Here is a 57671-nt window from a genome sequence, read left to right as displayed (position 1 = left end):
AATTGAAGCAAGGCGGGTCTGCCAAATTGGTCATATGGGATTTTAACGTACAGGATTACGATGAAGTGCAGATTTTTGTGGATGGCAAGCCTATTCATAATTCTGTTGTATTGACCCATACACCTGCTGAATTCAGTGTCTCGGTACCTAGTGTTGTTACCATAAAAGGTATAAGTGACAAAGGGGGCGGAATCACATATGCAGTTAAGTTTCCAACCAATAATTTAACTTATTTTAATGTCGCCAATGTGAATGAGATCAATACATATACCTTGGTACCAGGTCCTTAAATCCGAGAAAGCTGTTCGAGTTCGATTTGAAAATGACATCTCCCACATCAAGGAATACAAATTTGATTTGCAGCATAAGGATTGTTACGTAGCTCTAATATTTTCCAAATTCTCTGCCTAGCTGGAAAGGTGGTAGTTGAAGTATGCCTGATGAGTTAATCTTACTGGAAAGAACATTAAAAGAAAGCTTGATTTACAATATACATGATGTGGATGTCCTGTTGAAGCTGGGTGAGATCTACCATTCGAGTGGTCGGCAAACCTTAGCGAAACTCTGTTTTTCAGCAATTCTCGGCATTTCCAAAGACATCTCTGTAAAAGAAAAAGCGAGGGCGCTTTTATTCCAATCCGAACGACTTGTTCAAACCTATCCAAATCAGGCTCAAACTACTGAGTTTTTAGATTTACTTATCCAAAAGCTGCTCGCTCATTCAGCGAATGATTATTATTACAATATTGATATGGAACTTTTTGAGCTCATGTCTGTACCGATTCCTATAGATCCAATTGTGGTTAATACCGAAAGCGAGAAAAAGGAAATTCTTAAACATTTACAAGGAATTATTGAAATGTATGATCATCTGGAAGATCAGCCTTCTCGGGATTTGTTGATAACTGTGTTGGCTTTTCGATTATTGAGCAATAAGAAAATAAAGCTTCCTTTAAATACGAATGAATATTGGAATCAGAGGCAATCCCTACACAATCTTATTCGTGCCACTGAGACCATTAAGACTAAATATCATGGATGGAGCCTTCCCCTTTTTGATTTAAAAGAAATTGGATACGATCTCCGGCTGTTCTGTATTTCCATTGGAGTCAGCGCTACTTTTATGGACCGCCAGTATGAGTACGATAAGCTTGCACCCATTATTAAAGCTAGAGAATCCGACGTTGTTATCGATGCAGGTGGGTGTTTCGGAGACACTGCATTATACTTTGCTCATGAGGTTGGCGAGACTGGGCACGTATACACATTCGAATTCATACCGAGTAATTTGGAGATTATGAGGAAAAATCTGGACCTGAATGAACAACTTAAACAGCATATTACGATTGTTGAACGCCCTCTTTGGCATGTATCCAATGAATTACTGTATTACACGGATCGAGGAGCTGCGAGCTCGGTTTCTTTCTCCAAAACGAACGAATCCAATGATCAAGTCTTAACGATTACTATTGATGATTTGGTCAACGAAAGGAACATAACCCAAATCGATTACATTAAAATGGATATAGAAGGAGCAGAAATGAATGCGTTGAGAGGCGCTATTCAAGCCATTCAAACCTTTCGTCCGATACTGGCCATTGCTATCTATCATCAAATCGAGGATTTTACTGCTGTCGTAAATTTCGTAGCACAATTAAACTTGGACTACACATTTTATTTAGGCCACTACACCATATATGCTCAGGAAACGATTCTTTATGCGGTCCCGAAGTAAGAATGGGAGGAGTTTATATGAGCTATGATAAATGAGCCTTTGGCTGGCAAGACACGTCGCCTTGCGATAATCGATACTACATTTCCATGGAAACAAAGTGGTTTTCGTTATTGGGAAAATATGGAATTTCATAATCAAAAGCCTGATACGCTTTTTTTTGCTACAAACATATATACAGATGAATTTCCGGCACAAGTTTATCCATTCGAATCATTTGCAGCACTCGCACAAAAAGAGGGAATTACGGATATCTATTGTGTGTTTCTAAATTTGGTTTTGAGTCTGCAAGGGCGGTGTTATCTCCCTGATGGTACCTATATGCCTGGATCTAATCCTGGTTTGAACATCATGCCACTTCTACAAGGGCATGGTATTAACCTCCACACGACACTATACCCGGGAGGTGGCTTGGGTCCCTCCACTTCTGATGAATTTCTCCGTATAGCTTCCCATCATTGCTCAACCATATTTACGAACATTGCTGAAGTATTAAATGTCATTCCCAATAGCATTTATTCTCCGGTAGTGATCAATACAGACTTTTACACTTATACTCCTAAATCCACAGTAAAACCCATACAAATAACTTTTTCCGCTCATCGTGCCGAGCGTAAAGGGTTTCCATTATTGGCACAAGTTTTTAATCAGCTTGATGACCATTATCATCTAAATATCATAGGCGATTGGGAACATGATCTCCATCTACTAACCAATACAAACTATACTTTTTGGGGCCTTCTAAATCCTGAAACGATTAAGATGATTTATGAGCAATCTCATGTATTCATTTACAGTGGTACTTATGATCAGTTTGCTCTTGATGGGTTTCCTACAACAGCAGCAGTTGATGCGATGGCAACTGGTTGTATCTTGGTTTCCACCAATCCTCGTAATGACCACTTTGTACTCGAAAAAAATGTAGACTATCTTGAGGTGGAAGCGGACATAAAATCAATAACAGATACTTTGTTCTGGATTAAGGAAAACTTTCAGAAATCTTTGGAAATCGGCATTAATGGTGCAACCAAAATCAAAAATCGATTTGATTCAAAGGTTATTGTGCAATCGAAATTATCACATATATTCAAAACATCTCACTCTTGAGATAAGGTCTTCTTGAAATATACCGCGGAATCATCATAACCTATGGCCTTGTAAAAGCTGCCGGCTCTTCTGGTAGCTAGGGCAACCAGTTTTGAATTGCGCTGGTAAGCCTTCTCTTCAACTAGTTCCATTAACTTCTTACCGATCTTCTTTCCCCTGAACTCTTCTATAACAAATAATTCCTCTACCCAGCTTATGACTCCATTTGCATAAAAAGTTGAGTGATGAAATACTAAAACATATCCAATCAATCTGGCATCCGTTTCTGCAATGATGATATCTGCATTTCTATCACTTAAGAGATCTTTGAATATTGTAGAGTAATCTTTCATATTAGGTTTATAGCTTGTCGCAAGACTTGCTGCTAAACTGAATAGTTCCTCTTCGTCCTGGAGAACGGCTTCTCTGTAATTTATACTCATTGAACCACTCCTCCTATCATTACAGTAAATTATAAACATTTTTCAATATTTTGGAAATGAAAAAGAGGGGTTGATTTAAAAACCAACCTCCTCAGTATGTTGAATCCATTCCGACAATTGGCGGCTGTGATATAACCAACGCGTATCGCGATATATCCATCGATTCATGGGCAGCTCAGCGAAAAGCTCGATTGGTGATTGTGCATCAAATACGACGAAACGAGCTGGTAAACCGGGCTTTATCCCGTACTGCTTCAGACCGATTAATGACGCTGGGATCGTCGACAGCATACGAAGGAGCGTATGCGCATCATCAGCGCTTCCCATTTGAACGGCGTAGCCGGTTAGCAGCCCAATCTGCAGCAAGTCACCGCTTCCGTAGGGATGAAACGGATCCTGCACATTATCCGATGCGGTCGCAACAGGAATACCTGCGGCCATCAGCTCCTTAACTCGCGTTACACCGCGACGTACTAAACCTTTATCCCCCCTGCCCTGCAGGTATAAATTGGTGGCAGGCAGCGTAATGACCTTCAACTGAGCCAAAGCCATATTATCGATAATCGCTGCTGCACGACTCTCCTCTATGGCGCTCAATGAGCACAAATGACCGACCACCACTTTGCCCTGATAATCATTACGTATGGTGGCAGTCGCAATGGCAGATACGGTCTGTACCTGAGGGTCATCCGTCTCATCTGCATGCAGATCGACGTCTTTGTTATATTTCCTGGCAATAGCAAAAAGCCGCTCTAGATATGCCTCCGGTTCATCAGCAATGTGCGGCGCACCTCCAACTGCATCCATCCCCGCCTGCATGGCTTCGTCGACAGCTTCCCACATAGCAGGTGTGTGTCCCCGGCTTGGAACGAACAGAACATACTGGATATCGACGATTCCGCTCAACAGCTCCCTCGCCTCCAGAGCCGCATGAACCAGGCGAAAAGCAGCTTCCCGACCATGCTCGAACGGGAAATGCACATGCGAGCGAATGGCTGTCGCACCACCCGCAGCAGCACGCAAAGCGGCTTTATGGATTCGGGCTACAAGCGCCTCACGCGTAAATTGTGGAATTGCAGCACTATAGTTACGAATCGCTTCACCGAGTGTACCTGAGTCATTTCTGACAATTCCTGATGTAAACGCCTTGTCAAGATGCGCGTGAGCCTCAACAAGTCCGGGCAGCAGCATTTTCCCGCCAAGATCTATGGTACGTGAAGCTGAGGTGCTGCAAGCCAGCTGTACATCCTCTAGAGGGATGCTGCCATGATCCCGAATTATCCCGTGCTCCTGCTGCGGATTCACTGACTGCCAGAATCCATTGGCAGCCGTTAATTCATATAGCTGCGCTGGAGATCCTTCAGCCAAAGGCAATCGTGCATTAATTAGATGCAAGCTGCCCAGAAGACTCATGCTCTAACACCCAGTACTGACCGTGTACGTCCGGGATGCTGGTCTGGCAGATTTGGTCCTTGACCGAATAGCTTGTCACGCAGCACGCCATCACTGTAATGCTCTTGTACAAGCCCCCTCCGCCTCAGCTCGGGAACAACAAGCTCGACGAAATCGCGAATAGTGCCGGGGCGTGTAATATACGAAATGTTGAAGCCGTCAGCACCGGTTTGTTCTATATAACGCTCCATCGCATCGACAATCTGTTCAGGAGAGCCAATTGTCAGCGAAGTTGTTCCGAAAGCATAAATATTGGCCAATTCATCTACCGTCCAATGCTTGTCGGGATAATCGTTCAAATACTCGATGATCGAACGGTTGTTGCTATTTTTGGCAAACTGCAGAAGCCTCTCAGGTCCATAATCGGCAAAATCGATACCCGACCAGCCACCAAGCAGTGCAAGCAGCCCCTCAGTGCTGGAATACTTCAAATAATCCTGATACTTGCGCTGCGCTTCTTCCTCTGTACGCCCGACAATGACAGTCAATTTCGGGAAAAATAGCAGGTCCTCCAGTCGACGCCCTACCGCTTGTGCTTTGCTGCGAATATCGTCGATGATGGTCTTGGTCGCCTCGGGTGTAGGTGTATTCAGAAATACATCTTCGGCATGCGATGCTGCAAAAGCCCTCCCCCGCGTCGATGCTCCTGCCTGATAAATGACCGGTGTACGCTGCGGTGAAGGCTCGCACAGATGAATGCCAGGAACCTTGAACCGGGCTCCTTCGTGTCCGATATCATGGACCTTCGATGGGTCCGTATAGATGCGAGCCTCACGGTCCTGTACAACAGCATCCGCCTCCCAACTCGCTTCCCACAGCTTATAGCAGACGTCAAGGTATTCCTCGCCAATCTCATAGCGTTCTTCCGCAGTGAGCTGATCCTCCAAGCCATAATTACGGGCAGCGCTTTTCAGAAAGGAGGTAACCACATTCCAGCCGATACGCCCCTTGGTCAAATGATCGAGCGTGGACATTTTGCGAGCTAATGCATAAGGATGCTCATAGGTCGTAGAGCAGGTAACGGCAAAGCCAAGATGCTTCGTCACTGCAGCCATCGCCGGAATTACATACGTCGGATCATTGATCGGCGCTTGAATCGCCTGTTCCAGGCAAGTATCCCGGCTTTTCTTGTACACATCATATTGTCCCAGCACATCAGGGAAAAAGACCGCATCAAAGCCTCCGCTTTCCAATAGCTGAGCAAGCTCCGTCCAATAGCTAAGATCCTTATAGCGATGTCCTTCGTCGTCGGGATGAGCCCATAGCCCTGGCGTATCCGTTGGGCAGCTTTTCTCTATTGCATTTAAATAAATTCGTTTTTTAGCCATAACGTACACATCCTCTCAGTTGTTCTTGAAATCAGCTGCAGGTGAGTTAGATTTAAGCAATCGTTACACCAGGAGCCAGCTTCAGATCCCATTCATGAACTTCAGCGCTTCTGATGCCTTCTACAATAAAAGGGTCCTTGTTTACCAGTTCCTGTACCTCATCGATAGATTCAGCTCGATATACCGCTACGCCGCCCCAACCGTCCAGTAATCGACCGTGCGCGATCACCGTTCCTGCTTCTCTTAAAGCAATCATGTAGGCCATATGTGCTGGTGCCACGGTAGGCGCAATTTCCGGTTTGAGCAATTTGGCAAATACTATAAAATAACGCATATCTTCCCGTATCCTCCTCTATTTATTTCAGCCGTTCCTGCATCCGCTGCATCAATCAATCCTCACCTGTGACGCAGGATGATCCGATGGTGTATGCGGGCCGTGATTGAATAGCTTATCGCGTAAGGTGCCTGGTTTATAGGAGGTTTGTATACGTCCCCGGCGCTGCAGCTCAGGCACGACCCCATCAATAAATTCACCGATGCTTTTTCCGCGAACCGCATAGGCCAAGTTAAATCCATCGACACCGGTGCTTTCAACGAATGCTTCCATATAATCGGCAATCTGCTGGGGTGAGCCGACGGTTACATTACCCGCTCCGCCAAACGCATACAACTCCGCCAGCTCTTCTGTTGTCCAGCGTTTGCCTTCATCTACACGCCGCAAATAATCCGCTATGTATTGGCTGCCATTGCTTTTCTTCCTGATGTAAGCAAGCAGCTCATCCGGGGTATAGGCAGATAAATCAATACCGGACCATGAGGACAATAGAGCAAGCGTGCCTTCTGTACTGACATAACGTACATATTCAGCAAACTTCGCTTTCGCTTCCACTTCAGTAGGCGCCACAACAGGTACAAACCGTGGGAAGAAACGAAGCTGCTGCGGGTCACGTCCTGCTGCTTCTGCTTGATTTCGAATATCTTGCACGAGAAAACGTGTTTCCTCCACCGTCATCGCATTCAGGAAGATACATTCGGCATGCTGCGCCGCAAACTGACGACCACGGGTTGACGAACCTGCCTGGAATAGTACAGGTGTTCGCTGCGGCGAAGGCTCGCACAAATGAATACCCGGAACCTTGAAGAAAGTGCCTTCATGCCGAATCTCGTGTATTTTGGCTGGATCGGTGTACACCCGGTTTATCCTATCGCGTACAACCGCATCAGACTCCCAGCTGCATTGCCACAGCTTGTAGCATACGTTCAAGAATTCGTCTCCACGATCGTAACGCGTATCGTGCTCCATCTGCTCAGTTAAGCTGAAATTCAATGCTGCACTATTCAAATTCGAAGTCACGATGTTCCAGCCAATACGACCGTTCGTTAGATGGTCAAGCGTGGACATCTTACGCGCCAGTGCATAAGGATGATCGTAGGTAATTGATGAGGTGACGGCAAAACCCAAATGCTCGGTCACCGCAGCCATCGCCGGAATCAGGTAGGAAGGATCGTTGATGGGCAAGCTCATTCCTTCGCTCACAGCCGTGTCTCTGCTGTTCTTATAAGTACTGAATGTCCCCAGTGCATCAGCGAAAAATATGGCATCAAACTTGCCCCTCTCCAGCAGCTGTGCAAGCTCCGTCCAATAGGACAGCTCCTTGTAATCGGAAGCTCTGCTGTCGGGATGCGTCCACAATCCGATATTATCGACCGTCGGACAATTTTTTTCGATAAAATTGAGACCAATCCGTTTACTCATGCTGATATCCTACTTTCCATGAGGAATAACAATCTTCATTGGTATAAAAAGTATTGGAACTAACGCAGCTCTTTCCACGCGGTCATCCCGCCAGCCACGTTCATCAATCCCGTGTAGCCGTTGGACAGCAGCCATTCGCATGCTTTTAGGCTTCTACGGCCGCCTCTGCATACGAAGAATAACTCGCCAGCCGGTTGAATTTCCGTATGTCTATGCTCCAGATCGCCAAGACGGATGTGTATGGCACCTGGTACTATACCTTCAGCAACCTCATGGTCCTCACGGACATCAATAATCGTCAGCTTCTCGCCGTTCTCTATGCGTTCCCGTAGTTGAGCGGCAGTAATCTCACGAATACCTCCAAGTCCCGTATGAGGAGCCCATCTGACGTCCCAATGATAAAGTTCATATTCTCTAACACCATGTACGACAAATGGATCCTTCTCGATTAGCGCTTGTACTTCCTCAATGGAATTACCACGATAAATAACGAGTCCACCCCCAGCCGGTCCGTTTAACAAACGTCCGTTACCACTTACCTTGCCTTCCAGACGCAGCTGACTTAAATACTCAATGTGTGCTTCCAGATAAACCGGTGCCAATTCCTGGTTAGCCGGCTTCATCCATACAGCATAATACGCCATTCTATCTCCTCCAAACCAAATATTCAAAACAAGCCCATCCTTAGCTTACCTCTTTGTACCTACAGCTTCAGCAAGTTGCCGACCCGGATGATCGTCTCGCAGGTAAGGTCCTTCACCGAATATTTTCTCCCGATACGTCCCTTCCCCGTACTCCCTTTGCACAAGTCCTCTGCGCTGAAGCTCGGGTACGACCAAATCGACAAATGCATTAATCGTTCCCGGTTGGATAATGTGACCAATATTAAACCCGTCGACACCGGTCTGTGTGATAAAATCTTCAATCGTATCGGCGATTTGCTCCGGGCTCCCGATAGTTAATGAACTCGTACCGAAGGCGAAGAAATTGGCCAACTCCTCAGCGGACCACTTCTTGTCCGGATCGGATCGTTTCCACGTCTCAATGATACCGCGATTGTCGCGCTTTTCGACAAATTCAAGCAGCTTGTCATCGCCAAGCTTGGAGAAATCGATTCCTGACCATGCTCCTAACAGTGCAAATATGCCCTCTGTGCTGGAATATTGAAGAAAGCTCTCATAACGACTCTGCGCTTCGGTTTCGGTACGTCCTACAATCGGCGTGAGCTTAGGGAAAAACAACACCTTAGCAGGATCGCGACCCTGCTTCTCAGCCCGTTCACGTATATCCTGCACGATGAAGCGGGTAGCCTCAATCGTGGGCGTATTCAGAAAAATGCATTCCGCATGCTTGGCGGCAAATTCTCTGCCTCTTGTCGAATTACCAGCCTGAAACAACATCGGAGTCCGTTGAGGCGACGGCTCGCTGAGATGAATGCCTGGAACTTGGAAAAACGTTCCTTGGTGATGAATATCGTGCACTTTGGAGGGATCTGTATAGATGCGTCGCTCTTTGTCTTGCACGACCGCGTCTTCCTCCCAGCTTGCTTCCCACAGCTTGTAGACGACATCCATATATTCATCCCCGCGATCATAGCGCTCTATCAGACCAAGCTGCTCTTCCAAACCGTAGTTTTTAGCAGCACTGTCCAGATTCGAGGTGACAATATTCCAGCCAACCCTGCCTTTAGTTAGATGATCCAGCGTGGACAGCTTGCGTGCCAATGCATAGGGATGCTCATACGTTGTGGAGAAGGTAGCCGCAAAGCCAAGATGCTTGGTTGCTGCGGCCATCGCCGGGATCAAATAACTGGGGTCATTTAAAGGAACCTGGATCGCTTGACGGATGGCAGTATCCATATTGCCCTGATAAACATCATACACACCGAGCATATCAGCAAAAAAGATAGCATCGAACTTGCCTCGTTCCAAGGTTTGGGCCAGCTCAACCCAGTACTTCAGACTGGTGTACTCATAGCTTCGGTCTTCGGGATGAGCCCATAAGCCTGGTGATGCGGTTGGACCGGAAATCGTGACAGCGTTCAAATAGATTCTTTTATTCATAGTAGGAAATCCGCCTTTTTTTATTTTTTCGGCAAGAAACTCGTATTGAATGCTTGTTGAACATCTTCATTTTTCTTCAGTTGACCGATATCCTGCAATTGTTTGCTCAGTTCCTGCCACCGTTCCAGCGACATATAGCCTACACCTTTGGTCGCCGCATCTCCACCGTAGATGAAATCTTTTTGCAGCTTTCCTTCATTCACGAGGTAATCGACGGAATTTTCCTTATTGGCTTCGTTTAACACTTTAGCAACCTCTTCAATATTATCCTTGTAGTAATCCCAGCCTTTGACTGATGCTTGCACATAAGCTTTAACGACGTCCGGATGCTCTTTCAAATATTTCTCGGAAGTAATGATAATGCTGTAATAAGGACGGTACCCGGAATCAGCAACGAGCAGGGCACCAACATCAATATTTTGTTGCTTCAGGCTATAGGGAGTATTGGTCGTATAGCCTTGTGTGAGCGCCTTTGGATCGTTAACAAAATTCGTGTATTGGCCAGTAAACTGTACCTCTTTAACACTGTCCAGCTTGTAGGATTTCTTTAAATAAGTCCAATATGCGGCGGTTAAAGCAGCATACACCGTACGACCGTTCAGATCAGAAAAGCTTTTGATATTGTCGCCCTTGTGGAAGAAAATCGCTGATGGGCTTTTCTGCAAAAAGGCTGCTACACCCACGATAGGAATACCCTGCTCCCTCGCAATAAGGATAGAATCAGCACTGGCAAGTCCGAACTCTGCCTGCCCGGCAGCTACGATCTGTACAGCCGATACCTGCGCACCACCTGGTTTAATAGTCACATCCAGGTTGCTATCCTTATAAAAGCCTTTGGCTGAAGCAGCATACAGACCGGCATGTGTGGACTGGGCGAACCAGTCGAGAACCTGGGTAACCTTCGTTTTTTCTTTTAAAATGGAGTCCGAAGCCGGAGCCGTGCTGCCTGTCGGTGGTGCTGTTGCGGCTGTAGGTGCTTTGGTTGGCTCTGACGGAGCCGTAGGGGCGGCAGCAGGTTTGGGCGTGCTTCCGCAAGCGGCCAATATTTGGAATGATAATAAGGAGACAATGAGCAAGCTTACATTTTTTTTCAACATGGTTATTCCTCCGTAGGTGTAAATGATTAGTTTTCTGTCTTCATTTCTGATTCATGCCAAGAGCTTAATAACCTTTTTGCAAGTGCATTGACGAAAAGAAAAAACGAGATACCAAGCAGTGAAGCGGTGAGGCCGCAAGCAAATAGATAAGGTGTCTGCAGCCGCATGGCTGCAAAAGTAATCGAAAAGCCAAGCCCGCCATTGCTGCCACCGATACCGGCAATGTACTCACCTACAATGGCTCCAATAACGGACAATGTGCATGATATTTTCATCCCACCAACGATATACGGCAAGGCGGCAGGGATACGCAGCTTCCACATCCTCTGCCAGCCATTGGCATTGTAGAGATAGAACAGGTTTTTCAAATTTTGCTCGGTGGAGTGAAGCCCGATCAGTGTATTGGATAGCATCGGAAAAAATCCAATAAGAAACGCTATAGTGACAATCGCATTGAACCCCGGACCCAACCAGATGACAATAATCGGTACAATCGCAACGATAGGGATCGTTTGCAATACGATTGCATAAGGATACACGCTGCGTTCGATGATTCTTGAGCTGGCTAACAGAATAGCACCGGCAACTCCAATGACCAGACTAAGGACAAACCCAAGCACCGATTCTAAAGCGGTAGTTAATGCCGCATGCCACAAGTCAGCTCCATTATCCAATACGGCTGCAAACACATCAGTCGGTTTGGGTAGTAAAAAAACAGGTGTACCCAGCAGCTGTAGAATGAATTGCCAGCCGGCAATGAATAGGATAAAGGCTAGTAAAGGCGGTAACAATCCGGAACGCAATCGTCCTGACAAATGACACTCCCCCCTCTCTGTAAGTTAATGACGAAGAACTGCGTTGACCCGGGAAGCTAATTCATTGAATTGAGGGCTGGTACGAAAATCCTCCTGTCGTGGAACCGAGGTGTGTACATCGATTTGACCGACGATTCGGCCTGGTCGTGGTGTCATCACGGCAATTCGCGTTGAAAGATACACAGCTTCGAATACGTTATGTGTTACGAACAATACCGTCATTCGCGGATTGGCTGACCAGATACCGAGTAATTCCTGCTGCAGCGTCTGTCGGGTAAGTTCGTCCAACGCACCAAACGGTTCGTCCATCAATAGCAGGTCCGGTTGAGCAACAAGCGAACGTGCGATAGACACTCTCATCTTCATACCGCCAGACAGCTCCCGAGGTAATGATTTGGAATAGTCCTTCAACCCGACCAACTCCAGCACACGCAGCGATTCCTCGGTCCGCTGTTTGCGTGATATCCCCTTAAGCTCAAGCGGCAGTGCAACATTATCCAGTACATTGCACCAAGGCATAAGCGTTGCATCCTGAAACACGTAAGCAAGGCGTCCGCTCTTTCGCGCTGAATCCGCTGTGCCACCCATCACCTGCAGATTGCCTCCGCTCGGTTCGCTCAAGCCCGCAATCATCCGCAAAATCGTTGATTTGCCGCAGCCGGACGGACCGACAAAGGAAATAAACTCACCTTCTCGCACCAGAAGATTCGCGTCTTGTACGGCAATGGTATGATTTGCATATTTCTTCTCCACTCGTTCCAGTTGGACAAGGGGTTGAGCTAAACTATGCTCAGGAACAGGATGTGGTTTCTCGAGTTCCAATGTTGAATCGTTCCTTAAGTGATCCTCGATGGTTACTTCCCCCCTCTCATCGTTGATGCCATACAAGTAAGCACAAAGCAAACTTCTATTTACATATAATAAACTTAACTTATTGTTATAGTCGGATTTAACGCAAGCCTATTTGAATCCTTCGTGTTACGCGCTTTGGCTGGCTTCAATCGCTTGCTGTAAATCGTAAAGAATATCCTCGATCCCTTCTGTACCAACCGATAGTCGAACCAGTCCCGGTGAAACGCCAGTCGATAGCTGTTCGGCTTCTTGCAGTTGCTGATGCGTCGTACTTGCAGGATGAATAATTAACGATTTAGAGTCCCCGACATTCGCCAGATGCGAGAATAAGGTCACAGCATTAATCAGCTTTTTGCCTGCTTCAATTCCGCCCTTGATTTCAAACGTAAGGATAGCCCCTTGACCGTTAGGCAAATACTTGGCGACAAGTCCATGAGAAGGATGACTTTCTAGTCCTGGATAATTAACCCACTCAACAGCTTCATGCTGTTCCAAATAACGGGCAACCTTCAGCGCGTTCTCGCTGTGACGTTCCAGCCGAAGATGCAGTGTCTCCAAACCCTGCAGCAGCAAAAATGAGTTGAATGGTGAGATCGAAGCTCCTAAATCACGAAGCAGCTGCACACGGGCTTTAATAATATATGCGAGCGGGCCCAGTGCATCTGTGTAGACAAGACCGTGGTAGCTTGGATCCGGCTGTGTCAAGCCAGGAAACTTATCATTAGCCGTCCAATCGAACTTGCCGCTATCCACAATAATTCCACCTATAGAGGTTCCATGACCACCGATGAATTTTGTCGCGGAATGAACTACAATATCGGCTCCGAATTCGATGGGACGAAGCAAGTAAGGACTCGGAAATGTATTGTCGACAATCAGCGGGATACCATGCTCGTGTGCAATTTGAGCTACTGCTTCAATGTCGAGAATATCACCTTTGGGATTACCAACTGTTTCGGCAAATATTGCTTTCGTCTTCTCGTTAATAGCCTTTTTAAAATTTTCCGGGTCAGACGGATCGACGAAACGTACGGTGATACCAAGCTTAGGCAATGTCTGGGAAAACAAATTGTAGGTGCCGCCATATAGGCTTGTTGCGGACACAATTTCATCTCCGGCTCCGGCAATGTTTAGAATGGAAAACGAAATAGCTGCCTGACCGGATGCAGTTGCCAGTGCGCCGACGCCACCTTCCAGTGCCGCAATTCGTTTCTCAAATACATCGGTTGTCGGGTTCATCAGGCGTGTATAAATATTGCCAAACTCCTTGAGACCGAACAGATTGGCTGCGTGCTCCGTATCGCGGAACGTATAGGATGTCGTCTGATAGATCGGAACCGCTCGTGAATTCGTTGCCGGATCTACTTCCTGCCCCGCATGGATAGCCAAGGTGCCCAATTGTAATTTTCTTTCCTCTGTCATATTCGTTCATCCTCCTCATAATGGTTAACTTGTCGTGACATTCATTTCTTAATCTAGCCCAAGAGCTTGTGGCGAAACACACCTGTAGCATACTCATTTTGAACACGTCCCCTGTGTTGTAACACCGGAACGACCTTGCTTACGAATTGTTCGAACGTTTCCGATCGGGTCGCATAAGCGATGTTATAGCCATCTACTCCCGTATGATCCATAAACTGTTCCAACTGATCGGCAATTTGCTCAGGTGTACCCACACGTAATGACCCGACACCGCCAAAGGCAAAATATTTGGACAGCTGTTCAATCCCCCATTCCTCGTCCCCGCCATTTCGCTTGAAAAACTCAAACAAATAATTGGTTCCACTACGCTGCTCGCCCTTACGAATAAAAGCCAACAGGTCGTCGGAGCTGACCGTGGAGAAATCTACGCCAGTCCACACCGATAATAGGGATAACGCACCTTCCGGACTGGAATATGCCAACAAGTTATGTAGTTCTTGCTGAGCCTCTTCCTCCGTATCGCCGATCACCGGGTTGATTTTCGGGAAAAAGAGTATCTCCTCGGGATTACGTCCGTATCGCTCAGCCCTCTGACGGATATCCTGGACAAGAAATTTCGTTTCATTTTCTGTCATTGCATTCAGGAAAATGCACTCGGCATGTTTGGCAGCGAACTCTCGCCCTCGATCGGAGGAGCCTGCCTGGAACAGCACCGGTGTACGCTGTGGAGAAGGCTCGCATAAATGGATGCCCGGCACTTTAAAATATTTGCCTTCGTGGCCGATTTCATGTACTTTAGCGGGATCGGCGTAAATGCGGTTGATTCGATCACGTACAACAGCGCCGTTCTCCCAGCTTTCCTCCCATAGCTTATGGCATACTTCCAGGTATTCGTCTCCACGATTGTACCGCTCATCATGGTCCAGCTGCTTCAAACCGTAATTACGAGCTGTGCTATCCAGATTGGACATCACCATATTCCAGCCCAATCGACCGTCAGTGAGATGGTCAAGCGTCGACATCTTACGTGCCAAAGCATAGGGATGCTCGTATGATAACGAAGCCGTCAGCACGAACCCCAGATGTTCAGTGGCAGCTGCCATAGCCGGGATCGCATAGGATGGATCATTTATAGGAAAATACATTCCTTCCCTTACCGCTGTATCTCTGCTGCCTTGATAGACATCGTACACCCCAAGTATATCTGCAAAAAACAAAGCGTCGAACTTTCCTCTTTCCAGAGTTTGAGCGAGCTCAATCCAATAATCCAAATCCTTGTAACGTTCTACCCGATTACCGGGGTACAGCCATAGTCCAGCATTATCCTGCACGGGATTGGCCATTTCTACCGCATTTAATCGCATACGCTTTGCCATTCTAATCACCACCATGTCCGCTGATTATGATCAGCTTTCATCGATCTCCTCTCTAAATATTTTTATTCCAAGTATTTCGATGCGATTTAATTAATATCAATATAAGGGATGCATAAAATTCTGTCAATTAAAATTATACAAACGTATGTATAAGTTAATTTATGGAAATAACTGCACTTGTTTACCTGGATGATCAGCCGGCAATTGACTGCCTGAACCGAACAGCTTATGGCGCAGAGTACCTGTCTGGTACTCGGTTTGAACACGACCGCGATTTTGCAAAATCGGAACAACTTGCTCGGCAAATTCAACAATACCTGATGGTCTGACCATGTAAGAGATGTTAAAGCCGTCCACATCCGTTTCATCGATAAAACGTTCCATGTAATCGGCAATTTGCTCTGGTGTCCCTGCCGTTACACCTCCCAAGCCTCCGAAAGCAAACAGCTTGGAGAGTTCCGATAATGTCCATTTTTTGTCCTTGTCATACCGGTACAAGGAATCCGCTGTATGCTGGGTTCCGGTCCCTCTTTTTTCCAAAAACTGCAGCAGCTCCTCTTCCTTATAGACAGACAAATCGATACCGGTCCATGAAGAAACCAGAGCCAGTGTGCCCTCGGTGCTAACATGGGATAAATAATCGGCAAGCCTCGCCTTAGCCTCCTCTTCGGTTGTACCAATAACGGGAAGCAGCCTGGGATAGAACTTGATACCTATCGGATCGCGTCCCAACTGCTCGGCACGCCTGCGAATATCAGCGGTCAGGAACTTCGTTTCCTCGGAGGTAATGGCATTGAGAAAAATACATTCTGCATGCTTGGCAGCAAATTCCCTGCCTCGTTCCGACGAGCCCGCTTGAAACAATACCGGAGTCCGCTGCGCAGAAGGTTCACATAGATGAATGCCCGGAACACGGAAAAATTTACCCTCATGCTGAATATCGTGCACCTTCGATGGATCGGTATAAATGCGAGCCTGGCGGTCACGAATTACAGCGTCGTCCTCCCAGCTGCGTTCCCATAGCTTGTAGCAGACCTCAAGAAACTCGTCTCCCCGGTCATACCTAACATCATGGTCCAGTTGGTCCGTCAGGCCAAAGTTTAAAGCAGCGCTTTTCAAATTCGAGGTAACCACGTTCCAGGCGATACGACCATCTGTCAGATGATCAAGCGTCGTCATCTTACGAGCGAGTGAATAAGGATGATCGTAAGTAATGGAACATGTTACGGTAAAACCCAAATGACTTGTAACAGAAGCCATCGCCGGAATGAAATAGGTCGGATCGTTTTTCGGTACACTCATCGCCTCACGCACAGCTACGTCCCTGCTGTTCTGATAGGTGGTCAGGACGCCGAGTGCATCCGGAAAAAACACCGTATCGAATTTGGCACGTTCGAGTAATTGAGCCAGCTCAACCCAATACGATAAATCTTTATAATGTTCCGTATGATCATCCGGGTGCGTCCACAAATAAGTAGCCCCGGTCGGGGAACTATGTTCGATTAAATTCAATCCAATTCGTTTGCCCATATAGTGCCTACCTTTCTTATCAATTAATATCATACTATTCCGCTATGAATAATAATTAATAGAATACAACCATCTCCAATAGCTGTCAACAAGAATTATACATACGTTTGTATAAATTAAACAAACGTATGTTATATTGCGAAAATACAGGATCAAATCATTTTATTTCATATCGATATTCACGCCCAGACCTCTCAACACATAACAGGTAAGTTCAGCCAGTAAATCCTCATAAGATAGCTCATCCTCCGTTGCAACAGTGGCAATGTTCCTACGGCTTGAATGTGCAAATATCGAACCCATAACAAAAAGCAGAGTCGTATCCAATGAATGAAAGCTGAACAGCCCTTGATCATGGCCTCTTTTCAGGATATCACGAATTTTCTCGTACATTGGCAAAATATGCTTCTGGACAATCAGGAAACGGGCTGTAATCAAATGAGTCTCATGCCGTAATATACTGATGATCTCCGGGTCCCTTAGTCGGAAAGCAAGCACTTCTCTCAAAATGCTGCGCAGCTCTACCTCCGGATCGTCCTTCTCGGCATCTACCATCTTGTCTACGCGGTCCATTGGCATAAAGGTCTCGAACAAAGCTTCAAAGATTTGATCCTTACCACCAAAATAATAGGAAATCATGCCGAGATTGGTACCCGCCTCCTTACAGATTTGTCTCACACTGGTTCCATCAAAACCTTGTTTGGCAAACAGCTCCTTGGCCGTCAATAATATTCTTAATTTTGCATCTTGCTGGTTCATGGGCAGACTGGCTCCTAACATCGAGACCTTTATACGGTTCGGTTCATATTTTGGATATCCATCCAGTATACATGATGCTTCTCATGTTTGGCGAGTATTTGAGTATTTAGTCAATAAAAAAAGGCCTAAGTCATGTGAATTTGACTTAGGCCCTGCTTACATTTACTCTAACAAATCCGTGACCGCACCAAGTGAAGCCGAAGAAACGAGCCGCGCATATTTCACAAGAACTCCGGAAGAGACTTTAAGTGGTGGTTGAATCCACGCTTGTCGACGCTTCTCCAGCTCCTCTGGACTGATATCGAAGGTCATCTCCTGTGTTTCGCTATCGATCGTCACAATATCCCCTTCTTCCAGCAGAGCAATAGGTCCGCCTACCTGCGCTTCAGGGGTAATATGGCCAACCACAAAACCATGAGAGCCTCCCGAGAACCTGCCATCCGTTAACAACGCCACTTCCCCGCCGAGGCCCTTGCCTACGATCAACGCTGTGACAGAAAGCATCTCAGGCATCCCCGGTCCTCCCTTGGGTCCCGCGTATCGGATGACGAGTACATCCCCTTTGCGTATTTCGTCGTTCACGATAGCCTCTGTTGCCTCTTCCTCACCATTGTAGACACGCGCAGGCCCGGAAAACCGCAGCTTTTTAAGGCCTGACATTTTGGCTACTGCACCATCCGGTGCCAGGTTACCACGGAGCACGACCAACGGACCATTCGGCTTCAATGGATTATCAAAAGGACGGATAATCGTCTGATCGACATTCAAGTGTGCGGCTTCAGCCAAATTTTCGGCCAAGGTTTTTCCAGTAACGGTTATACAATCGCCATGGAGAAGACCTTGCTCCAGCAACAGCTTCATGACTCCCGCAACACCGCCAATATCGTTCAGATCCTGCATGACAAACGTTCCACTCGGCTTCAGGTCGGCAAGATGCGGCACCCGTAACCGGATTCGTTCGAAATCGTCCAACGTTAAATCGACCTGTACCGAGTGGGCAATCGCCAATAGATGCAGGATCGCATTGGTAGAGCCGCCCAGTGCCATCACAACCGTTATCGCATTTTCGAACGCTGGCTTGGTCATAATATCTCTCGGAGTAATCCCTTTTTCCAGCAGCTCGATCACGGTTTTCCCAGCCTTCGCACACTCCAACGCTTTATCTGGAGAAATAGCCGGTGTGGAGGATGATCCGGGCAAGCTCATTCCTAAAGCTTCAGCAGCAGCAGCCATCGTATTCGCTGTATACATGCCTCCACAAGCCCCGGGGCCTGGACAAGCGTTGCACTCCACGGCATGCAGCTGTTCATCATTGATCTTACCCTCGTGATATTGCCCAACCGCTTCAAATGCGCTTACAATATCAATGTCTTTACCATCCAGCTTCCCAGGCTGAATCGTTCCACCATACACATACACGGCGGGTACATTAATGCGGCCAATAGCCATTAGGCAGGCAGGGGTATTTTTATCGCATCCTCCGACTGCAATAAGTCCGTCAAAACGCTCCGCGTTCGTAACAATTTCAATAGAATCGGCGATGACTTCACGACTTGGCAGTGAGAATAGCATACCCTCATGTCCCATCGAAATACCGTCCGATACTGTGATCGTATTAAAAATCAAGGGCGCTCCGCCATGCTCCTGTACCCCCTTCTTGGCTTGGACGGCTAATTGATCAATATGCATATTACAGGGAGTTACCTCGCTCCACGTACTGGCTACGCCGATCATCGGCTTCTTGAAATCCTCATCCGTAAAGCCAACAGCACGCAGCATGGCGCGGTTTGGTGCCCGATTAACGCCCTCACTGATCACCTTACTGCGAATTCTCAAATCTTTTTTGTCAGACATCACCTTTCACCCTCTCCAAATTAAATGATTGCGTACAGTTCCTGCATAGGTCTTATCAAATTTTGCTTCATCATCGCGGAAGCGCCGGCCGAATCCCGTTTTTCCAATGCTTCGACTATAGCTGCATGCTCCTTGACGGAAGCCATGGTTGCCGTGATGGGCTGCTTCAGGAATACATACTTAAACCTTCTAATATGAATTTGAAGCGATGCGCTAAAGGAAGAAATGTAGATATTGTCCGATAATTCCACAATCAGATTATGAAACTGTTCATCCAGCTCCATCGCCTGATACGGCTGCCCCTGCTCGATCGCCTGAGCAAATTGTTGATTCAATTGTTTAAGTTGCTCAATATGCTGCGGTAATATGAGTGCCGTTGTAAATTCCGCGGCTAGAGCGTGAAGCGCTGCCAGCGTCGGATACATTTTCAAAATATCGTCCTTTTCAATGATCGTTACTTTCGTTTCCTTTCCGGGATGCATCTCAACAAGCCCCTGCACTTCCAGCAGCTGAAAGGCTTCCCGAATCGGCGTTCTGCTGACGGCAAGAGATTCTGCCAACTCAGCGTCCAGCAGCTTTTCACCAGGGAGAAGTGTCCCTTCGATAATCCATCTTTGAATTTGGGATAACGCACGTTCTTTGGCTGACATGCGAATAGGTGAAGAAAAATTTTGAGGTACCGGCATAGACATCATCCTCTGACTTTTGTTATATGCAATATATCGCATACATATATCAATTGCAACTATTATTTGCAGTTAGGGGTAGTGCCAAGGGTCCCGCCAACAAAATGCGGATAACGTACGCTTAGGTATATTTATTGGATCATTCGCAGGATTTCATCATTTTGGAATACAGTGGCCGTAAGGGAATTAAGTTGTTCCGACTGTAAGGTACCCTTTTTAGGCATGCGGAAATAGAAGAAACAACCAGCCTGTAATAACCTCTGATCGTGATCCCTCCACTGAGGCCAAGAAACTGAAATGGACTGCCCTGTGGTAAATTCTACCAAGGCACAGTCCATTTCAAAAGAGATATGACTATCTACTATTTATCAATTTTGCTGCGTCCAGCATACGCTGAACGATTACGGCCGTTTCCGCTCTTGTGATGTTACTCAATGGCATTAACCCTGAATCGGAGCCATTGACCAACTGCTTCATCAACGTTGCAGCAACTGCTTGCTTGGCCCATACATTAACTGCTTTGCTGTCCGCGAACTTGGCTAGAGCAGCTTCAGCTTCTACGCTGCTTACAGCGGTTTCCAGACTTTCTTACTCCTTGCAAACAAAAAAAGGACAATAATTTACGGTGTCCCTCTGGCTTTTACCGACCAAAGTCCCAAGTATTGCCGGTTTGCACATATGTCTTGAGGTTGCTTAAAATCATCCACAAATGATTTCATAAGCACATATGCCCAGTGTTTTTCCTTAACTTCTTTGAAAGGGCTCCGACCACTCAAACAACACTCAAATGATGAATAGTGTTGCTGAAACAAATTGATGAGCTGGATTTCCTTAACGTACGGAATATCCGGCTTACGAACTGAATATTTCGCTTAGCGTGCGATTAACATGCGCACAGCGGTATCTAAAAATGAAAAGTAGGCTATAGACCGATTCGGACAACACATGATACAGCTTAATTGGAAAAATATGAAATATACCATTGAGAAGCTCCACTCATCATTACGGCAAAACACAGCGCGTCCCTTTGTGGTCCCCTTCGCTATTTTACAGATCTTCCCTGGTGTGCATGTTCTGATCCTTCAATCGAATCAATACCTTGCCAAAACGGCCGCTCTGCCGGACAACCACTTTGCCGGACGGATACGTTCGCTCCAAATAGTCAGCTACCGTTTTCAAATTCCGATCATCTGCAGGCAGACCTTGACTGCGGAGCCAGTTCATTATTTCTTGCAACGCCGCTTCTCTGGAGAGTTCCATCGTTTTCGTTTCTCGCGTTATCAGCGACTCATAGGAGTAGCCTTTGAGATAAAGCAAATGGAGCAAATAACCTATTTCCATAGGTTTCTTTTTAAAGGTCGAACTGGTGATGAGAGGCCAGATTTCATTAAACAGACTATACTCAATGGAATCCGCCGGCAAACTGATATAACAAAAATTACGCGAGCAACTGATAATTTTTTCAACATTACCCCAATTATAAATGACCGGACACATCGAGACAAAGACTAGATCGAAAGCATGACCCCAGCCTTTGGCCTGCACGTCAATATACTCAAAAGGCTCCGGTACAATTTCCACCTTGTTTTCGGTAAATTTTGCAGTGTTTTCACCCAGTAGCTCGACCAGCGGAAGAGAGGACTCTACGGCGGTTACACGGGCCCCCCGTTCCGCAAACGGCACTGAAAACACTCCTGATGCGGCACCAATATCTAGCACAGAGACGTTATCGAATCGAACCCCTTGACCTTCAAGCCAGTTAATGATTCGTGTGGTTCGTTTCCTCCCCTCTTCATTAAATGATTGCTCATTAAAAGACTTGGCTTTATGATCAAAAGCTTTGGCCGGTGCAATTCCGGACTTGTTCATCTTGTTTATGATGGTATCGCCATGGTCTTTCCATGCTTTTTCCCATAGGTCTTCATTAAAGAAATCGTTCATGATCGTTCCTCACTTTTCATTATGGTTTATGACTTTCTGTCCTGGACCAACGTCTATCTTTATCATGCCGACCGTTCATTTTTTGTTTCCGGAGATTTCGCTTTACGGAGGAACAAACCAAGAATGAGCGCGCCGAGCGCGATGACAACGCCGACCCAGAACGCGTTATTTATGCCGTTTGCTAGCGCTTTGACTATTTCCCCTGGAGATTGCGAGTCGCTCGAACCACTCAAGTAATTTTTCTGTCCATTTGACATGATACTGATGTACAGGGCAGTGCCAATCGCACCGGCTACCTGCAACAGCGTGTTTAAAATCGCCGTCCCATGCGGGTACAGATGGCGCGGCAACTGGTTGAGCCCAGCCGTCTGTGCGGGCATCATCACCAGCGAGACACCGATCATCATCGCGATGTACACGGTGACTAGAAAACCGGTGCTAGACGCTTCGTCGAACTGGGTTAACAGCCACAACGAGACGACCACAATGACAAGTCCGGGAATGACAAGAACGCGCAGTCCGAATTTATCGAACAGCTTTCCAGCGACCGGAGCCATGATCCCGTTCACTATCCCTCCGGGAAGCAGGATCAAACCAGATTTGAAAGCCGTCAACAGTAGCACTCCCTGCATAAACAACGGAAGCATGATCGCCGTCGAGAAAAACGTCATCATAAGCATGACGAGCAGTACTGCGACAAGCGAAAATAACGGATACCGGAATGCCCGTAAATCCATCATGGGCACCTTTAACAACAGCTGCCGCCAGACGAACAATATCAAGGCGGCACCGCTCGCCACAATCGTCCAGATCACCTCCGGCTCTGACCAACCGTGTTCCCCAGCCTTGCTGAACCCATATACGATTCCACCGAAGCCGATCGTCGAAAGCCCGATGGATAACAGGTCCACTCGCGGTTTCGTGATGTCCGACACATTCTTCAGGACGGCGGCTCCGACGATAATTGAGATCAGTGCCAATGGCAATACAAGATAGAACAGCCAGCGCCACGATAGCCCGTCAACGATCAAACCCGAAATAGTCGGGCCAATCGCCGGGGCGAACATGATGACGAGTCCGAACATCCCCATCGCGCCTCCCCGCTTTTCAGGAGGATACATAACCATGATAGTGTTCATCGTAAGCGGCATCAGCATGCCAGTACCTATCGCCTGAATAATCCGTCCGACGAGCAATACGCCGAATTCCGGCGCAAGCGCCGAGGTGACCGTACCGACCCAGAACAAGCTCATGGCCGAAAGAAACATTTGCCGGGTTGTGAACCATTGCTGCAATACCGCCGTCACCGGAACAAGCACACCGACGACGAGCATGTAGCCGGTAGCCAGCCACTGAGCTGTCGCCGCAGACACTCCGAATGATTTCATCAGTTCAGGGAGGGCATTTCCCATTAGCGTCTCGTTTAAAGCGGCAACGAACATTCCGAGTATAAGGGCAAACATGATCGGACCGCGCTTGAGGTTTTTCAAATCGGTCGATGTTGACGTCGTGTTTATATCTGATGTATTCATCGTTTCATCAACTCCTGACATTTTGTAATAGTAATCCGGGATTGCTGCAGCTCGCAGTTTGGAAAACCGACCCATAATTTGGTGAATATATGGCAACTACAGCTTGTAACTCCTGCCTCAAAAATGTTCATCCGTTTTCCTCCAAGCCTCTACATTTAGTTCATTGTTTATGGCTGCGGCGGCCAATGCGCCCATAGAGGCGGCTGCAATAGCCTGATGCATTCGCGACGCCGCATCCCCGGCGCTATAGACACCCTTAATGTTCGTCTTCCCCAAGATATCGATAAAAACCTTTCCCATTTCCGCGATGTCGCATCCGATGGCTCTCGGTAAGTCAGATCCTATAACCAGATCTGGCTTGAAAAAGATCCCCCTACATGGAATGGTCGTACCGTCTTCAAGAACTACTTGCCGCACGATCCCATCGTTTGCGTCGATGTACTGAATCGGCGAGTCGAACATAGGTACTTGATTAAGCTGTAGCTCCTCGCGCTGAGCATCCGTCAGCTCATCAGGACCGTTCGTACAGATGGTAAAGCGGTTCGTCCAACCGGATATCAATGGAGCGAAGTGCATGAGCTCTTCTCCTTTGTTAATGACGACAAGCGGCTCGTCTCTTAATTCCCAGCCATCGCAATACGGGCAAACAAATGCGCTTTTCCCATAAACCTCCGCCAGTCCGGGAATGTCCAGTGGCCGATCTCTCATTCCGACGGCAAATAACAGCTTTTTGCATGCATAAGTATTTCCAAGCGCAGTCGCAATTTGAAAATGTCCGTCCGTTCCCGCAATCGACACGGCTGTATCCGCCACGAAAAACACGGAGGGATAGGCGCTAATCTCTTCCTTCGCAATTTGCCGGAATTCATTGGGGCTTATTCCGTCGCGGGTGAGAAATCCGTGGGTCTCGCGAGTCACCGCGTTGCGAGGACGGCCTTCATCGATCACCGCTACATTTTTCCTCGCCCTCCCCAGCACGAGAGCGGCGTTCAACCCTGCGGGGCCTCCGCCAATAATCACTACATCGAGATGTTGGTTTTTCATCATCATTACCATCCTTTATAGATCTATAATATCTATAATTAGAGTGCAAGAAGCGTATCACTTCTTGTTTACCTCATGTTTGCAGCGCTTGAAAGCTTCATCCATTACCGACTGGATAGAGTGCTCCCTCAAGTATTGGTGCAGATGCTGTTCCGCGCCGTCCATCACCTTCTCAACCAAACATCCGCTCTTTTTAGGGCATTCATGCTCCAGTAGTACATCCCCAGCTTCCGCTAACAACCGATGCTGCTGCGAATTCGAATTCGAGCATTCAAACAATTGTTGTCTTCCTTCAATTACTTGAATCACATCAAAAAAAGTAATCTGATCGGCCGGTCGTGCCAGCTCGTAACCGCCGTTCACCCCCGGTACCGCACGCACGATTCCATCCTGCCTCAACTTGGACATGATTTTGGATAAATAGCTTTCAGAAACGCCAAGTGTCACAGATAATTCCTTGATTCCAACATGGTTACGACGATCCGAGTGACCCAAATGAATTAAGGCGTGTAGAGCGTAATCTGTACTTTTAGAGTACTGCATGGTCCCCTCCTCCCTTCTAAGACTCTTGTTAATATGGATCTACGATATCTATAATAAATGATTCAATTTCAATTTGCAATGACTTTTTTAGTCAACAATCTGCTATTGGCGGTACCCCAGTTACCATTCAAAAAAAGCTCCAAACCCTTTGTTCTCGCCAAAGGTCTGGAGCTTTCATGTTGTTAATGATTAGTATCGTTAAGTAATTTTTCTTCTATAAAATTGAGCATGAGACGATTATGCCCTGCTACTACGTTATGTCCGGTGAATGGATACGTATGGAGATGCTTTTCACTGCGTATCCGGTTGTATACAGGGAATATCGTTTCCGGCAAACAAACGGTGTCCTTGAGTCCAACCGAGATCATAATCGGTATCTTGATCTGGTGCGCCATATTTAACATATCAAAATAGCTGAGTGTTTCCAGCACCTGATTTAATTTGTCCGGGAATTGGGCGATGAACGCGGCCGCTTCCGTGAGGGAGCCTGTTGAATGCAGCAAGCCATGATCCATATGGCACATGTTTGGAATATTGGCAATTGCCGCCGCTGGCTTATCACTTAAAGCCGCTGTAATGAGTACCAATCCGCCTCCTTGGCTGCCTCCGACGATGGCAATTCTGGTGGAGTCAATTTCCGGCTGCTCACTCACCCAATCTACAGCCTTCAGACTATCAATCGTAATCGCTTTGTAATAACTCGTGTCCTTGTCCAAAATGCCTTGTGTGATCCAGCCCTTGGTCATGCCGAACGATTGTGGAAGCTGGTTGCCCGTTTCTCCCCCTTGTCCACGGACATCGACAGCAAATACGGCGATTCCCATCAGCAGCCATTGACTGTAAGCCTCCGGATAGCCGCTTCCGCCGGAGTAGCCCTGATAGATAACGACACAAGGAAGCTTTGCCTGATGATCTTGTCGTGCGAACTTCGGTATCAGGTACCAGCCATGAATCGGTGTGCCATCAAAGCCCTCATAAGTAACCCGATAGGTGTCAATATAAGGCTGGGGGCTTGGCCGTTGTTCACGCTGGCCCTTCAATGGTTTCGCTTTAAACGTGTCTAAGGTTGTTTGCCAAAAGCTTTGCAGGTCATCTCGTGCGGTTAGTGGCGGATTGAGCTGCAGCAGCTCATCCACACGCTTTTGAATTGCACTGGGATATTCATAATGGCTAGGGTCGTTATGATTCATTAGCTTGCCTCTTTTCTTCAAATGGTCAATACAAAGAAAACCAATATGGCTATGTTCTACTATAGCTGATTTTGAATCTGGTGAGGAGTCCTAAAATGACCGAAAAAAAGGAAAAACCGCCCTTCAATAAAGGACGGTCCCTCCATTACCTGATAACGAACCAATAAAACAAGATAGCCAGCGCAAAACGATAGTAAGCAAACCAGGTCAATTGAAGTCTTTTGATCAAATTTAGAAAGGTTACGATTGCACCCAATGCCACAATAAATGCGGTTACTAACCCGATTGCAAACATTCCGAAGTCATCCATCGACAAAAACTCTCTGCTTTTATATAAATCAAGTCCTGTCGCAGCGAACATCATCGGCACGGAAACGAGAAATGTAAATTCAGCTGCTGCTTTTTTGCTCGTTCCAAGCAGCATTCCTCCTGAAATTGTTGAACCTGAGCGAGAGAAGCCTGGCCAGAGAGCCAAGCATTGAAAAAAACCTATCCCTAATGCTTGCTTGTAGGTAATCTGATCAACCGTATCTGCGGTAATGGCACGCTTTACTTTTTCAGCAACGATTAACAGAAGTCCTCCGACAATGAGACTAATGAGCACAGTTGAGGGTCCGAACAAATATTTTTTGATCGTACTGTGCAGCGCCAAGCCAATAACAACGGCAGGGAGCATAGCCAAGCCAATGTGGATGAGGTTCAATCGTGACTGTGACCCCCGTCGTCCAAAGCCCACACGCAGGATGTCTATTAATTTGCGCCAATACAAGACTACGACTGCCAGCACAGCACCTAATTGTACGACAATCTCAAAGGTTTTTGCTTTTTCTCCGACGAAATTCAGGAGATCTGCTGTTAAAATCATGTGCCCTGTAGAAGATACAGGTAAAAATTCAGTAAGCCCTTCAACAATTCCAAGAATAATAGCAATCCAGGTACTTTCCAGTTTAGTTCAGCTCCTTTTCTTTATGTACAACCTTTTATAGTTTAAAGGTTACCGGCGGCCAGATCAAATTCTGACTATAATGGCTGCAGAACACAGCAAAAAGTCCCGACGGAGAATAAACGGGACTTTGTGTTTTATGCTAAGATGCGAACGTTTATCTGAACTGGATTAGAGACGTTCAGCCCACTCTTCCTTATTGCTCCAATCCTTGGCCTTCCAACGCAGCACATCCGGGTTGGCCATATGGATTATTTCTTTGAAAAATTCAAGCCGCTCCAAGTCGGTCATCGGCACAAAGCTATTGGCGACTTTTAAGTTGTTTTCCAACTGCTCCATCGATTCCATACCGATGATAGCTGTCGAGATAGGCAGCGACCATGTGTATCGCAATGCTTTTTCGTACCACTGAGCAAGTCTTCCGAGACCGATAACTTTCATCCCGATAATGGCCATGCCTTTTTTGTTCGCTTTTGGTAAAAATTCCTCAGCAAAGCTGTAGATGAAATGATCCGCGGCAGACAAAGCAACCAGTGCGCTATCAAACGGGAAACGTTCAATCGCTTCGAGCTGTACATTCGGATTCGTATGTCCGCTTATACTAATATGCTTGATGATTCCTTGATCCTTCGCCTCAATTAAAGCCTGCAGGGCACCGTCCTTGGCAAAGCACTGCTCAAGCTGCTCCATCGTTCTTACATCATGTAGACGCCATTCCTCGACATGATCCGTTTGCAGCCGTTTCAAACTGGCTTCGATGGAGCGCAAGGAACCGTCGCGGGTTCTGTCGATCGTCTTCGTTGCAATCCACACCTTGGATCTGCGGCTGCCCAAAGCTAACCCAAGTCGCTCCTCGGATTGTCCTTTAGAATAAATCGGAGCGGTATCAAAGTAGGTAATGCCTTCATCGATGGCTCTGTTTACAATCTGGATCGCTTCCTCTTCGGTACAATTGTGCTCATCGACGATACGTTGGGCCCCAAAGCTAAGAATGGGAAATTGTTGTCCGGTTTGTCCAAATTTACGATTTTCCATAAATGCAATCCTCCTTCATGTTTTGCCAAGCATAACGATCTACGTAGTCATCTACTTGAATAGGGTTGATACCGCGTACAAGCTTTCTCATTTCTACATCAGTATAAACCATCTGAACGTTTCTCAAAAGCCGAGAATGGTCAAGTATTTGAGCTTACCGTTATTTGAATGGAGCCAAACTGGCACCCTGGGCAAAAAAACGCTCGATGTTTTGCTCAACCGTTGGATCGGCTATGAGCGGAGGTGCGTGATGCGGCTTAATCCGGGCATCAATAATCATATTGTCACAAGCCCAATGCTTATTCTCATAATAGCTGTTCACACCATAAATGTCCTTGGCAGGATTGCTGCGTGTGAATGTCGCCCATAGAAAATTGTTGATGGTCGCGCTCATAAACGGACTATCGTCACACAAAATAATCATAGGGCATGACGGAATAGCTCCCTTTGCCTGAATAGCCTCACACAATTGTTGGATGTACAGCTGCTCATTAGCATAATCGATAAATGCAGACCCTTGAAGCGCTACGACACCTGGCATCACCAAGTGTGCCTGCCCTCCCCCAATTAATTGCTTTAGAGTTTCGGGGACCTCTGTGCATAATTCCCTTTTTACATCTCCATATGCTGCGATAACGACCTTACTGCCGCTATTTAACCCGGTGCCTGAATAATCAAGGGTATCGATAGTTGTATTGGTGTAAAAATGAATGTCTCTATGTAGATCAATTCGTTCCAGGATATACGTTATAAAATCCACTTCATGATGCGTATCCACAGGCTGCTGCTCTTCAGCTGTAATGAATAAATACTTGGCCAGGCTCAGCTGTCCGGTTCCCAAAATACGATTGGCGATAGTCAATATCTCGGTAGGCTGCTTCACCGATTGATATGGTGTATACCTCTCACTGCCTATTGCAAAAAGCAAGGGATGAACGCCGGCGGCATCAACAGCATGAACCTCCTTCACACCAGGGATTTCCTGCTTGATTGCATCACCAGTTAACTGATGGATCAGTTCTCCAAATGCCGTATCCTCCTGCGGTGGACGACCTACTACAGTGAACGGCCATATCGCATCGGTCTTCGCATACACTTTATGTACTTTCATTAGCGGGAATGGATGAGTCAGACTGTAATAACCCAAATGATCGCCAAAAGGGCCCTCTGGCTTCGTTTCACCTGGATGAATTTCTCCGGTTATGACAAAATCAGCATCAAGACTAATACAATGTCCTTCAGCATAGCTGTAGCGAAACCGGCGTCCTCCAAGCAATCCGGCGAAGGTCATCTCACTTAACCCTTCCGGCAAGGGCATGACAGCCGACAAGGTATGTGCCGGAGGTCCACCAATAAAGATGCTTACTTTTAAAGGGACTCCTTGTTTGTTCGCCTTGTCCTGATGGATGCCAATACCGCGATGAATCTGATAATGCAAACCAACTTCCTTGTTCATCTCATAGTCATTGCCACTCAGCTGCACACGGTACATACCCAGATTGGAATTCATAATACCTGGCTTGTCCGGGTCCTCCGTATACACTTGAGGTAAGGTGATAAAAGCACCGCCATCCATCGGCCAGTGTTGTATGAGCGGCAGGTCAGATATATTGATTTCTTGAAAGCCAGTTGGTAAGCTTTCGGATTTTTTCATAGGAAGAGCTTTCCAGGCTGCGAGCCCGGTATTGATATGGGTAAGTGGATTTTTTAACGCTTGTATAGGATCATTACGTAGAGTCATTACGTTCTGTACAGCTTCCCACGTATCCCGGAAAATAAACTTGCTGCGCTCTATGGTACCAAAAAGGTTGGATACCGCTCGGAATTTCGAGCCCTTCACATTTTCAAACAACAATGCAGGGCCGCCCGCCTCATATACTTTCATATGAATCGCAGCCATTTCCAGATAAGGATCGACTTCCTCTTGAATACGGATCAAATGTCCGTTCTTTTCTAAATCGATGATGCAATCTTCCAAATTGCTATAACTCATGAAACGGCTCCAATCTCTGATTATTGTGAGTGAACCTCAAGCTGCTTGAGATTCATGTTGTTTAAAATATACAGCTAGCCTATACGGATTTCAACTGCCTGTTCCGTTTATTACACTAGCGCTACTCCTACCATACCATACATGTTCATAGATTCCTCCTTACGAACAAAAATAGAACAACAAAAAGATTGCATAATAAATATTATGTAATCTTTTTGTTGTTTTGTTCTTATTGCTTAGCAAGCTTTATAACAATATTTCCTGATTCCACTTGAACAGTGACCTGGAAGCTCATCTATCAAAAGCCAGCTTTCAAAATATAGGAATACGATACTTGTTTCCATCAAGAGAATAAAGAAAAGCTTCTGAGTCAAATAAATCTATTTTCACAAGAGGTTTTTCTATATTGGATACAGTTAATGTGTTCTTCTTAAGCGCATTTAGTAAAAAAGGTATTTGCTTCTGGTCGGTTCCCATCAAATTAACATTCACCAAGGCATCATCAAATGTAATATCTGCTTTCATCATTTAATCCTTCCTCTCGTTATAACATAAAATTAGCATGGACTTAAAGTCCATGCTTCTGGTGTTCCAGTCAGCCTATTTTATAAATACCAACTAATTCAACATTTTAGTAATGTTTTGTTATAAAGCTATGCGTAACTTCTAATGCTTCCTCCAGATACGGGGTTGTGTGATGAAATGGATGCTCTCCTCCAAAAGAATGATCCGCATCGGGTATGCTGACGTAGGTTTGATTTGGAGCTGCTTCCTTCAATAGTCGCTGACCCTCAAGCAAAGCTTCCCGATCCTTGCCTCCTTGGATAATAAGCACTGGAGCTGCAAGAGATGCAAGAAGACGAGCTGTGTCGAATCTCTGCTTGTTATGCTCCACATCATCATTAATAAAGAGGTTCGGGTTTCCGGCAGCTGCCTTTGGAGGAGGTCCGCCGTTCCAGGCGATAACTGAGCCAATATATGAATGCTCAGCGGCGAAGATGATGTTGCTTCCGCCTGCCCTACTGTGCCCCAGCAGGGTGATACGTTCTGTTTCGGCTTGCTCAGCCAAAGGCAGCTTGTGCTCTCTTAGATGAGCCAATACAGCATCCAAATCAGATAATTCTCTGGACACTGTACTCAGTTTTTGAACGGAAGCCTCATCGGCTCCACTGTTCAGGGCACCTACACGTGAAAAGTCAAAATGTACGACGTAGAATCCGCGTTCTGCAAACCAAGCTGCAACATAAGGCCAGAATCCCCAATCTTTATATCCTTTAAACCCATGGCTGATTACCAAAATCGGTTTTTTGATCTGTTCCTCAACAAGCGTAACCTCTCCTCGAATAAACAATTCATTTTCCAGATCAATCCGAAAATCTTTCTTCACAACAACGGCATTTCCCATACAGCTCACTCCTTCTTTTAAAAGAATTTGAAATAAAAATATAAAAGGGATATCTATGTCTCCGTTTTAACGGTGTCCAAACATGATCTGAAATACCAGAAGTTTCTAAAATATGAAGATAATTAATTATTCCGATATGAATAATAAGAATATAGCAATCCATTCATGAACTGTCAATTAAAAATTCCATTGACATTTTCAATTCCAATTGATACCATTAATTTATTAATCACATGCGATTACTATGATTTAAACACAATAGTCGACCGTATTTTCGTAGACTTCCTTATACAGGAGGTCTCTTTTTAAATTATTATATGGAATGAGAGAAAGGGCTGGGATCAAGTATGACTACATCTGTATTTGTAGAAAGTATTTTACCTGAAGTTGACGCTACCCGTAAGGCTGATTACCCGGTTTATCCATTGTTTTTAAATCGCTGGTCCTCGCGTTCTTATGAAACTCGTAGTGTGCCGGACGATGTGCTGTATACAATTCTGGAGGCTGCCCGTTGGGCTCCATCGTCGAGTAATTTGCAGCCATGGCGTTTTATTGTCGCCAGGACTCCAGAGCAGCGGAAACGATTTGAGGAGTTTATCAGACCGAACAACAGACTTTGGACTGACTTTGCCCCGGTGCTTGTATTGTTGGCCTCCGATAAGCTTCGAGCTGATGGAGAGCCGAATCGTTCGCATGCCTTTGATACTGGGGCAGCTTGGGCATCTATTGCTTTGCAGGCACGAATACTTGGTCTTACGACGCGTGCGGTGGGTGGTTATGATAAAGACAAGGCCCGTATTGTTTTGGATGTGCCGGATGAAATCGAACTGCATGCGGTAATTGCACTCGGCTATCCTGGGACGAAGGAAACACTTCATGAGAGCTTTCAGGATAAAGAACAACCGAATGGCCGTAGGCCCTTGAGTGAAAGTATTATAGATGGAAAGTTCAATCCATAATCAGATGCAGAAAGTCTGTTCATCACTATTCGATTATGTCGTTCCTGCATACGAACAAAAATAGAACAACAAAAAAAGATTACATAATATATATTATGTAATCTTTTTTTGTTTACGTCTATTGATTAGCGAACTTTATAAGCAGTTTCGTGAAACATCCACATTTATCCAGATTCCTGCACAGAGTGCAAGCTATAACGACGATACAGATACGAACAACCGATTGAAGCAAGCACGATGATCGTCAATCCCCAATAAATATTGCCGTAAGCGATGGATAGCGGTAATTGTTTCTGCCATACTAAAGCACTGGCCGTTATAGCCACCCCGAATGCCCCGCTGAAGAACTGAAGCAATTGGAACAGCCCAAGACCCGAACCCAACTGTGATTTCGGTAATATTCGCGACATTTCATTGGAAATGGCACTTGACAGGAAAGTAAAACCAACGCTGAGCAGCATATAAATAAACATGACAGCGATATATGAGGTGCTGGCAAATAAAGCGAACAGTACAACAGAAACGAGTACTAACAGGGGTACATATCGTATAATAGCACCATTGCCGTAGCTATCGATAATTCGACCCACTCGACGGGATAAAATCATAGCGAGCAAGGAACCAGGGAAAATGATAAGTCCGGAGACGCTCGCACTAAGCTCGAACCGGTGAACCAGAATTTGTGGCATCAGAAACAGTGTTGCAAAGCTGCACAGATACGTCACGACTCCGACTGCGCCTAACGTCAAGTACGCACGATTACGGAACAATATCGGCTGCACAAAAGGATCTGCTGCCCGATTGATCCGGATAATAAACAGAGCAAGCGCGGCTAATCCTGCTGCCAGTGCTGTCCAGGATTGGTTCGTTAGAAATAATAGCAGTCCTGTAGTCCCTACCGCCACGAAAAACGCGCCTAACGCGTCTAAGGAGCCTTTAGCTGGCTGCTCTTTCGGAAGAAGCATCCAGTAAAATGGAATCAAAACGAGCACAACTGCAGTAACTACAAATAAATAGTGCCAGCCTAAGTACTCCACGATTCCCCCACCAACTACGGGACCAAGACCCAGACCCAGTGCGGCAGCAGACATCACGGTTGCCATGGCTTTGCCGCGCCGCTCCAAAGGAATATAACGCGTTACCAGAACAAGCGAGAGAGCTGGAATAGAGCCTGCTCCAGATGCCTGCACAATGCGAACGATCAGTAGCGGTATAAAGCTACTGCTGAAAAATCCACCGACCGCGGCGACTCCAAGCAAGACAAGTCCGATAATAAATAAACGGCGAATCGGAATGAAATCAGACAGTCGGCTGAACGTAATCGTTGAAATCGCAAATATGATCGAGTAGCCGGTTACGATCCATGAGGTTGAAGCCGTCGAGATCCCGAATGCGCGCGATACATCCGGCAGCGCCAAGTTAAACATCATCGTGTTCATGATGACAAGAACAATCGAAAATCCAAGCAGTAATGTCACCTTGCCTTCCTTCAGGAAGGGCTTAGCAGCTTCTGTGGCTGATGACGGAATAGATGTTGTTGACATCGGGAACCCTCTTTCGTATTTGATAGTTCTATTACAATCGAACAATTGAAATATAGCATGAGATATGATAAAATGCAATCATCAGTTTTTGTAGAATAAAGGAGGATCTCAAATGAAAATTTTATTTCATCCAGACCGAGCCGATATCCATCTGTCTTCCGTCCTTTATGCCCTAAGTGATCCAATCCGTCTTTATCTTGTCGATACGATATATAAATCCGGCGAACGGACCTGCGGGGATATTGATGTTCCCGTCGTGAAGTCAACGGTTTCCCATCATGCCCGTACACTGCGTGAAGCCGGGATTGTTCATGTCCGTATGCAAGGAACACAGCGCTTCCTTTCGATTCGCACCGAAGATCTCGAAGCCCGTTTTCCAGGGCTGCTTGCTGCCATACTTCAGGCCCATCAAAACTCGGGAGAATTAATTCCGTTTGCAACAACCTGATAGCCCCTTCCACTTGATTGAAATTAATGTACACAACAAATAGCAGCCAATCTGGGCTGCTATTGCTATTTGCATATCATGAAGGACAGTTCTTTTACTTCGATTTTATTATAACCATCTCATCGATTTTATAAAGGTTCGTTTTATTAGTTTACATAATATTTGTTATGTAATCTTATTGATGAAAGAAATATTCTGAATAGTCTGAATTCATCTTTTTATAATTTCATCCTGTAGATGGCTTTATTTTCTAATCCACGGATCGATTGAGTCCAATTCTCGGCTTCCGGGGTTGTATCCAGTGCATCCTCAACCATCTGAAGCTTGGCATCTATGGTATCAATATGATGAAGAGCAATCGCTTCTGGAATTTGAGGCTGTACAGGACTGCCCCACTCACCAGAGTTATGATGTGACAAGACCATATGCTGAAGCGCCAGAACACGATCCGAATTTAAATCTATGTTGGAAAGAATAGCTGCTTCTGTAATCCAGTTTGAAGCCATTGAAATATGACCTAACAGCTTGCCATGGACGCTGTATTCGGATACGATCCCGAGTTGAGCGGTCATTTCCTCCGGCTTGGCAATGTCATGAAGGATTATGCCAGCAGTAAGCAGATCCGGGTTCAAAAATGGCCGCTGCTTGCAAATAAAATCACCCAGTTCGAGCATGCGAACCATATGATAGGCCAAGCCCGCAAAGTAGGCATGGTGATGGGTTTTGGCAGCAGGGTAATGCATCAGCCTCTCTTCAACCTTTTTCACACAGAATGAAACTATAGTATGCATTTCTTTGTCTTGAATACTGTCCATGGCCTGCTTGATCGTATAAATCAGATCAACGGGACGGATCGGTGCCGAACGGATAAAATCAGTCAGGAATACACCGTCATCATCGGTAGCTTTGCGTATTTTGATGATTTTGATCTGCAGCTTTTCTCTATAGGTTTGTACCAAACCCTGTACACGAACCAGTCCCATAGGAAAAAAAGTCTCCTTATCGGTCGTACTGGCATCCCAGTATTTTGCCGGAAGCTGTCCGGTCGCATCACACAGAACAATATCCAGATAATCCTTTGCGGGCGTGGAATTGGTTTGTTTGATTTCCAGCTCCTTGATGAGATAAAACCCAACGAATTCATCTTGGGAATTTAAGGTTTTGATTAAAGACATCGTTATTCCTCCTCAGGACTTTTCGTAGAAAAGTCAACTTCTCGATAATCAGCTCGATCCTTAGATGGATGTCTGAAGCTGGATCCACAGCGTTTTGTTGCGGAATTCTTCCTCTTGTCCAAGCTCCTTACCAAACCAATCCGGTGCTTCGAACCTTTGCGCTGCATGGAGATCCGGAAACTCGACCTCTACAACCACAAGCGCTATTTGCTTGTATTCGTCTATTTCATATAAAGTACCTTGATGATCCACCGAAGTACGCACTTTTTCCAAAGGAACCAACCCTGAACGAGACAATAATTGCTGATAAATAGCCTCTGAAATGGTATATTCGATTTCTTCTCTAACCATGCCATGTCCTGACTTAAATGTATGCGTATAGTGGCAGGTTCCGTCAACATCTATCAGCTGGCGTACCCTGATTTCCTCATCCTTGGAAAAAGCCAGGTAAGTTTGATAAATCGTTTGCTTTGAAATCAACGTAACATTCGCCTGATCCAGCTCAGCCTGCGGGAACGCTGGTAATAAAAATTTTTTTTCGATTTCGATACCCATTAGCGACCCCCCTCTTCTAAATTTATGCACGAATTACATTATAAATTTAAAAGCTGTGGTTGTCGATACTGATTGACTGGCATGATCCTTAATCGCTGACAATGGAATCGCATAACGAGAGACCTGTAACCCAATTAGGCATTTACACATAGTCTGTTATCAAATCATAAAATGAACAACTGGAGGTTTATTGTATGTATGTGGTCAATCCTTATTGGAGTAGATCCACGTTTAAGCCAGTCTGGTCCGTATCTACCACGCAAGCACTAAATTTAATAAGAGAAGCCGTCCAAGGTGAGCGAAATGATGAGTTATTTTATGATGAACTTATCAAAATGGCCCCAAACTCAGAGCAATCATCGATAATTGCTTCAATACGTGATGATGAACGCGGTCATAATCGTATGTTCCGGGGTATGTATAAAGAGATAACAGGTCATGAAATAACAGGCATCAGCAATGAAAAATATGAGCGGGTAGAATCCTATATCGAAGGATTACAGAGGGCTCTTCGAGGTGAATTGTCTGCAGTCGAGAAATATCGAAAAATATGGTTTGGTCTGCCAGCTGGTATTTATCGAGACACCGTATTTGGGATCATCTTAGATGAATTGAAGCATGCAAGTCTATACAATTATTTGTTTACTTTGAATCATACGAACCGTTCCCGTTAATAATAAAGCATCACTCGTAAGTTCAATCGCATTAAGGGTAATTAAAAACCCCTGAAGCTTTATATTCAGGGGTCTGCATCTTCGGTATATTGTACTTAAACTGTGCGCTTGGTAGAAAGTGGCCTCAGGTTAGCTTCAATCGATTGGCGTTGATCCTCCAGGAACGGCGGTAAAGCTAGAGATTCACCCAAGGTTTCAAAAGGCTCATCTGTATCAAATCCGGGACCGTCTGTTGCCAACTCAAATAAAATACCGTTAGGTTCACGGAAGTACAAGGAACGGAAATAATATCTTTCCACGAATCCGGAATTACGTAATCCCGCTTTATTCAGCACCTCAATCCAGCTAAGCAATTCTTCCTTGTCATCCACGCGAAAAGCCACATGATGCACACCACCCTTGCCAAGCGCGGCGACTGACAGATCACTGCGTGGCTCAACCTGCACTTCTGCACCTGATCCCCCTGCCCCTACCTGCATAACGATTATATCTTCTTGCCCTTTAACCAATGCAGGGATTCGATTCTTCTCCGTAAAGCCGATCAACTTGAGAGCGGCCAGTGTAGAATCGGGCTTGCGAACTGTAAGCTTTACTGGTCCGAGTCCAATAATACCGAATTCGGCAGGTACCGGACTTTGATCCCATGGAATACCGCCCTTCACGCCTGAATTTGTCTCATCGGAAACAAGCGAGAGCTGCTGACCTTCCGGATCCTCGAAGAAAATAACGTTACGGCCTGCAAATTCTGTAATGGCTGTATGCTTGACGCCATGCTCTGTAAAACGGTCCAGCCAATATTTCAGCGCCGTGTCACTCGGTACCCGCAAGGAAGTACCCGAAATGCTGCTTGCTCCCGCACGAGTCGGACCGATGCCGGGAAAGTCAAAGAACGTTAGCTCGGTTCCTGGATTGCCCCGTTCGTCCCCATAGAACAAATGATAGGCTGATGTATCGTCCTGGTTGACGGTTTTTTTGATCAATCGCATACCTAGAACCTCGGTATAGAACTTGAAATTGCCGGGTGCATCCCCAGTCATAGCCGATAAATGATGAATTCCTTTAACGTTCATGTTGATCCATCCTTTACGATTTTAGTTTTTTTAACAAATCCAGCAGTTGTTTCTGTTCCGAAGGATTCAGATTGTTAAATTGAGCCGCCTGGAATTGCTCCTGCATAGGAACAACATCATCGAATAAGGCTTTACCCTCTGCTGTTAATGATACATACTTGGTTTTCCAATCCTGTTCACGCGTAATCCACCCAAGCTCTTCAACCTTTTGAATGATCTGGGCAATATTGCCTTTGGTTACGACGAGCTTATCGGCCAAATCCTGCTGACTGATACGTCCCGCCGCGCCCACTTGGGCCAACACATCAAACTGCGCTGCGGTTATGTCCCATTTTTTCAAATGCGAATTGGTTTCACGAATGCTTTGGTTATAAAAGCGGGATAGCCGAAACCACAGCAATATGCCTAACTGCTTTTCCCGTTTGCTTAAAGCGTACATTTCATTGTCTGCCACAATAGCATCATCCCTCTTGTATAACGGTAATCATATATTGGTTTAGCACTAAACTTATTATCAGTATATATCTAAACTAATAAAAAAGCAATCCTGTACCTTTCTATGTGTGGATCCATCCTTAATCCTCATGCAGCCAAGCGCCTATAGCTCCCGCATACTCACCATTTTCAATAAACAAAGGCGCTGCCCCTCTTAGCTTCGTATAACGCTGCACCACATCTTTAAGCAGATTATTCCCAATAAACGAGGAACCAATAAAAATAACGGTGGTCGCCCCCGACTGCCCGGCAGCAAGTACGCTAACCGTAGCAACCGTTTCTCCTACTAAACCGACTACAGACGCTAACAGCTCTTCTCTGGAAAAAGGAGGATGGGAAGCTCCTTGCAAAATACGTCCAAAATTGCTTGCTGTCAGGTCACCAGGGATTGGCGGCTCAACTCCCTCATAAATATGACTGACCTTTAGATCGATTTGGTCACGTGATCCTTTAGCTGCCGCTTGTATAATTTCTTCGTAATTTGTTAACCCTGTTAACAAATGAGATAAGCCTATCAAGGTCCCGCCTCCAACTCCTGTACCGCCAAGCCGTCGGTGTTGGCCGCTGTCTATCAAGTGGATCGAAGTGCCCGTGCCAACATTGGTAACCACATACTGGCTCTCCGTTACACCTAGCTTTTCCAAAAAATATTCCACCCCTCTACAGGTAGCATCAAATTCAACCAGTTCCGGAGCTTTAAGGTGGATGAGAGACTGCAGCGCAGAAGCCTTTCCACCGGTCATACAAATTCGGGCATTGTCCCTCCCATTAATCCAATCTGCTACATGAGCCAGCTCGGAAACCGGAAATTTGTTTAAAATGAGCGAATTGTGCTCCATATAGGCGATTTTGATCAGTGTTCCTCCGGCATCAATTCCAATATTCATAGTTCGTTCCTCCCAATGTTAGCGACAATTGTATTCATCATGATTTCTCTACAGTATCTGGTTGAGGGATATAACTCCTAACAGCCATTTAGTTAATACTATTAATATTATGTATCATTAATTTGTATTCTCATCCCTTGATTAAAAGATATAATCATCATTTTACCAGATTTGCTGCATTTCATGTAAGATTACATCCGATTTGAGCCTACAAAAAAGCAGCCTCTCGACTACTCTAATCAAATAACGATATTTAGTTTACATAATAATAGTTATGTAATCAACTCCCTCCCCCTGCTTGTGAAAGTTCTAAAAGTGCATCACTTATTTTCACTTGATAACTCGTTCCTGACATACTGTTGTCAACAAGGATGGTTTATGATTGCTTTAATTACGGCTTCACCATTCAACTTGATAACAGAAAGGAACGGGATTCAAATGAAACAAGTGCAGAACAAAATGGGGGTTATCATTACAGGACTAATGCTCGCTATCCTGATGGCCTCAATGGATAACACGATTGTGGCGACGGCGATGGGAACAATTGTTGGTGAGATTGGCGGTCTCGATAAATTTGTCTGGGCCACTTCGGCCTATATGGTGGCGGAGATGGCGGGCATGCCGATATTTGGCAAACTGTCCGATATGTATGGACGCAAACGTTTTTTTGTATTCGGTATCGTCGTATTTATGATTGGATCTGCTTTATGCGGATTGGCGGAATCGATCGTTCAGCTTAGTGCTTACAGAGCGATACAAGGTATCGGTGCGGGCGCGATGGTATCGATAGCGTTCACGATCATGTTCGATGTCGTTCCACCTGAGAATAGAGGAAAAATGACAGGCATGTTCGGTGCTTTGTTCGGCATGTCGAGTGTTGCCGCTCCGCTGCTCGGCGGTTATATAACCGACTATTTGAATTGGGTTTGGATATTTTACATCAATTTACCGCTCGGTTTGATTGCGTTCGTCTTGATTGTGTTTTTCTACAAAGAATCGACAGAGCATTCCAAGCAGAAAATCGATTTTCTTGGCGGCTTCCTGTTGGTTGGAGCGATCATCTGCCTCATGTTCGGTGTTGAGCTCGGCGGCAAAGCGTATGCATGGGGATCACCGCAAATTTTGGGCTTGTTTGCAGGCTTCGCGATTCTTACTATTTTGCTTGTCTTTGTAGAAAAAAAGGCAGCTGAGCCCATCATTTCATTCCGCATGTTCCGTAATCGGCTCTATGCGACAAGCAATCTGGTTGCGATGCTCGGCGGTGCGACGTTCATAACAGCATCCATGTTCATACCCATCTACATTCAAGGCGTACTAGGCGGCACTGCGACGAACGCCGGACTTATACTGCTTCCGATGATGGTGGGGTCAGTCGTAACTGCAACTGTGGGTGGATTCTTAATGTCTAAGCTGCCCTATCGGACCATCCTGATTCCTACACTTATCATCCTGATCGCCGGAATGGCACTTCTAACCACACTGTCAACGGAATCTTCGCGTTTACTAATCACAGTGTATATGATCCTCGTAGGTCTGGGCATCGGTGCTTCCTTCTCGGTACTCAGCAGCGCTGCCATTCATTCGTTCCCTGCTGCACAGCGAGGAGCGGCTACTTCTACACAGAACTTCAATCGTTCGCTCGGCATGACACTTGGTATTACGATATTCGGCATCATTCAGAGTCACTCACTAACAGATAAGCTGACGCAGGCATTTGGTAGTAGTGGAACGAATATACCGAAGAATATCAACTTTAGCGACCCCTATGTTCTGATGAATCCCGCAATCCGCCAATCGATGGACGGAAACACACTGAATACGATTACGGAGGGGCTATCCTCTTCCATCGTTGGCACCTTTGCATGGAGCCTCATCCCGGCAGTATTGGCACTAAGCGCTGCCTTCATTATGAGTCGAGAGAAATTGGCTCAAGCGACAGATACGGATGGTTACTCCGCTTCACATTAACATTGTAAATTGGATCTGGACTCACAGTTGTCGGGAATTATGGTATATGATTAATGTAATATTGCCCGAAATTGGAGGTGCAGCAATGAAACTCGAACGGCTAATGGCCATCACGATTCTTTTATTGAACCGCAGACGTGTGCAAGCGCAAGAGCTGGCTGATCGGCTTGAAGTATCTTTACGGACGATTTACCGCGATTTGGAGTCATTGAGCCTGGCTGGAATCCCGATTGTATCGTATACAGGTACAGAAGGCGGCTATGAAATTATGGACAGCTTTCGTATGGACCGACAGATGTTATCTTTTGATGACCTGCTTGCCCTCTTTACAGCGCTGCGTGGTCTCCAGTCGACACAAGCGTTGAATCATACCCATGTAGACCGGCTGCTTGATAAAGTAGGGGCACTGGTCTCACAAGCAGAACAAGGACGTTTAGCTGAACGCGATCAGGTTCTAATCGATTTTACCCCATGGAGAAACAGCGAGACCGAACGAAGCAAATATGAGTCTCTGCAAAAATCCGTGAATGACAAAAAGTTAATCCGTTTTACCTATACAGACGGCCAAGGGGAAGAATCAGAACGTTGTGTCGAGCCTATGGGACTTGTGCTCAAAAAGTATTCCTGGTATCTGCACGCTTACTGTTTGGACCGCATGGATTACCGGATTTTCAAGCTTTCACGTCTTCGGGATATGCAGGTACTGGATGAATCCTTCAATCGCCGGGCTATGACACTTACTAAACTGAATGAACGATGGGGAACGCCCCAACATCAACAGACGGTCGATCTTGTCCTTCGATTCACAGGTGAGGCTAAAGTGTCCGCTGCGGATCGGTTTGATGAAAATGAGATCGAAAGGCTGCCGGATGGTTCACTTCTTGTGCGGACCACATTTCCTGATGGGAAATGGATCATTGGCTTTTTGCTTCATTATAAAACCGATTTGATTATTCTGGAGCCTGCCCATATTGCTGCTGAGGTTAGAAAAATGGCTTTGGACATATCCGCTTTGTATCTCGATTCCGAACACGCTGTTCTCAATAAGAATGGATAATGGTCTGAATGGTAAATAAATAATCGGACAAAGGTGGTAATAACAATGAATCTTCAAGGAAAAGTGGCAATCGTTACTGGTGGTGCTAGAGGTATCGGACGTGCAGCCTCCATTCTATTAGCATCACGGGGCGCAAAAGTGGTTGTGAATTATTTATCGAATATGGATGCTGCTGAAGAAGTAGTATCCCATATTCGAGTAAATAACGGTGAGGCTATTGCACTGCAAGCCGATGTTCGTGAACCGGACCAGGTGTTAAAGCTTGTCGCGGCGGCAAAGAAGTCTTTGGGACGCATCGATATATTGGTTTGCAATGCAAATATGTCTTTCCAAGCAAAGCCGTTTGCCGAGATGTCGTGGGAGGCATTCTCGCAAAAACTAAATGATGAATTAAAAGCCGCTTTTCAGATGACAAAAGCAGTTATCCCATTCATGATCGAGAAGCAGTTTGGACGTATTATTTATATTTCAAGCACGCTGGGTAAGGATCCTTCCCCTCATATGATCGCTCATGGTACGGCAAAGGGTGCACTTGATACGTTCTCTACATACATCGCACAGGAATTCGGTCCACAGGGCATTCATGCCAATGTAGTCGCACCTGGATTGGTGCAAACAGATGCAACCGCCTACCTGTCAGAACAAGAAAAAATGATGATTAGTAATTTCACGCCACTTGGCCGTGTAGCCGAACCTGAAGATATTGCAGGAGTTATCGCTTTTCTGGCAAGTGACGATGCTCGTTTTATGACAGGGACTTATACACCTGTTGCGGGTGGACTTTCGATGGGATAACAGAAATAACCCCAAATGCGGCTTATACAACATGCGCCGCTGATGGCAGTTTTTGAGGAAGACTACATAAGTTCCACTTGGTTCAGTCCAAATTCCCCTCAAAAATGCCTATGCTTATTGTTTCACTTCCCTCCAATATGTGTAATAAATAACATGTCAAATTAAGGAGGTTTTTATCGGTGGTAACTACTAACATTTCATTCCAGGAAAATTCGGTACCGGTATTTTTATTCGGGGCGGATTCACAAATAATTCCTTCTTTGCTATCTGCGCTGCAGAAGAATCGATTAACGATATCTAACCTGAAGGAGTCTTTAGTGCGTATCGACCTGTTCCGCTCCCAAGCACTGCTGTATTCCGCACAAGGTGACAAGTATTCGATACCTATTTTCCCTTAAAGCAAGAATGAGAACCTATCAGGTCTCGTACTTATCCATAGATGTAAGGAAAGGAATGGAGCCTCCGCTTCGTTCCTTTTTTGCTGCTGTGAGAGCTTATTTTTCCGACCTCGTTCGAGCCTTGGCAGGCAACCCATTTTCACAGCTCGAACCATGTTATATAATGGTAGGTATAACGCTAGCCCCCACCGGACTCACGAACCGGCGAATTAATTGAACGAATAGGAGTAATCGAATGGACATTGTGCAAATACCTACATATTTAATTGATGAAGATACGGATCAGCCCCGCTATCAATTTGACGAGGATTCCTTGCAGGAGCTGATGAACAGCATCGCAGAGCTTGGCCTTTTATCTCCAATCAAGGTAAGAACGACTAAAGATGGCCGATATAAAATTATTTATGGCAACCGCCGTTATAAAGCATGCAGTACCTTGGGTAAGCCCACCATCCCCTGCATTGTTTCGGATGTGACCGATGAACTGGAAATTTATCTGGAGCAGATCGCCGAGAATTTGACGCGGGAAGGCTTTTCACCAATTGAAGAGGCGGATGCCTTTAATAAGCTGCTTAAGGACCCGAAGTTCAGCAGTTCAACCAAATATCTTTCCAGTAAGCTGGGTAAGCCAGAAAGCTATATCAAGAACAAGTGTGACCTGCTTAAATTCAGCAATGCTGTCAAAAAGCTGATAGTAAGCGGAACGGAAATCAGGAAGGACAAGCTCACCGAGCTGCAGGTGCTGCCTCTCAAGGATTTACCGATTGAATACCGTGACTCCTTGGCACTGATGGTCGCCAGGGATGAGCTGTCAGTGAGTGATGTCAAGAAAATCGCCAAGCTGTTCAAGGATAGAGATATCTCCGACAATACTAAAGCGAAGCTGCTGTATAAATCCGGCTATGAGCTTATAGAAACGTGGTCCGTATTTGAACAAAATAGAGCGGAAAGATCGAAGCAAGCTGAGGCCAAAGCCGCGACGAAGGCCGATAAAGCGGATAAACGATCTCCCGAACAACCTCCAACCGAGGCTAATTCAGCCGCAGCGGCAAGCTTGACGGAACCCGCAAAAGGACTCAGTTCCGATCCCGAGCATCAATCGGGTAATGAATCCACGCATCAATCTACCGCACGCTTAGTAAGCGAGCCCGTTAAGGAAGCGGCATCAAATGTAGTGACAGAGGTTCTTATTGATAGTACACTGCAGCGATTACTTGCCACTCTTCCTTCCTACAGCGCGCTGTCTGATGAGGTGCTCCGTTCCTATGAGGATATTTATGACAACGATAAAGAAAGCTTTCATGCCAGCGTGAAGCTGCTTGTCGACAATCTGGAAAAACATCTGGAGCAATGGAAAAAAGTACAGAAGCTTACGCAGGACCAAGACCAAATAGCCGCAGCTGAAGCGATTAATCATTAAAAAGAGGCTGATTCCCCACCATGCTTTCGGGGAATCAGCCTCTTTGTGCTGTACACATGCCCAGCGGCTTCCAGAGCCTCCTATTTGCTTGCATACACTGATTATGCGGCCATCCTGACGCAATGTGAAGTGTGCGAAGGCAGCTTGGCATAACGCTTGGAGGCAGAAGTTTGTCTGGACTTAAGATGATTGCGAGCAATTCCAATTGCCACAGCAGGTTCAAGCTGATCCCGCTGAGCAAGTTCTACCAGCACCGCAATATCCCCCATTTGATAAGCCGCTACCAGCATCTGCAGCAATGCCTTGGAGCCCTCTTCTTCAGGTAAAACAAGTACATCTTGCTCCAGATCCGATCTGACAGCTTTCAATGATTGACGAGCTCGGTGAAGCGCCGCTTTGATCGCACCTTCTGTCGTTTGCAGCAACTGTGCCGCCTCTATGATCGAATAGCCAAGTACATCCCGCAATAAAAAAACCGTTCTTTGCAAGGCGGACATATGCTTGATGAGCGCCAGAAAAACAGTCTCCAATTCCATAGCAATACCATGATCCGGCATAATCGTCTGCCGCTGCTCCTGTTGGAGGATTAAGGACAGGCTGCTGTTTCTTCGCATTCGATCGATCCACGTGTTCTTTGCTATCCTCAGCATGTAAGCCTCTGGATTCGCATGTCCCGTCTCTTGAAGTACGCGTGTAGCTTTCAACCACGTATCCTGAGCCAAATCCTCTGCATCCCAACTGGACCCCGTAATCGACAAACAGTACCTTTTAACGGTCATCTGCAGTTCTGTCCAATTTGTACCTTTAGCCTCTTCTATTGTTGGTTCCTTGCTTTCTATGGTACCAGCTAAGATCATACAGCTCTCTCCTTTGCCTGGTTAATGACAATACATAGCTTCAATATGATAACGAATGAACCCTGAATAAGGATACGCAGCTTCTAAAAAAATTAACACCGTATCCTTTTCCTTATTGAATTCGTTTGCTGATGGAAAGCAGATAACCAAACCAATATTCATAATGGAGGTAAGCAAATGAACAACAATTATGTGCCTTATGTGGTGGAGCAAACCGGTCGCGGCGAACGTTCTTACGATATTTATTCAAGGCTGCTCAAGGACCGAATCGTATTTCTTGGCGCCGCAATTGATGACCAGATGGCCAATAGTATTACAGCTCAACTGCTATTTCTGGCTGCGGAGGATCCTGAGAAAGAAATTAGTCTCTATATTAACAGCCCTGGCGGTTCTACCTCAGCAGGATTTGCCATCTATGATACCATGCAGTTCGTGAAGCCTCCGGTACACACCATATGCACAGGTTTTGCAGCTTCATTCGCAGCCATTCTGCTGCTCGCAGGAGCCAAAGGCAAACGGTTTGCACTCCCGAACAGCGAGATCATGATTCATCAACCGCATGGTGGAACGCAAGGTCAAGCCAGTGATATTGCTATCAGTGCCAAGCGGATTATCGGTATTCGAGAACGATTAAACCGGATCACTTCCGAAAGAACCGGTCAGCCGCTTGAAAAGGTGGAAAAAGATATGGATCGCGATTACTTCATGTCCTCGGAAGAGGCACAGGAATATGGTATCATCGATCAAGTGGTGACCTCATTGTAACACAAATAACTCGAATTTTCGTTTCCCAACACACCAAGCCCGCCGCCCAGAATCGAAAACTCGGGCGACGGGCATATTTTTAAAATTCAATGAAAGTCTTAATGCAGCACCTTACAAATACATGCTCTTGGTGCCTCCACTACTGTTTTATAGAGGAAATAACGCTACCGTATCCCGCTGCTTCAAGCCTTCAATCATTTGCTGCCATTGTAACGGCTTATCAGGCAGGACCGAATAATAGCGTGTCAGAAACTGCACAATCAACGAGGCAGATACCTCCGTGCAGCTATCGTCGATCGGCATGAAGCATAAATCCAGCACTTCAACCGCTTCACCATTGTTCTCCCAGGAAGGATGTACATAATCCAATTCCAGTCGTTGGTAGCCCAAGTGAGAAAGGACCTCGCGGCGCACATACGGATCCATCGGCTTAATACCGCCAAATTCATGACCATCGATACGATAAGGATCGTAGATTTCAGCAAACATGCCGAGCATCGAACGACCGGATAACGCAGCCTGCTGCTGCAAATCAGCCATCCGTTTAGCTGCCATGAACCGTCCGATGCCAAGACCTGCTTGACCAATAATCGTGAAATCCGTCATGGCAACCTGCAGATCATCATAGTAGCGATATTCAGTCGCACCAACTACTGCACCCTTATGAACAGCTACAAATACACGAATGCCGGGATCCTCGAGCGGCTCCCTCCATAGTGAATACTCTAATACCTCCTCTGGCGGAAATACCTTTTTCATCAGCTCATGCATTAATAAAAAATTCGGGTCCTCGATACTTGTAATTCGTACAAAATCCATCCTCAACACTCCCTGCTATTGATGTAATTCATTACCACACATGTCTATCACTTACGTTTAAAAGGATTCTGCCACTCCATTAGCAGCCCGTAGTTGCAGGATTCCTCATCCTCCAAATAGTTCGCAACGATATCCACCGGAGTACGGCCGCAGCGCATCAAAAAACTGATAACCGGGTCCTTGCATTGTCCATCCATTATCGATTGCACATATTGCTGTACCGTCAGCTCACTGGCAACCTTATGATAACCCGGCATACGACCCCCACCGAGCAATCGGTCTAAACCCAACTGTACCGTAACCTCATACATCGATTGCATCAACCATTTGCCCAAACCAAGCTTGCGGCATTTTGGATGAATACAAATATCGACAATATATAACGTGCCGCCACTCGGAACATGAGTTCGTATATACCCGTTGTCTGTAACTTCTGCCCAACTGTGACCCGTCTGCTTCGTATGGGTATCTATTCGAAGACTCGTCATCGACCCGACAATCTCCCCTTCTACCTCCACACACAAAGCACCCTCGGGAAATCTGCTCACATGTTCGTTCAACTGCTCCTTGTTCCACCAAAGCTCTGACGGAAAAGGCGGAGGAAAGCTTTCCTGTTGAATATGAATCAACGCATCAAAATCTTCATACGAATAGTTTCGGATCAGCGCTCGCAGCGGCTTGTCACCATGATAAACAAATAACTCTTTGAAATAACGATCCTTGTGATGATCCGCTAATTCAGCTGTTTCCTTGCCCTCGCTCAATTCAAATGGCCTCCTTGTCTACGGTCTACGACCAATCCGTATACAGGTCGGTTCTGCGATCCCGCCATGTCGTCACCGAACCCCGTTCTCTCACTTCTGCAAGCAGCTGCAAATCCAGATCAGCAGTGATCACCATATCATCATTTAACTCGCCTTGAGCCATAATACCCCCAGGAGGAAAAGGTACATCATTAGGCGTCAATACCGCAGCCTGACCAAAATTGCTGCGCATAAAGTCAACCGTAGGTAGCGCACCTACAGTTCCCGTGGTAACAACATAAATCTGATTTTCGATCGTACGTGCGTGACATGTATACCGTACCCGATGATAGCCGTGACGGTCATACGTGCAAGACGGACAGAATAATACATCAGCGCCGCGAGCTCGGGCCATCCGAACAATTTCCGGAAATTCCACATCATAGCATACCAGAATAGCAATACGTCCTTTATCCGTATCAAATACCTGAAGCAAATCTCCTGCACCCATATTCCATTCCTTGATTTCCGCAGGTGTAATGTGCAGCTTGTTCTGTGTGGCGATACGTCCATCCGGATAAAATAAATAGGCCGTGTTATACAGCTTTCCCTGCTCAGAGGTAACATGTGTTCCCCCTATCAAATGCATGCCCGTTTTCATAGCCAGCCCCTTGAACAAGTCCACATATTCCTCAGTATAACCAGGCAGTGCTTCAATTGGCAGCGGTTGTCCGTTCTCGTCACCTATGGACATTAATTGGGTCGTGAACAGCTCGGGAAACAACACAAATTCCGACTCGTACTCCTCAGCTATGTGGACATAATGTTCTACTTGTTTGGCAAACTCTTCAAAACTATTAATGGTGTGCAGATGATACTGTACAGCGGATACCCTCATTTTCATCGTTTCTGATACCTCAATTTCTATGATTGACATATGAATAAGTTCCTAATAATTACGCTACTAATTGTAGTATTTTACCCCATTCGTGAACATTGTTCAATTGATTTTGTAATTAGTCATCGCGGTAATTTACTGTCTATGGGTTTTCAAAACAAATATAATATGTTAAGATACAATTCATCAAATCATCCTATGTTTGGAGGTTTTAAATTTGCTGCAAAAAACGACACGACTTACCCTTGTTGATCAAGTCATTATTCAAATTGAAGCCATGATTGAATCCGGAGTCTGGCCGCTTGGGACCAAAATTCCGCCGGAACCGGATCTGGTTCATGATCTGAATGTCAGCCGCAATACATTACGTGAAGGTATAAAAGCATTGTGTCATGCCGGGGTGCTAGTGACGAAGCAGGGTGATGGTACCTATGTATCTTCTAGCAGCACGCTTGGTGCGGCTATTCAACGACGTGTCCAAAAATCCGGCTTATTGGATACGCTGGAGGTTCGAAATGCTCTGGAGCAAGAAGCTGCCAAGCTATCAGCTGAAAGGCGTACTGATGAGGATTTAGCGAAAATCCGCTTCTATCAACAGGAATGCCAGACATTGTACAACCAACACGATTTGGAACGATATGTGGACGCGGATATGAAGCTGCATCAGACCATTGTTGAATCTACCGGTAATCGTATGCTGATTGACCTGTATGAGCATATTACGGAAGCGATTCAGGATTCAATTACCGTTATTTTAAAGAAGCAAGTCTCGGATAACCTGCCGCTGGATAAACACGATCAGCTGGTAGAAGCCATATTCGCGCAAGATCCCGATGCGGCGGCCAAGCAGGTACAGCAGTTTATTAAAGAAGTTAGACACTTCATCGAGCAGGAGGACCTATAAATGGAAGCTCAACCACGTACACTCCATGCTCAAGCGGCTTCAGCCTCTACCGGATGGCTGCTTTTACTTGGAATTATATTGATCGCGGCCAATTTACGCGCCCCGATCACTTCAGTAGGACCGTTGATTGGGACGATTCGACATGATTTGGGCTTATCGAATACATTAGCAGGCATGATCACGACACTTCCGTTAATTGCTTTTGCCTTATTGTCACCGCTGGCACCGAGGTTGGCTCGCCGGTTTGGCATGTCCCCTGTCTTGTTGGGATCATTAATTTTACTGGTTATTGGTATTGTTGTCCGTTCAGCATCAAATATCGGTTTACTCCTGCTCGGAACGGTTCTATTGGGCCTTGCCATATCCATTTGCAATGTACTGATGCCAAGTCTGATTAAAGAAAAGTACCCTTTACAAATTGGAGTCATGATCGGCGTTTATGCCGTTGCGATGAATCTTAGCGGTGCAATTGCTTCGGGAATCAGTGTTCCGATAGCTACTCATACGGGATTAGGCTGGGAGGGAGCATTGGGACTATGGGGTGTGTTAGCTGTTATAGCCATTCTTATCTGGATACCACAGCTAGGGCGTCAGCAGCATAAAGCACTTATTACGAAGTCGAGCGAAAAACGCACGAATGTATGGAAGTCAACACTCGCTTGGCAGGTGACGATCTATATGGGACTGCAGTCGATGCTTTTTTATGTCGTCATTTCCTGGCTGCCAGACATTTTGAAAAGCCAAGGGTTGAGCTCGGATTCCGCAGGCTGGGTGCTTTCCTTGATGCAGCTCGCAATACTTCCGCTTACCTTTATCGTACCCATCCTGGCTGGACGCATGAAAAATCAAATCGTGCTTACCGTTGCGACAGCATTGTGTTTTTTCATCGGTATTGGAGGACTACTTTCAGGGAATCACCTGGTTCTGCTGTGGTCGATCTTGATCGGGATCGGAGCGGGTTGTTCTTTCAGCTTGGCGATGACCTTTTTCGGACTGCGAACAGCCAATGCGCATGACGCAGCCGAGTTATCCGGTATGGCTCAATCAGTCGGTTATTTGTTAGCCGCGCTCGGCCCTACTCTATTCGGTTATCTGCATGATGTGACCAACGGATGGTACATGCCTCTGATCCTGCTGCTGGTCATTACGTTCTTACTGCTTATTTTCGGAATTGCCGCCAGTCGCAATCGAGTGATCGGAGCTCCCAAAGCATGATCGTGCTCAACCGCCAGTCCCTCTCAGCACAGATTTGGGCAGCTTAGGCACAACCCGATTCATCGCTTCCTGCTTTTGTTTGTCTCCCACATGCGTATAAATTTGTGTGGTTTGTATACTGGCATGCCCGAGCAGCTCTTGCAGAGTTCGTATATCTGTTCCTGCGATCACCTGCATAGTAGCAAAGGTATGCCTGAGCTTGTGGCTGGAGAATGACTTTCCTTGCAGCTCACTAAATTCGGTCTTCAATTGGGCAAAATTCGCTTCCGCGATTTTTTGGATCATACGGGTGGAAATGCGGCGGCCAAATTGGGATACGAAGAACGCCTGCTCGACTGTTTTTCTTGGATCAATTCGTTCGTTCAAGGCCATGATCAAAATTTGAACCAAGGATTCCGGCAGCGGAACGGATCTCCATTTGCGCCCTTTCCCATATACCTGCAGCATGTGCGAGGAACGGTTAAAATCTGCTATATTCAATCGATGCAGTTCACTTACTCGTAAACCCGCATAACTCATCAGCAAAAACATTGCGACATTCCGAATCTGGTATTTCCCTTCGATCGATTCCAAAAAAGCGGACAGCACGTGCTCATCTAAATATGAAGGCAGTGAGTTTCTCTCGACCTTTGATTTTTTTAAATGCAGCGCCGGATTGTTGTCCGCATATTTATGCTCAATTAATGCATTGAAAAAAGTTCGAATCGAGGATAGATAACGATTACGTGTCGAATCCCCTGCTCCTCCCTGACGCATCTGCGTGAGAAACCGCATCACATCCAAAGCTTCCAGCTTACCCAGTGATTTAGGAGCAACTGCAGCCAAAAATAATCGGACGTCACCCAGATAAGCTTTTTGCGTTTGAGCGGTAAATCCTTGGTCCTTCATCCAAATATCAAACAGCTCCAGGAGCTCTTCATCGGGGTACATACGGTCCATACCAATTATCTCCGTTCGTTTAAAGTGTAATTACGCTAAATATCAATTTAGCGTAATTTTTTTGGTGAAAAAAACACTGCAAAATCTACGTTTTGCAGCAGGTAAAGCTCACATTTTGTATACGAATGTCGAGTGTATGGATGCTATATGTATGATTTCCACCAAATAGCAGTTGGATACTGTGAAGCATTTACGTTAACCGCTTCACCGATTCTTGGTGTGGCAATCGCTACTCCTCGTTCTTTGGCCGCCTGGATCACACGTTCAATCGGATCCGTCCAATCATGGAAGGCCAGCTTGAAAGCTCCCCAATGGATCGGAATCATCACTTTACCTTGCACATCGAGCTGTGCCTGAACGGTTTGTTCTGGCAGCATATGTATAGCTGGCCATCTCTCATCATACTGACCGCATTCCAACATTGTCAAGTGAAAAGGTCCATAGGTATCCCCTATCTTTTTGAAATGGGGTCCGTAACCACTGTCTCCACTGAAAAACAGCTTATGCTCCGAACTGGCAATAACCCACGAACACCATAAGGTCGAGTTATTGTCCAATAAGTATCTTCCAGAAAAATGAATCGCTGGGGTACATACGAGCTTCAAGCCAGCGACTTCCGTTTCTTCCCACCAGTTGAATTCATGGATTTTACTCCGATCGACACCCCATCTTGCCAAATGTCTTCCTACTCCACGAGGCGTATAAAAGCTGCCAACCTTATGCTTCAACTTTTGGATGGAGCCGTAATCCAGATGGTCATAATGATCATGTGACAGTAGGACAGCATCAATCGGTGGAAGCTGGTCAATATCGATCGGAAGCTGCTTACTGTACCTCTGATTACCAAACCAGGGAAATGGCGTAGGTGCTTTACCGAACATAGGGTCCAGCAGCAATGTCTTGCCATCGATTTCAATGAGAAAAGCCGAATGTCCAAACCAGACAACTCGTGTCCCCGATTCCTGACTTCGTCCAAGATCAGCAGGAAATATCGAGATAGGCTGGCTTGGCTTACTATTCGGATTTCCTCTGATAAAATCCTTCAGGATGGACAGGGTTGTTCCCGGTATCGTGTTAGATCCAATATCCACCTCATTGACAACCTTATCCCCAGACCACTTTGCTCCGAAAGCAGGATAATAACGTAAAAACAATAACAATGATAAGATAGTTACTCCAAGTATAATAGCTACAATCTGCATCCTCTATCTCCTATTCGTCAAATTCGTCGCAATCAAGAATATGGTAGCACAGTCCGTTTTAAAGTACAATTTTGCTCGCTGGGTACGACTGTCGGCAAAAATACGAATCCGTTTGGAAACCAACCAAACCTACGGTGCAAAATGGACAGTCAAGTAGGTTGATACCCTTCCCTGATAGTAGCGTAATACATAGCATAATAAATACGAAACCGAGCTTGTAGGCTCTGAATGCCTGCTTCAGGAATTGCAAAATAATCAATTAATCAGATAAATCATTAATACTATTAATTATATGGAGGGAGGGTTCGTTGTGACAAAATATCTCATTATCAATGCAGATGACTTTGGACTTTCCCAAAGTATCAATCAAGGTATTATCGAAGCCTATCATGCGGGTACAGTATCCAGTACAACCTTAATGTGCAACATGCCTGGGTTCCATGATGCCGTTACCCTTGCGAAGAAAACACCCTCATTGGGAGTTGGTTTACATTTTAATCTAACCTATGGTAAACCGCTTGCTAATCAACAAAAGGTTTCTTCTCTAGTTAATCCTAAAGGTGTTTTTTCGAAGGATAGAAGTAAATGGACTGAAGCGCATATCATTACCGAATTGGAAGTTCAATTTAAACGATTCATTGCCAGTGGTTTATATCCTACCCATCTGGACTCCCATCATCATATCCATATCGATTCGGAGCTCGTGTATCGCGCTTTGAAAGACCTTTCAATTCGTCTGCAAATTCCGATGCGTCTCCATCCATTGATCATAGAAGACAGACAAATCTTTCGCAGCTCGGATTACTTGATTCTCGATACTTACGATACAGATGACGGTGTTGACCGTTTAATCGGCTATCTGGATCATCTTCCTGATGGTATCACTGAGCTGATGTGTCACCCTGGCTATGTGGACGATGATGTCAGAGCGTATTCAGTATGGACGGATGGGAGAGCTAAGGAGCTGCATGTTTTTACGAATCAACGAATTGTCGAGAAGCTGTCAGAGCTGGATATTCAATTGGTAAACTTCGGTTTCATCCCAGAACCAGAAAAGCCCGAGTGTTCAGAGCCGTTTGAGCAAACTTTAGTTGAAGTTATACCTCAACCTATACCTCAATCCATACCTAAACGTAAAACAAAAAAGAAGATGGTAAACCGAAGAAAGAAACGTGGCATTCGCGTGTTGAATAAAGTTAAAGTAATGAAGCTCAAGAAGAAAATCATCCTAAAAAAGAAGAAACGATACACGAAGCTAAGCAGCAAAAAAGTCAGCTGATGATACAGATTCCTTCTAATATGTGCACCTGTTGTAAAAACAAGTCTTTGAGCTAATCGCATACTGGCTGTTACATCTGCTGGTTTGATATAGGGAAAAGGAAACGAATGCCCTACATTTTCATAAGCCAAAGGACTGTAGTTACCCCCAAAAGGAAGAAGATTAGATAATTTCCTTGTTGGGGGTAATTTAAATTCCTGACTTGATGCCTTGAGGCGGAACCCCTACCGGAAATTTTCTACATACTCATACAGAAAAGCGTCTAGTCTGCGTGCATCTCTACCGAGCAAGCGCTTTACAGTGTCCGTAGGCTTTTCCGGTATTACCGTAGACATGGTTTGAATTTCCACAACGTGGTTCGCTAGCCAAGGAGGCATATGTCCGTGTTCGATCAGATTGCTGAGTAGTACTTGTGGGTCCAAGTTGATGTAGCTTATCGGCCGATTAAGCAGGGTAGATAGTTGACCGGCGATCTGGGAATAGCTAAAAATCTCCGAACCCGTAAGCGTATATATTTGGCCTGATACTTCGCGATTGGTTAGAACTTCTGCAGCTACATCTGCGATATCGCGACAGTCAATGAAGTTACAGAGAGAATCTCCCATGGATCCGAAGAAAACATTTTGGGTTGTGATCGTTGGTGCAAAGCGCAGTAAGTTTTGCATGAACGCATAGGGGCGCAGCACAGTGTGGGTTAGGCCCGATTCACACAAGGTTTTCTCGATTTCGTAATGCCAGCCCGCCACTGCCACTGGAGAGGTCTTCTCAAAGGCAGGACTGGATATTTTGACGATGTGTTCGATTCCAGATTCGGAAGCAATCTGGATGATCGAAGTCTCCAATTCGATTTGTCTTGGACTGTTTGACATGGCAAGGAAGAGCTGGCTAGCTCCTGCAAACGCCTGGCGCAGCGATTCGGGGTCGGAAGCATCGGCCGATGCGACCTCGATTGTCGATCGGCCTTTATCCCCGATCAGATCACGCAACTTCTCAGGCTCTCTGCTCAGCGCTCTGGCGGGCACACCAAGATCTATCAAACGTTTCAAAAGCGCACTACCTATCGTACCTGTTGCTCCAATAATAACTATCATTTTTTATCTTCTCCTTTGGATGAACAATTTGTTGTGACGGCAAGACGCCATCGCCATGTTACTATCGTGCTGGCAATCACTCCGGATAACGGGAAATCGATCCAGACACGATCGACCCAGGTCAAGTTTTCCATCGGAATAATAATCCCCAGTAAATTAGTTGTCGTCCAAGCGGCGAATAGGCCAAATGCTGCCCCCATCAACGCAAACATCCCAACCACAACCAAGTGAGGTGTGCAGTTGATCCACCGTACATGGCCTCCCCGGCTGCGTAACCAAAGGCCAAGCATCAAGGCTATGAAGGCTGACATTCCGCCGATTGTGGTCAAGGCCCCTATTTGGAGTCCTTTGTCGGCAGTGACCAATCCCCCGATGCCCGCCATAATGGCAGGAGATGCATAAGCCATTACAACCTCACGCCACAGTACAAAAGTCTTTGCGCCAGAACCAGCTGTCTTGATGTCGTAAAGACCTTCTGTATTACTCGGGTATTCTGTCTTGTTCATTCAGTTACATCCATCCTTTCTTCTTTTAAAATGTTCAGCAATTGCTGTTAGCTCTATATAATTAGGAGGCTAACTATATAAGAGTGAAAATGGGCTAGCTTCACTAGCCCGTTCTACTCCTTACTGATATTTTCCTTTGGTTCGTCTGGTTCGTCCGTAAGCGCTGAAATGCCTTGTGTAACTCGGCCGAGCAGGTCCAGAAATACACTGCGTTCCGCTATACTGAGTAAGCTCACCATAGCTTCCAGCCGTGCAAAATGCTCGCGAGCCATTTCGCGGAGCTTCTTCGCTCCTTGCTCTGTCAATTTGACCGCTTTCTGACGGCCATCGACTGAACTTGATCGCCGGGAAACGAGGCCATCTCGCTCCAGTGTGTCGATAAGACCGGTCACTGTAGCACGTGTAACACCTAGATGCTCTGCCAATTGCGAGGGCAACACTTCTCCTTCGTTATCTTCAAGATCAGCTAGTAAACGATACCGCCCTGTTGATAAACCGAATCTGGCGAAATGAATCTCCGAAGCATGTCCAAGCTTGGCTCCCGCTGCCATCAACCTAGACGCGACGAGCACAGCCTGTGCGTCTATATCTAGATTATAGCGATCAATCTGACGCTTGGATTGTACAAGCGAGGGAATAGCGTTAATGTCATTTGTTACTTTATTATCATTGTTCATACACATAGTATGGCACCTAATTACTTTTGTGTCAACACATGTTTGTAGCACAGCTTTAAACTTGTATACCTTTTGATTCATTTAATAGTAATTCATTTATCGAATTAATAACGCGACTTTTATATATTTTTAATATTGAAAGGCACTTGTAATAATGTGATTTATGTTGAAGGGAGGAATTAAGAATGAATTATCGGAAGCTTGGCAAAAGCGGCTTATGGGTAAGCGAGATCGCATTGGGAAACTGGATAACTCATGGCGCACAAGTAGATGATACCACGGCGCAAGCATGTGTACACGCTGCTCTGGACTGCGGGATTACGACTTTTGATACGGCTGATGTCTATTCGGAAACGAGAGCGGAATCGGTATTAGGTGTGTCTTTAAAGGGGATACGTCGTGAAGGGATCGAGCTGTGCACGAAGGTGTTTCATCCAACAGGCAGCGGACATAA

At 45.8% G+C, this 57671-nt stretch carries 58 protein-coding genes (2 of these 58 running past the window's edge); 16 read left to right on the top strand and 42 right to left on the bottom strand.

The genetic code is table 11. The annotated features are described in order from the left end of the window. The 3 genes from OB236_RS35900 to OB236_RS35890 form a co-directional block, all read left to right on the top strand. Positions 1 to 290: the 3' portion of a hypothetical protein gene (locus OB236_RS35900; RefSeq protein WP_262688339.1), read on the top strand. Its footprint begins 103 nt before the window's first position; only the last 290 of its 393 coding nucleotides appear in the window; the start codon falls outside the window, past its left edge; its stop codon occupies positions 288 to 290. A gap of 143 nt (positions 291 to 433) precedes the next feature. Beyond that, positions 434 to 1735, top strand: coding sequence for an FkbM family methyltransferase (locus OB236_RS35895; RefSeq protein WP_262688338.1), 1302 nt, complete (start codon positions 434 to 436; stop codon positions 1733 to 1735). Positions 1736 to 1759: 24 nt separating this feature from the next. Beyond that, complete coding sequence (locus OB236_RS35890) at positions 1760 to 2839, top strand: glycosyltransferase (protein ID WP_262688337.1); 1080 nt, start codon at positions 1760 to 1762, stop codon at positions 2837 to 2839. Here the strand turns inward: OB236_RS35890 and OB236_RS35885 are convergent. The 27 genes from OB236_RS35885 to OB236_RS35755 all read right to left on the bottom strand — a co-directional run bounded on the left by OB236_RS35885 (position 2830) and on the right by OB236_RS35755 (position 31877). Further along, on the bottom strand, positions 2830 to 3261 hold the full coding sequence (locus OB236_RS35885; RefSeq protein WP_262688336.1) for a GNAT family N-acetyltransferase: 432 nt from the start codon (positions 3259 to 3261) through the stop codon (positions 2830 to 2832). The two genes, OB236_RS35890 and OB236_RS35885, sit on opposite strands and share 10 nt — an antisense overlap. A gap of 75 nt (positions 3262 to 3336) precedes the next feature. Then, positions 3337 to 4674, bottom strand: coding sequence for an amidohydrolase family protein (locus tag OB236_RS35880; RefSeq protein WP_262688334.1), 1338 nt, complete (start codon positions 4672 to 4674; stop codon positions 3337 to 3339). Beyond that, entirely contained in the window at positions 4671 to 6041 is a 1371-nt protein-coding gene (locus tag OB236_RS35875; RefSeq protein WP_262688333.1) for an LLM class flavin-dependent oxidoreductase, read from the bottom strand. The genes OB236_RS35880 and OB236_RS35875 overlap by 4 nt, the downstream gene beginning before the upstream one ends. Before the next feature lie 52 nt (positions 6042 to 6093). Next, the gene (locus OB236_RS35870) at positions 6094 to 6375 is read right to left on the bottom strand and encodes a YciI family protein (RefSeq protein WP_262688332.1); all 282 of its coding nucleotides are present in this window, start codon (positions 6373 to 6375) and stop codon (positions 6094 to 6096) included. 51 nt (positions 6376 to 6426) lie between these two features. Further along, positions 6427 to 7797: an LLM class flavin-dependent oxidoreductase gene (locus OB236_RS35865; protein ID WP_262688331.1), complete on the bottom strand. Its 1371-nt coding sequence runs from the start codon at positions 7795 to 7797 to the stop codon at positions 6427 to 6429. A gap of 59 nt (positions 7798 to 7856) precedes the next feature. Then, positions 7857 to 8441 (bottom strand): rhodanese-like domain-containing protein, encoded by a 585-nt coding sequence (locus tag OB236_RS39895; RefSeq protein ID WP_317259416.1) that lies wholly within the window; start codon positions 8439 to 8441, stop codon positions 7857 to 7859. 45 nt (positions 8442 to 8486) lie between these two features. After that, entirely contained in the window at positions 8487 to 9860 is a 1374-nt protein-coding gene (locus tag OB236_RS35850) for an LLM class flavin-dependent oxidoreductase (protein ID WP_262688330.1), read from the bottom strand. Between the two features lie 20 nt (positions 9861 to 9880). Then, the gene (locus OB236_RS35845; protein WP_262688329.1) at positions 9881 to 10957 is read right to left on the bottom strand and encodes an ABC transporter substrate-binding protein; all 1077 of its coding nucleotides are present in this window, start codon (positions 10955 to 10957) and stop codon (positions 9881 to 9883) included. Between the two features lie 26 nt (positions 10958 to 10983). After that, positions 10984 to 11772: an ABC transporter permease gene (locus OB236_RS35840; RefSeq protein ID WP_262688328.1), complete on the bottom strand. Its 789-nt coding sequence runs from the start codon at positions 11770 to 11772 to the stop codon at positions 10984 to 10986. Between the two features lie 24 nt (positions 11773 to 11796). Further along, positions 11797 to 12594 (bottom strand): ABC transporter ATP-binding protein, encoded by a 798-nt coding sequence (locus tag OB236_RS35835; RefSeq protein ID WP_262688327.1) that lies wholly within the window; start codon positions 12592 to 12594, stop codon positions 11797 to 11799. Between the two features lie 156 nt (positions 12595 to 12750). Beyond that, positions 12751 to 14046, bottom strand: a complete 1296-nt coding sequence (locus OB236_RS35830) for a homocysteine synthase (protein ID WP_262688326.1) — start codon at positions 14044 to 14046, stop codon at positions 12751 to 12753. Positions 14047 to 14099: 53 nt separating this feature from the next. After that, on the bottom strand, positions 14100 to 15422 hold the full coding sequence (locus OB236_RS35825; protein WP_262688325.1) for an LLM class flavin-dependent oxidoreductase: 1323 nt from the start codon (positions 15420 to 15422) through the stop codon (positions 14100 to 14102). A 159-nt stretch (positions 15423 to 15581) separates the two neighbouring features. Then, positions 15582 to 16952, bottom strand: coding sequence for an LLM class flavin-dependent oxidoreductase (locus OB236_RS35820; protein WP_262688324.1), 1371 nt, complete (start codon positions 16950 to 16952; stop codon positions 15582 to 15584). Between the two features lie 162 nt (positions 16953 to 17114). After that, on the bottom strand, positions 17115 to 17711 hold the full coding sequence (locus OB236_RS35815; protein ID WP_262688323.1) for a TetR/AcrR family transcriptional regulator: 597 nt from the start codon (positions 17709 to 17711) through the stop codon (positions 17115 to 17117). 162 nt (positions 17712 to 17873) lie between these two features. Next, entirely contained in the window at positions 17874 to 19565 is a 1692-nt protein-coding gene (ilvD, locus tag OB236_RS35810) for a dihydroxy-acid dehydratase (RefSeq protein ID WP_262688322.1), read from the bottom strand. A gap of 20 nt (positions 19566 to 19585) precedes the next feature. Beyond that, positions 19586 to 20251, bottom strand: coding sequence for a GntR family transcriptional regulator (locus tag OB236_RS35805; RefSeq protein ID WP_262688321.1), 666 nt, complete (start codon positions 20249 to 20251; stop codon positions 19586 to 19588). Positions 20252 to 20605: 354 nt separating this feature from the next. Continuing rightward, the gene (locus OB236_RS40265) at positions 20606 to 20833 is read right to left on the bottom strand and encodes an S-layer homology domain-containing protein (protein WP_408638557.1); all 228 of its coding nucleotides are present in this window, start codon (positions 20831 to 20833) and stop codon (positions 20606 to 20608) included. Between the two features lie 465 nt (positions 20834 to 21298). Then, a complete protein-coding gene (locus OB236_RS35800) occupies positions 21299 to 22192 on the bottom strand; it encodes a class I SAM-dependent methyltransferase (protein WP_262688320.1) in 894 nt (297 codons plus the stop codon). 62 nt (positions 22193 to 22254) lie between these two features. Beyond that, positions 22255 to 23724 carry an MDR family MFS transporter gene (locus OB236_RS35795; protein WP_262688319.1) on the bottom strand — a complete coding sequence of 490 codons (1470 nt, stop codon included), beginning with the start codon at positions 23722 to 23724 and terminating at the stop codon, positions 22255 to 22257. A 117-nt stretch (positions 23725 to 23841) separates the two neighbouring features. Then, entirely contained in the window at positions 23842 to 24768 is a 927-nt protein-coding gene (locus OB236_RS35790) for an NAD(P)/FAD-dependent oxidoreductase (RefSeq protein WP_262688318.1), read from the bottom strand. Between the two features lie 57 nt (positions 24769 to 24825). Further along, complete coding sequence (locus OB236_RS35785) at positions 24826 to 25311, bottom strand: RrF2 family transcriptional regulator (RefSeq protein WP_262688317.1); 486 nt, start codon at positions 25309 to 25311, stop codon at positions 24826 to 24828. 182 nt (positions 25312 to 25493) lie between these two features. Then, on the bottom strand, positions 25494 to 26501 hold the full coding sequence (locus OB236_RS35780) for an acetylxylan esterase (RefSeq protein WP_262688316.1): 1008 nt from the start codon (positions 26499 to 26501) through the stop codon (positions 25494 to 25496). 145 nt (positions 26502 to 26646) lie between these two features. Beyond that, complete coding sequence (bacA, locus tag OB236_RS35775; protein ID WP_076234094.1) at positions 26647 to 27447, bottom strand: undecaprenyl-diphosphate phosphatase; 801 nt, start codon at positions 27445 to 27447, stop codon at positions 26647 to 26649. A 168-nt stretch (positions 27448 to 27615) separates the two neighbouring features. Next, positions 27616 to 28479 (bottom strand): aldo/keto reductase, encoded by an 864-nt coding sequence (locus OB236_RS35770; protein WP_262688315.1) that lies wholly within the window; start codon positions 28477 to 28479, stop codon positions 27616 to 27618. A 160-nt stretch (positions 28480 to 28639) separates the two neighbouring features. Continuing rightward, positions 28640 to 30472 carry a UbiD family decarboxylase gene (locus tag OB236_RS35765; protein WP_262688314.1) on the bottom strand — a complete coding sequence of 611 codons (1833 nt, stop codon included), beginning with the start codon at positions 30470 to 30472 and terminating at the stop codon, positions 28640 to 28642. A gap of 312 nt (positions 30473 to 30784) precedes the next feature. Continuing rightward, the gene (locus OB236_RS35760; RefSeq protein ID WP_076234097.1) at positions 30785 to 31000 is read right to left on the bottom strand and encodes a hypothetical protein; all 216 of its coding nucleotides are present in this window, start codon (positions 30998 to 31000) and stop codon (positions 30785 to 30787) included. Between the two features lie 103 nt (positions 31001 to 31103). After that, complete coding sequence (locus tag OB236_RS35755) at positions 31104 to 31877, bottom strand: alpha/beta hydrolase family protein (protein WP_262688313.1); 774 nt, start codon at positions 31875 to 31877, stop codon at positions 31104 to 31106. Positions 31878 to 32224: 347 nt separating this feature from the next. Between OB236_RS35755 and OB236_RS35750 the strand changes: the two genes are divergently transcribed. Continuing rightward, positions 32225 to 32836, top strand: coding sequence for a nitroreductase family protein (locus OB236_RS35750; RefSeq protein WP_262688312.1), 612 nt, complete (start codon positions 32225 to 32227; stop codon positions 32834 to 32836). Positions 32837 to 33000: 164 nt separating this feature from the next. Here OB236_RS35750 and OB236_RS35745 read toward each other — a convergent pair whose 3' ends face one another. Further along, the gene (locus OB236_RS35745) at positions 33001 to 34380 is read right to left on the bottom strand and encodes an MFS transporter (protein WP_262688311.1); all 1380 of its coding nucleotides are present in this window, start codon (positions 34378 to 34380) and stop codon (positions 33001 to 33003) included. A gap of 112 nt (positions 34381 to 34492) precedes the next feature. On the opposite strand from OB236_RS35745, the gene OB236_RS35740 reads away from it, so the two are divergent. Continuing rightward, the gene (locus tag OB236_RS35740) at positions 34493 to 34828 is read left to right on the top strand and encodes an ArsR/SmtB family transcription factor (RefSeq protein ID WP_262688310.1); all 336 of its coding nucleotides are present in this window, start codon (positions 34493 to 34495) and stop codon (positions 34826 to 34828) included. Between the two features lie 218 nt (positions 34829 to 35046). Here OB236_RS35740 and OB236_RS35735 read toward each other — a convergent pair whose 3' ends face one another. Further along, positions 35047 to 36003 (bottom strand): 3'-5' exoribonuclease YhaM family protein, encoded by a 957-nt coding sequence (locus tag OB236_RS35735; RefSeq protein WP_076234101.1) that lies wholly within the window; start codon positions 36001 to 36003, stop codon positions 35047 to 35049. Positions 36004 to 36063: 60 nt separating this feature from the next. Further along, positions 36064 to 36558: a CYTH domain-containing protein gene (locus OB236_RS35730; protein ID WP_076234102.1), complete on the bottom strand. Its 495-nt coding sequence runs from the start codon at positions 36556 to 36558 to the stop codon at positions 36064 to 36066. Positions 36559 to 36752: 194 nt separating this feature from the next. On the opposite strand from OB236_RS35730, the gene OB236_RS35725 reads away from it, so the two are divergent. Then, complete coding sequence (locus OB236_RS35725) at positions 36753 to 37232, top strand: ferritin-like domain-containing protein (RefSeq protein ID WP_262688309.1); 480 nt, start codon at positions 36753 to 36755, stop codon at positions 37230 to 37232. 95 nt (positions 37233 to 37327) lie between these two features. On the opposite strand, the gene OB236_RS35720 is transcribed toward OB236_RS35725, so the two are convergent. The 3 genes from OB236_RS35720 to coaW all read right to left on the bottom strand — a co-directional run bounded on the left by OB236_RS35720 (position 37328) and on the right by coaW (position 39684). Further along, complete coding sequence (locus OB236_RS35720) at positions 37328 to 38302, bottom strand: ring-cleaving dioxygenase (RefSeq protein WP_262688308.1); 975 nt, start codon at positions 38300 to 38302, stop codon at positions 37328 to 37330. A 13-nt stretch (positions 38303 to 38315) separates the two neighbouring features. Continuing rightward, a complete protein-coding gene (locus OB236_RS35715; RefSeq protein WP_262688347.1) occupies positions 38316 to 38741 on the bottom strand; it encodes a MarR family winged helix-turn-helix transcriptional regulator in 426 nt (141 codons plus the stop codon). Positions 38742 to 38877: 136 nt separating this feature from the next. Continuing rightward, positions 38878 to 39684, bottom strand: coding sequence for a type II pantothenate kinase (gene coaW, locus OB236_RS35710; protein WP_262688307.1), 807 nt, complete (start codon positions 39682 to 39684; stop codon positions 38878 to 38880). A gap of 438 nt (positions 39685 to 40122) precedes the next feature. Here coaW and OB236_RS35705 point away from each other — a divergent pair, with 438 nt between their 5' ends. From OB236_RS35705 to OB236_RS35685, 5 genes are all read left to right on the top strand, one after another. Beyond that, a complete protein-coding gene (locus OB236_RS35705; RefSeq protein ID WP_076234199.1) occupies positions 40123 to 41652 on the top strand; it encodes an MDR family MFS transporter in 1530 nt (509 codons plus the stop codon). A gap of 85 nt (positions 41653 to 41737) precedes the next feature. Beyond that, on the top strand, positions 41738 to 42709 hold the full coding sequence (locus OB236_RS35700; RefSeq protein ID WP_262688306.1) for a helix-turn-helix transcriptional regulator: 972 nt from the start codon (positions 41738 to 41740) through the stop codon (positions 42707 to 42709). Positions 42710 to 42754: 45 nt separating this feature from the next. Next, entirely contained in the window at positions 42755 to 43504 is a 750-nt protein-coding gene (locus tag OB236_RS35695) for an SDR family NAD(P)-dependent oxidoreductase (protein ID WP_262688305.1), read from the top strand. A gap of 179 nt (positions 43505 to 43683) precedes the next feature. After that, positions 43684 to 43902 (top strand): hypothetical protein, encoded by a 219-nt coding sequence (locus OB236_RS35690; protein WP_262688304.1) that lies wholly within the window; start codon positions 43684 to 43686, stop codon positions 43900 to 43902. Positions 43903 to 44137: 235 nt separating this feature from the next. Beyond that, positions 44138 to 45322: a ParB/RepB/Spo0J family partition protein gene (locus OB236_RS35685; RefSeq protein WP_262688303.1), complete on the top strand. Its 1185-nt coding sequence runs from the start codon at positions 44138 to 44140 to the stop codon at positions 45320 to 45322. A gap of 101 nt (positions 45323 to 45423) precedes the next feature. Here OB236_RS35685 and OB236_RS35680 read toward each other — a convergent pair whose 3' ends face one another. Beyond that, positions 45424 to 46179, bottom strand: coding sequence for an RNA polymerase sigma factor (locus OB236_RS35680; RefSeq protein WP_262688302.1), 756 nt, complete (start codon positions 46177 to 46179; stop codon positions 45424 to 45426). Positions 46180 to 46356: 177 nt separating this feature from the next. On the opposite strand from OB236_RS35680, the gene clpP reads away from it, so the two are divergent. After that, complete coding sequence (gene clpP / locus OB236_RS35675; protein WP_076234111.1) at positions 46357 to 46944, top strand: ATP-dependent Clp endopeptidase proteolytic subunit ClpP; 588 nt, start codon at positions 46357 to 46359, stop codon at positions 46942 to 46944. A 147-nt stretch (positions 46945 to 47091) separates the two neighbouring features. On the opposite strand, the gene OB236_RS35670 is transcribed toward clpP, so the two are convergent. The 3 genes from OB236_RS35670 to OB236_RS35660 are packed head-to-tail and all read right to left on the bottom strand — an operon-like array spanning position 47092 to position 49410. After that, positions 47092 to 47763: a GNAT family N-acetyltransferase gene (locus tag OB236_RS35670; RefSeq protein WP_262688301.1), complete on the bottom strand. Its 672-nt coding sequence runs from the start codon at positions 47761 to 47763 to the stop codon at positions 47092 to 47094. Between the two features lie 47 nt (positions 47764 to 47810). Next, on the bottom strand, positions 47811 to 48527 hold the full coding sequence (locus tag OB236_RS35665; RefSeq protein WP_262688300.1) for a GNAT family N-acetyltransferase: 717 nt from the start codon (positions 48525 to 48527) through the stop codon (positions 47811 to 47813). Positions 48528 to 48552: 25 nt separating this feature from the next. Then, positions 48553 to 49410: a carbon-nitrogen hydrolase family protein gene (locus OB236_RS35660; protein WP_262688346.1), complete on the bottom strand. Its 858-nt coding sequence runs from the start codon at positions 49408 to 49410 to the stop codon at positions 48553 to 48555. 211 nt (positions 49411 to 49621) lie between these two features. On the opposite strand from OB236_RS35660, the gene OB236_RS35655 reads away from it, so the two are divergent. Further along, complete coding sequence (locus OB236_RS35655) at positions 49622 to 50308, top strand: FadR/GntR family transcriptional regulator (protein WP_262688299.1); 687 nt, start codon at positions 49622 to 49624, stop codon at positions 50306 to 50308. Continuing rightward, on the top strand, positions 50309 to 51523 hold the full coding sequence (locus OB236_RS35650) for a CynX/NimT family MFS transporter (protein ID WP_262688298.1): 1215 nt from the start codon (positions 50309 to 50311) through the stop codon (positions 51521 to 51523). A 6-nt stretch (positions 51524 to 51529) separates the two neighbouring features. Here OB236_RS35650 and OB236_RS35645 read toward each other — a convergent pair whose 3' ends face one another. Together OB236_RS35645 and OB236_RS35640 are read right to left on the bottom strand one after the other, a co-directional pair. After that, on the bottom strand, positions 51530 to 52462 hold the full coding sequence (locus OB236_RS35645) for a tyrosine-type recombinase/integrase (protein WP_262688297.1): 933 nt from the start codon (positions 52460 to 52462) through the stop codon (positions 51530 to 51532). A gap of 143 nt (positions 52463 to 52605) precedes the next feature. After that, complete coding sequence (locus OB236_RS35640; protein ID WP_262688296.1) at positions 52606 to 53664, bottom strand: MBL fold metallo-hydrolase; 1059 nt, start codon at positions 53662 to 53664, stop codon at positions 52606 to 52608. Positions 53665 to 53974: 310 nt separating this feature from the next. Here OB236_RS35640 and OB236_RS35635 point away from each other — a divergent pair, with 310 nt between their 5' ends. Further along, positions 53975 to 54943 carry a carbohydrate deacetylase gene (locus OB236_RS35635; protein WP_262688295.1) on the top strand — a complete coding sequence of 323 codons (969 nt, stop codon included), beginning with the start codon at positions 53975 to 53977 and terminating at the stop codon, positions 54941 to 54943. Positions 54944 to 55167: 224 nt separating this feature from the next. Here OB236_RS35635 and OB236_RS35630 read toward each other — a convergent pair whose 3' ends face one another. The 3 genes from OB236_RS35630 to OB236_RS35620 form a co-directional block, all read right to left on the bottom strand. After that, a complete protein-coding gene (locus tag OB236_RS35630; protein WP_076234118.1) occupies positions 55168 to 56034 on the bottom strand; it encodes an SDR family oxidoreductase in 867 nt (288 codons plus the stop codon). Next, positions 56031 to 56540 (bottom strand): hypothetical protein, encoded by a 510-nt coding sequence (locus tag OB236_RS35625; protein WP_262688294.1) that lies wholly within the window; start codon positions 56538 to 56540, stop codon positions 56031 to 56033. Before OB236_RS35625 ends, OB236_RS35630 begins: the two co-directional genes overlap by 4 nt. 113 nt (positions 56541 to 56653) lie before the next feature. Next, positions 56654 to 57217 carry a MarR family winged helix-turn-helix transcriptional regulator gene (locus OB236_RS35620; RefSeq protein ID WP_262688293.1) on the bottom strand — a complete coding sequence of 188 codons (564 nt, stop codon included), beginning with the start codon at positions 57215 to 57217 and terminating at the stop codon, positions 56654 to 56656. A gap of 185 nt (positions 57218 to 57402) precedes the next feature. Here OB236_RS35620 and OB236_RS35615 point away from each other — a divergent pair, with 185 nt between their 5' ends. Continuing rightward, positions 57403 to 57671, top strand: partial view of an aldo/keto reductase family protein gene (locus OB236_RS35615; protein ID WP_262688292.1) — the 5' end (the start) only. It continues 721 nt past the right edge of the window; the window shows 269 of its 990 coding nt (coding positions 1-269); the start codon lies at positions 57403 to 57405; its stop codon lies beyond the right edge, outside the window.

Source organism: Paenibacillus baimaensis (genome assembly GCF_025567575.1).
Note: the sequence above shows the minus strand (reverse complement) of the source record. Positions and strands in the feature narration are given on the sequence as shown.

Bases quoted from the DNA above. Each gene is read 5' to 3' on its own strand.
- OB236_RS35895 (WP_262688338.1), top strand. From the start codon at position 434: ATGCCTGATGAGTTAATCTTACTGGAAAGAACATTAAAAGAAAGCTTG.
- OB236_RS35890 (WP_262688337.1), top strand. From the start codon at position 1,760: ATGATAAATGAGCCTTTGGCTGGCAAGACACGTCGCCTTGCGATAATC.
- OB236_RS35885 (WP_262688336.1), bottom strand. From the start codon at position 3,261: ATGAGTATAAATTACAGAGAAGCCGTTCTCCAGGACGAAGAGGAACTA.
- OB236_RS35880 (WP_262688334.1), bottom strand. From the start codon at position 4,674: ATGAGTCTTCTGGGCAGCTTGCATCTAATTAATGCACGATTGCCTTTG.
- OB236_RS35875 (WP_262688333.1), bottom strand. From the start codon at position 6,041: ATGGCTAAAAAACGAATTTATTTAAATGCAATAGAGAAAAGCTGCCCA.
- OB236_RS35870 (WP_262688332.1), bottom strand. From the start codon at position 6,375: ATGCGTTATTTTATAGTATTTGCCAAATTGCTCAAACCGGAAATTGCG.
- OB236_RS35865 (WP_262688331.1), bottom strand. From the start codon at position 7,797: ATGAGTAAACGGATTGGTCTCAATTTTATCGAAAAAAATTGTCCGACG.
- OB236_RS39895 (WP_317259416.1), bottom strand. From the start codon at position 8,441: ATGGCGTATTATGCTGTATGGATGAAGCCGGCTAACCAGGAATTGGCA.
- OB236_RS35850 (WP_262688330.1), bottom strand. From the start codon at position 9,860: ATGAATAAAAGAATCTATTTGAACGCTGTCACGATTTCCGGTCCAACC.
- OB236_RS35845 (WP_262688329.1), bottom strand. From the start codon at position 10,957: ATGTTGAAAAAAAATGTAAGCTTGCTCATTGTCTCCTTATTATCATTC.
- OB236_RS35830 (WP_262688326.1), bottom strand. From the start codon at position 14,046: ATGACAGAGGAAAGAAAATTACAATTGGGCACCTTGGCTATCCATGCG.
- OB236_RS35825 (WP_262688325.1), bottom strand. From the start codon at position 15,422: ATGGCAAAGCGTATGCGATTAAATGCGGTAGAAATGGCCAATCCCGTG.
- OB236_RS35820 (WP_262688324.1), bottom strand. From the start codon at position 16,952: ATGGGCAAACGAATTGGATTGAATTTAATCGAACATAGTTCCCCGACC.
- OB236_RS35815 (WP_262688323.1), bottom strand. From the start codon at position 17,711: ATGAACCAGCAAGATGCAAAATTAAGAATATTATTGACGGCCAAGGAG.
- ilvD (WP_262688322.1), bottom strand. From the start codon at position 19,565: ATGTCTGACAAAAAAGATTTGAGAATTCGCAGTAAGGTGATCAGTGAG.
- OB236_RS35805 (WP_262688321.1), bottom strand. From the start codon at position 20,251: ATGCCGGTACCTCAAAATTTTTCTTCACCTATTCGCATGTCAGCCAAA.
- OB236_RS35800 (WP_262688320.1), bottom strand. From the start codon at position 22,192: ATGAACGATTTCTTTAATGAAGACCTATGGGAAAAAGCATGGAAAGAC.
- OB236_RS35795 (WP_262688319.1), bottom strand. From the start codon at position 23,724: ATGAATACATCAGATATAAACACGACGTCAACATCGACCGATTTGAAA.
- OB236_RS35790 (WP_262688318.1), bottom strand. From the start codon at position 24,768: ATGAAAAACCAACATCTCGATGTAGTGATTATTGGCGGAGGCCCCGCA.
- OB236_RS35785 (WP_262688317.1), bottom strand. From the start codon at position 25,311: ATGCAGTACTCTAAAAGTACAGATTACGCTCTACACGCCTTAATTCAT.
- OB236_RS35780 (WP_262688316.1), bottom strand. From the start codon at position 26,501: ATGAATCATAACGACCCTAGCCATTATGAATATCCCAGTGCAATTCAA.
- OB236_RS35770 (WP_262688315.1), bottom strand. From the start codon at position 28,479: ATGGAAAATCGTAAATTTGGACAAACCGGACAACAATTTCCCATTCTT.
- OB236_RS35765 (WP_262688314.1), bottom strand. From the start codon at position 30,472: ATGAGTTATAGCAATTTGGAAGATTGCATCATCGATTTAGAAAAGAAC.
- OB236_RS35760 (WP_076234097.1), bottom strand. From the start codon at position 31,000: ATGATGAAAGCAGATATTACATTTGATGATGCCTTGGTGAATGTTAAT.
- OB236_RS35755 (WP_262688313.1), bottom strand. From the start codon at position 31,877: ATGGGAAATGCCGTTGTTGTGAAGAAAGATTTTCGGATTGATCTGGAA.
- OB236_RS35750 (WP_262688312.1), top strand. From the start codon at position 32,225: ATGACTACATCTGTATTTGTAGAAAGTATTTTACCTGAAGTTGACGCT.
- OB236_RS35745 (WP_262688311.1), bottom strand. From the start codon at position 34,380: ATGTCAACAACATCTATTCCGTCATCAGCCACAGAAGCTGCTAAGCCC.
- OB236_RS35740 (WP_262688310.1), top strand. From the start codon at position 34,493: ATGAAAATTTTATTTCATCCAGACCGAGCCGATATCCATCTGTCTTCC.
- OB236_RS35735 (WP_076234101.1), bottom strand. From the start codon at position 36,003: ATGTCTTTAATCAAAACCTTAAATTCCCAAGATGAATTCGTTGGGTTT.
- OB236_RS35730 (WP_076234102.1), bottom strand. From the start codon at position 36,558: ATGGGTATCGAAATCGAAAAAAAATTTTTATTACCAGCGTTCCCGCAG.
- OB236_RS35725 (WP_262688309.1), top strand. From the start codon at position 36,753: ATGTATGTGGTCAATCCTTATTGGAGTAGATCCACGTTTAAGCCAGTC.
- OB236_RS35720 (WP_262688308.1), bottom strand. From the start codon at position 38,302: ATGAACGTTAAAGGAATTCATCATTTATCGGCTATGACTGGGGATGCA.
- OB236_RS35715 (WP_262688347.1), bottom strand. From the start codon at position 38,741: ATGTACGCTTTAAGCAAACGGGAAAAGCAGTTAGGCATATTGCTGTGG.
- coaW (WP_262688307.1), bottom strand. From the start codon at position 39,684: ATGAATATTGGAATTGATGCCGGAGGAACACTGATCAAAATCGCCTAT.
- OB236_RS35705 (WP_076234199.1), top strand. From the start codon at position 40,123: ATGAAACAAGTGCAGAACAAAATGGGGGTTATCATTACAGGACTAATG.
- OB236_RS35700 (WP_262688306.1), top strand. From the start codon at position 41,738: ATGAAACTCGAACGGCTAATGGCCATCACGATTCTTTTATTGAACCGC.
- OB236_RS35695 (WP_262688305.1), top strand. From the start codon at position 42,755: ATGAATCTTCAAGGAAAAGTGGCAATCGTTACTGGTGGTGCTAGAGGT.
- OB236_RS35685 (WP_262688303.1), top strand. From the start codon at position 44,138: ATGGACATTGTGCAAATACCTACATATTTAATTGATGAAGATACGGAT.
- OB236_RS35680 (WP_262688302.1), bottom strand. From the start codon at position 46,179: ATGATCTTAGCTGGTACCATAGAAAGCAAGGAACCAACAATAGAAGAG.
- clpP (WP_076234111.1), top strand. From the start codon at position 46,357: ATGAACAACAATTATGTGCCTTATGTGGTGGAGCAAACCGGTCGCGGC.
- OB236_RS35670 (WP_262688301.1), bottom strand. From the start codon at position 47,763: ATGGATTTTGTACGAATTACAAGTATCGAGGACCCGAATTTTTTATTA.
- OB236_RS35660 (WP_262688346.1), bottom strand. From the start codon at position 49,410: ATGAAAATGAGGGTATCCGCTGTACAGTATCATCTGCACACCATTAAT.
- OB236_RS35650 (WP_262688298.1), top strand. From the start codon at position 50,309: ATGGAAGCTCAACCACGTACACTCCATGCTCAAGCGGCTTCAGCCTCT.
- OB236_RS35645 (WP_262688297.1), bottom strand. From the start codon at position 52,462: ATGGACCGTATGTACCCCGATGAAGAGCTCCTGGAGCTGTTTGATATT.
- OB236_RS35640 (WP_262688296.1), bottom strand. From the start codon at position 53,664: ATGCAGATTGTAGCTATTATACTTGGAGTAACTATCTTATCATTGTTA.
- OB236_RS35630 (WP_076234118.1), bottom strand. From the start codon at position 56,034: ATGATAGTTATTATTGGAGCAACAGGTACGATAGGTAGTGCGCTTTTG.
- OB236_RS35625 (WP_262688294.1), bottom strand. From the start codon at position 56,540: ATGAACAAGACAGAATACCCGAGTAATACAGAAGGTCTTTACGACATC.
- OB236_RS35620 (WP_262688293.1), bottom strand. From the start codon at position 57,217: ATGAACAATGATAATAAAGTAACAAATGACATTAACGCTATTCCCTCG.